At 72.1% G+C, this 57,671-nt stretch carries 40 protein-coding genes and 2 pseudogenes (1 of these 42 running past the window's edge); 17 read left to right on the forward strand and 25 right to left on the reverse strand.

Annotated features, from left to right (window positions below; translation table 11 throughout):
• Window positions 1–168: 168 nt before the first annotated feature.
• Entirely contained in the window at window positions 169–1,488 is a 1,320-nt protein-coding gene (locus tag ACFWBT_RS09185; RefSeq protein WP_385697602.1) for an alpha-glucosidase/alpha-galactosidase, read from the reverse strand.
• 159 nt (window positions 1,489–1,647) lie between these two features.
• On the opposite strand from ACFWBT_RS09185, the gene ACFWBT_RS09190 reads away from it, so the two are divergent.
• A complete protein-coding gene (locus tag ACFWBT_RS09190) occupies window positions 1,648–2,859 on the forward strand; it encodes an RNA-guided endonuclease InsQ/TnpB family protein (RefSeq protein ID WP_385697603.1) in 1,212 nt (403 codons plus the stop codon).
• Window positions 2,860–3,063: 204 nt separating this feature from the next.
• On the opposite strand, the pseudogene ACFWBT_RS09195 reads toward ACFWBT_RS09190, so the two are convergent.
• The 5 genes and pseudogenes from ACFWBT_RS09195 to ACFWBT_RS09215 form a co-directional block, all read right to left on the reverse strand.
• A pseudogene (locus ACFWBT_RS09195) lies at window positions 3,064–3,984 on the reverse strand (carbohydrate kinase family protein); the annotation flags it as partial.
• 6 nt (window positions 3,985–3,990) lie between these two features.
• Window positions 3,991–4,821: a carbohydrate ABC transporter permease gene (locus ACFWBT_RS09200; RefSeq protein ID WP_266764355.1), complete on the reverse strand. Its 831-nt coding sequence runs from the start codon at window positions 4,819–4,821 to the stop codon at window positions 3,991–3,993.
• Window positions 4,818–5,780 (reverse strand): carbohydrate ABC transporter permease, encoded by a 963-nt coding sequence (locus ACFWBT_RS09205; protein ID WP_385697605.1) that lies wholly within the window; start codon window positions 5,778–5,780, stop codon window positions 4,818–4,820. Before ACFWBT_RS09205 ends, ACFWBT_RS09200 begins: the two co-directional genes overlap by 4 nt.
• A 48-nt stretch (window positions 5,781–5,828) precedes the next feature.
• Window positions 5,829–7,121, reverse strand: a complete 1,293-nt coding sequence (locus ACFWBT_RS09210; protein ID WP_385697606.1) for an ABC transporter substrate-binding protein — start codon at window positions 7,119–7,121, stop codon at window positions 5,829–5,831.
• An 11-nt stretch (window positions 7,122–7,132) separates the two neighbouring features.
• Complete coding sequence (locus ACFWBT_RS09215; protein ID WP_385697607.1) at window positions 7,133–8,089, reverse strand: endo alpha-1,4 polygalactosaminidase; 957 nt, start codon at window positions 8,087–8,089, stop codon at window positions 7,133–7,135.
• A gap of 335 nt (window positions 8,090–8,424) precedes the next feature.
• Between ACFWBT_RS09215 and ACFWBT_RS09220 the strand changes: the two genes are divergently transcribed.
• Together ACFWBT_RS09220 and ACFWBT_RS09225 are read left to right on the forward strand one after the other, a co-directional pair.
• Window positions 8,425–9,336, forward strand: a complete 912-nt coding sequence (locus ACFWBT_RS09220) for an alpha/beta fold hydrolase (RefSeq protein ID WP_385697608.1) — start codon at window positions 8,425–8,427, stop codon at window positions 9,334–9,336.
• The gene (locus ACFWBT_RS09225; RefSeq protein ID WP_385697609.1) at window positions 9,333–12,110 is read left to right on the forward strand and encodes an AAA family ATPase; all 2,778 of its coding nucleotides are present in this window, start codon (window positions 9,333–9,335) and stop codon (window positions 12,108–12,110) included. Before ACFWBT_RS09220 ends, ACFWBT_RS09225 begins: the two co-directional genes overlap by 4 nt.
• Before the next feature lie 78 nt (window positions 12,111–12,188).
• Here ACFWBT_RS09225 and ACFWBT_RS09230 read toward each other — a convergent pair whose 3' ends face one another.
• From ACFWBT_RS09230 to ACFWBT_RS09240, 3 genes are all read right to left on the reverse strand, one after another.
• Window positions 12,189–12,686 carry a universal stress protein gene (locus ACFWBT_RS09230; RefSeq protein WP_385697611.1) on the reverse strand — a complete coding sequence of 166 codons (498 nt, stop codon included), beginning with the start codon at window positions 12,684–12,686 and terminating at the stop codon, window positions 12,189–12,191.
• A gap of 5 nt (window positions 12,687–12,691) precedes the next feature.
• A complete protein-coding gene (locus ACFWBT_RS09235; protein ID WP_385697665.1) occupies window positions 12,692–13,948 on the reverse strand; it encodes an arsenic transporter in 1,257 nt (418 codons plus the stop codon).
• Window positions 13,949–14,375: 427 nt separating this feature from the next.
• A complete protein-coding gene (locus ACFWBT_RS09240) occupies window positions 14,376–16,775 on the reverse strand; it encodes a SpoIIE family protein phosphatase (protein ID WP_385697612.1) in 2,400 nt (799 codons plus the stop codon).
• Window positions 16,776–17,029: 254 nt separating this feature from the next.
• On the opposite strand from ACFWBT_RS09240, the gene ACFWBT_RS09245 reads away from it, so the two are divergent.
• Window positions 17,030–20,125 (forward strand): glycoside hydrolase family 2 TIM barrel-domain containing protein, encoded by a 3,096-nt coding sequence (locus ACFWBT_RS09245; RefSeq protein ID WP_385697613.1) that lies wholly within the window; start codon window positions 17,030–17,032, stop codon window positions 20,123–20,125.
• On the opposite strand, the pseudogene ACFWBT_RS09250 reads toward ACFWBT_RS09245, so the two are convergent.
• Window positions 20,036–20,309, reverse strand: a pseudogene (locus tag ACFWBT_RS09250) (hypothetical protein); the annotation flags it as partial. The gene ACFWBT_RS09245 and the pseudogene ACFWBT_RS09250 overlap by 90 nt on opposite strands.
• A gap of 168 nt (window positions 20,310–20,477) precedes the next feature.
• On the opposite strand from ACFWBT_RS09250, the gene ACFWBT_RS09255 reads away from it, so the two are divergent.
• Both ACFWBT_RS09255 and ACFWBT_RS09260 read left to right on the forward strand, forming a co-directional pair.
• The gene (locus tag ACFWBT_RS09255) at window positions 20,478–21,050 is read left to right on the forward strand and encodes a TIGR03086 family metal-binding protein (RefSeq protein WP_385697614.1); all 573 of its coding nucleotides are present in this window, start codon (window positions 20,478–20,480) and stop codon (window positions 21,048–21,050) included.
• 668 nt (window positions 21,051–21,718) lie between these two features.
• Entirely contained in the window at window positions 21,719–23,704 is a 1,986-nt protein-coding gene (locus tag ACFWBT_RS09260; protein WP_385697615.1) for an RICIN domain-containing protein, read from the forward strand.
• A 99-nt stretch (window positions 23,705–23,803) separates the two neighbouring features.
• On the opposite strand, the gene ACFWBT_RS09265 is transcribed toward ACFWBT_RS09260, so the two are convergent.
• Together ACFWBT_RS09265 and ACFWBT_RS09270 are read right to left on the reverse strand one after the other, a co-directional pair.
• Window positions 23,804–24,778, reverse strand: coding sequence for a 2-hydroxyacid dehydrogenase (locus ACFWBT_RS09265; RefSeq protein WP_385697616.1), 975 nt, complete (start codon window positions 24,776–24,778; stop codon window positions 23,804–23,806).
• A complete protein-coding gene (locus ACFWBT_RS09270) occupies window positions 24,775–25,944 on the reverse strand; it encodes a lactate 2-monooxygenase (protein WP_385697618.1) in 1,170 nt (389 codons plus the stop codon). The genes ACFWBT_RS09265 and ACFWBT_RS09270 overlap by 4 nt, the downstream gene beginning before the upstream one ends.
• 113 nt (window positions 25,945–26,057) lie before the next feature.
• Between ACFWBT_RS09270 and ACFWBT_RS09275 the strand changes: the two genes are divergently transcribed.
• Window positions 26,058–27,236, forward strand: a complete 1,179-nt coding sequence (locus ACFWBT_RS09275) for a PucR family transcriptional regulator (RefSeq protein ID WP_385697620.1) — start codon at window positions 26,058–26,060, stop codon at window positions 27,234–27,236.
• A 210-nt stretch (window positions 27,237–27,446) separates the two neighbouring features.
• On the opposite strand, the gene ACFWBT_RS09280 is transcribed toward ACFWBT_RS09275, so the two are convergent.
• Both ACFWBT_RS09280 and ACFWBT_RS09285 read right to left on the reverse strand, forming a co-directional pair.
• Window positions 27,447–27,908 carry a TIGR03668 family PPOX class F420-dependent oxidoreductase gene (locus tag ACFWBT_RS09280; protein ID WP_385697621.1) on the reverse strand — a complete coding sequence of 154 codons (462 nt, stop codon included), beginning with the start codon at window positions 27,906–27,908 and terminating at the stop codon, window positions 27,447–27,449.
• 188 nt (window positions 27,909–28,096) lie between these two features.
• Window positions 28,097–28,648 carry a hypothetical protein gene (locus ACFWBT_RS09285; protein WP_385697623.1) on the reverse strand — a complete coding sequence of 184 codons (552 nt, stop codon included), beginning with the start codon at window positions 28,646–28,648 and terminating at the stop codon, window positions 28,097–28,099.
• Between the two features lie 342 nt (window positions 28,649–28,990).
• On the opposite strand from ACFWBT_RS09285, the gene ACFWBT_RS09290 reads away from it, so the two are divergent.
• Together ACFWBT_RS09290 and ACFWBT_RS09295 are read left to right on the forward strand one after the other, a co-directional pair.
• Window positions 28,991–29,425 (forward strand): protease inhibitor, encoded by a 435-nt coding sequence (locus ACFWBT_RS09290; RefSeq protein WP_266764374.1) that lies wholly within the window; start codon window positions 28,991–28,993, stop codon window positions 29,423–29,425.
• A 396-nt stretch (window positions 29,426–29,821) separates the two neighbouring features.
• Window positions 29,822–31,399 carry a phosphatase PAP2 family protein gene (locus tag ACFWBT_RS09295; protein WP_385697624.1) on the forward strand — a complete coding sequence of 526 codons (1,578 nt, stop codon included), beginning with the start codon at window positions 29,822–29,824 and terminating at the stop codon, window positions 31,397–31,399.
• A 22-nt stretch (window positions 31,400–31,421) separates the two neighbouring features.
• Here the strand turns inward: ACFWBT_RS09295 and ACFWBT_RS09300 are convergent, their stop codons facing one another.
• The gene (locus ACFWBT_RS09300; protein WP_385697626.1) at window positions 31,422–32,924 is read right to left on the reverse strand and encodes an MFS transporter; all 1,503 of its coding nucleotides are present in this window, start codon (window positions 32,922–32,924) and stop codon (window positions 31,422–31,424) included.
• Between the two features lie 182 nt (window positions 32,925–33,106).
• On the opposite strand from ACFWBT_RS09300, the gene ACFWBT_RS09305 reads away from it, so the two are divergent.
• Together ACFWBT_RS09305 and ACFWBT_RS09310 are read left to right on the forward strand one after the other, a co-directional pair.
• Window positions 33,107–33,526 (forward strand): ArsR/SmtB family transcription factor, encoded by a 420-nt coding sequence (locus ACFWBT_RS09305; RefSeq protein WP_385697628.1) that lies wholly within the window; start codon window positions 33,107–33,109, stop codon window positions 33,524–33,526.
• 6 nt (window positions 33,527–33,532) lie between these two features.
• Window positions 33,533–34,069 (forward strand): SRPBCC family protein, encoded by a 537-nt coding sequence (locus ACFWBT_RS09310; protein WP_385697629.1) that lies wholly within the window; start codon window positions 33,533–33,535, stop codon window positions 34,067–34,069.
• A gap of 4 nt (window positions 34,070–34,073) precedes the next feature.
• On the opposite strand, the gene ACFWBT_RS09315 is transcribed toward ACFWBT_RS09310, so the two are convergent.
• The 5 genes from ACFWBT_RS09315 to ACFWBT_RS09335 form a co-directional block, all read right to left on the reverse strand.
• A complete protein-coding gene (locus tag ACFWBT_RS09315) occupies window positions 34,074–36,899 on the reverse strand; it encodes an NHLP bacteriocin export ABC transporter permease/ATPase subunit (protein WP_385697631.1) in 2,826 nt (941 codons plus the stop codon).
• Window position 36,900: 1 nt separating this feature from the next.
• A complete protein-coding gene (locus tag ACFWBT_RS09320; protein ID WP_385697632.1) occupies window positions 36,901–39,123 on the reverse strand; it encodes an NHLP family bacteriocin export ABC transporter peptidase/permease/ATPase subunit in 2,223 nt (740 codons plus the stop codon).
• Window positions 39,120–39,929: an HlyD family efflux transporter periplasmic adaptor subunit gene (locus ACFWBT_RS09325; RefSeq protein ID WP_385697634.1), complete on the reverse strand. Its 810-nt coding sequence runs from the start codon at window positions 39,927–39,929 to the stop codon at window positions 39,120–39,122. Before ACFWBT_RS09325 ends, ACFWBT_RS09320 begins: the two co-directional genes overlap by 4 nt.
• 91 nt (window positions 39,930–40,020) lie before the next feature.
• Entirely contained in the window at window positions 40,021–40,236 is a 216-nt protein-coding gene (locus ACFWBT_RS09330; protein WP_351538265.1) for a type A2 lantipeptide, read from the reverse strand.
• Window positions 40,237–40,821: 585 nt separating this feature from the next.
• On the reverse strand, window positions 40,822–41,241 hold the full coding sequence (locus ACFWBT_RS09335) for a PaaI family thioesterase (protein ID WP_385697636.1): 420 nt from the start codon (window positions 41,239–41,241) through the stop codon (window positions 40,822–40,824).
• Between the two features lie 222 nt (window positions 41,242–41,463).
• Between ACFWBT_RS09335 and ACFWBT_RS09340 the strand changes: the two genes are divergently transcribed.
• Complete coding sequence (locus tag ACFWBT_RS09340) at window positions 41,464–42,834, forward strand: S1 family peptidase (protein ID WP_385697637.1); 1,371 nt, start codon at window positions 41,464–41,466, stop codon at window positions 42,832–42,834.
• A gap of 178 nt (window positions 42,835–43,012) precedes the next feature.
• Here the strand turns inward: ACFWBT_RS09340 and ACFWBT_RS09345 are convergent, their stop codons facing one another.
• The gene (locus ACFWBT_RS09345; protein ID WP_385697639.1) at window positions 43,013–45,166 is read right to left on the reverse strand and encodes a SpoIIE family protein phosphatase; all 2,154 of its coding nucleotides are present in this window, start codon (window positions 45,164–45,166) and stop codon (window positions 43,013–43,015) included.
• Window positions 45,167–45,446: 280 nt separating this feature from the next.
• On the opposite strand from ACFWBT_RS09345, the gene ACFWBT_RS09350 reads away from it, so the two are divergent.
• Window positions 45,447–47,879 (forward strand): SpoIIE family protein phosphatase, encoded by a 2,433-nt coding sequence (locus tag ACFWBT_RS09350; protein WP_385697640.1) that lies wholly within the window; start codon window positions 45,447–45,449, stop codon window positions 47,877–47,879.
• A gap of 24 nt (window positions 47,880–47,903) precedes the next feature.
• The gene (locus ACFWBT_RS09355) at window positions 47,904–48,413 is read left to right on the forward strand and encodes a metallophosphoesterase family protein (RefSeq protein WP_385697642.1); all 510 of its coding nucleotides are present in this window, start codon (window positions 47,904–47,906) and stop codon (window positions 48,411–48,413) included.
• Window positions 48,414–48,421: 8 nt separating this feature from the next.
• Here the strand turns inward: ACFWBT_RS09355 and ACFWBT_RS09360 are convergent, their stop codons facing one another.
• Entirely contained in the window at window positions 48,422–49,816 is a 1,395-nt protein-coding gene (locus ACFWBT_RS09360; protein ID WP_385697643.1) for an XdhC family protein, read from the reverse strand.
• 232 nt (window positions 49,817–50,048) lie between these two features.
• Here ACFWBT_RS09360 and ACFWBT_RS09365 point away from each other — a divergent pair, with 232 nt between their 5' ends.
• The gene (locus tag ACFWBT_RS09365; RefSeq protein ID WP_385697644.1) at window positions 50,049–52,034 is read left to right on the forward strand and encodes a GTP-binding protein; all 1,986 of its coding nucleotides are present in this window, start codon (window positions 50,049–50,051) and stop codon (window positions 52,032–52,034) included.
• 156 nt (window positions 52,035–52,190) lie between these two features.
• Window positions 52,191–54,056, forward strand: a complete 1,866-nt coding sequence (locus ACFWBT_RS09370; RefSeq protein ID WP_385697645.1) for an endoglycosylceramidase — start codon at window positions 52,191–52,193, stop codon at window positions 54,054–54,056.
• Between the two features lie 193 nt (window positions 54,057–54,249).
• Here ACFWBT_RS09370 and ACFWBT_RS09375 read toward each other — a convergent pair whose 3' ends face one another.
• On the reverse strand, window positions 54,250–55,482 hold the full coding sequence (locus ACFWBT_RS09375) for a glycosyltransferase (protein ID WP_385697667.1): 1,233 nt from the start codon (window positions 55,480–55,482) through the stop codon (window positions 54,250–54,252).
• A 233-nt stretch (window positions 55,483–55,715) separates the two neighbouring features.
• Between ACFWBT_RS09375 and ACFWBT_RS09380 the strand changes: the two genes are divergently transcribed.
• The gene (locus ACFWBT_RS09380; RefSeq protein WP_385697647.1) at window positions 55,716–56,708 is read left to right on the forward strand and encodes a polyprenyl synthetase family protein; all 993 of its coding nucleotides are present in this window, start codon (window positions 55,716–55,718) and stop codon (window positions 56,706–56,708) included.
• A gap of 3 nt (window positions 56,709–56,711) precedes the next feature.
• On the opposite strand, the gene ACFWBT_RS09385 is transcribed toward ACFWBT_RS09380, so the two are convergent.
• Both ACFWBT_RS09385 and ctaD read right to left on the reverse strand, forming a co-directional pair.
• Window positions 56,712–57,056, reverse strand: a complete 345-nt coding sequence (locus tag ACFWBT_RS09385) for a hypothetical protein (RefSeq protein WP_385697669.1) — start codon at window positions 57,054–57,056, stop codon at window positions 56,712–56,714.
• A 5-nt stretch (window positions 57,057–57,061) separates the two neighbouring features.
• On the reverse strand, window positions 57,062–57,671 hold the end of the coding sequence (gene ctaD, locus ACFWBT_RS09390; protein ID WP_385697649.1) for a cytochrome c oxidase subunit I. Its footprint extends 1,079 nt past the window's final position; the window shows 610 of its 1,689 coding nt (coding positions 1,080–1,689); its start codon lies off the right edge, out of view; the stop codon is at window positions 57,062–57,064.

Raw genomic sequence — 57,671 nt, forward strand, 5'->3', positions numbered from 1 at the left:
GGTGGTGCCGGAGGGCCGGGTGCCGGTGCCCGGCCGTGGGCCGAGGGCGGGGCCGACCGGGCGAGGGGCGCTGCGGCCCGTCGCCGGGAATCCGCGACTCGGTGGGGCCCCGGCCCCCGGCCCCTCCCGGCCCCCGGCCCCTCCCGGCCTCCGGTCCCGGCCTCGGACTCAATGGCCCAACTGCGCCCTCAGTTCGGGCTGCAGCAGGTCGCCGTGGGCCCGTACGAGGTCGTCGCACAGGTCCCAGATGCGCTCGACGGGGAGGGCGGCGGCCGTCGCGGGGTCGGCCATCGCGGCGTGCCGGATGTGACGCGGCTCGTTGTCGGTGGCGGCGCGGACCACCAGGTCGTTGACGGCGACGTACGCGCTGTTCAGCGCCGCGCACTGCGGCGGCAGCGCGCCGACGCGGGTCGGCTGCACCCCCAACGCGTCCGTCAGGCAGGGGACTTCGACGACACAGTCCGCCGGGAGGTTGTCGATCAGGCCGCGATTGGGCACATTGCCGTAGATCGTGCGCGGGGTGCCGGTGAGCGTGCTGTGGATGATCTGCGGGGCGTACTCCAGCGTGCCCTCGACGGGGAGGGGTTCCCCCGAGGCGAGGGCGTCGCGGGTGCGCCGGTAGCTCGCCGCGTTCTCCTCGATGATCTCCAGATAGGCGCCGACCGGCAGCCTGAGCCGCTCGATCTCGCTGTCGTGGTGGAGGTACCACGGCACGTACTCCGATGAGTGCTCGCTGGTCTCGGTGGGGTAGTGGCCGAGGCGGCGGTACATGTCCACCCGGACCCGGCGCAGCAGTCCCGGGTCCTTGGCGATGGCCTCGTCCAGGAGCGGGTAGAGGTCCTGGCCCGCGCGCTCGAAACGCAGCACCCACGCCTGGTGGTTGACCCCGGCGGCCAGATGGGTGACCTCCTCGAAGGGGACGCCGATCAGGTGGGCGAGGTCGTGCATCGTCCAGTACACCGAGTGGCACAGGCCGGTGACGCGCAGGGCCGGGGCGAGGCGGCTGAGGTAGAGGACGTTCATCGCCATGGGGTTGGTGTAGTTCAACAGCAGGGCGTCCGGGCAGAGTTCGGCCATGTCGGAGGCGAGCGCGCGGAGCACGGGGAAGGTGCGCAGAGCGCGGAAGATGCCGCCGATGCCGAGCGTGTCGCCGATGGTCTGGCGCAGTCCGTAGCGGGCGGGGATGGCGAAGTCGGTGCGGGTCGCCCCGTCCATGCCGACCTGGATGATGTTGATGACGAAGTCGGCGTCCTCCAGGGCCGCGCGCCGGTCGGCATGCGAGGTGATCGTGGGCTTGGCGCCGCGCACGCCGGCGATGTACCGGGCGGCGCCCTCCGCCGTGGCGAGCCGCTCCGGGTCGATGTCGTGCAACGCGATCCGGGCGTGGGCGAGTTCGGGAAACGTGAACAGGTCGGCCAGCAGTCCCTGGGTGAACACCACACTCCCGGCTCCGATGAAGGCGATCTTCGGGGTGGTGACGTCGTTCATCGGATTACCTCCATGGATACTCCGGCCTTCAGGCCGGCGAGGGAACGGACTCCTCCGGAGCAGGACAGGGAAAGCCGGAATCGCCGTCAGGGCGATTCGGCGTTCGCCGACTACTGGTCGGCATCCTCTGCTAACACGGAAGCCGATAAAGTGTGAGGCATGACGCGGCAGGTCAAGCGGGCGTTCAAGTACCGCTTTTACCCCACGGGTGAGCAGGCGGCTGAGCTGTCCCGCACGTTCGGCTGCGTCCGCTTCGTCTACAACAAGGCGCTGGAGGAGCGCACGCGGGCCTGGTACGGCGAGCAGCGCCGCATGTCCTACGTGCAGTCGTCCGCCGCACTGACGGAATGGAAGAAGACCGAGGAACTCGCTTTCCTGGCCGAGGTGTCCTCTGTCCCGCTCCAGCAGGCGCTGCGCCATCTGCATTCGGCGTTCGGGAACTTCTTCGCCAAGCGGGCCAGGTATCCGCGCTACAAGTCTCGGAAGAGGTCGCGGGCTTCGGCCGAGTACACCCGCAGCGCCTTCAGGTGGCGCGACGGGAGGCTGACGCTGGCCAAGATGGCCGAGCCTATGGACATCCGCTGGTCGCGTCCCCTGCCCGAGGGCGCGGAGCCGACCACGGTGACTGTGTCCCGCGACAGCGCGGGCCGCTGGTTCGTGTCTCTGCTCTGTGAGGACACCATCGCCGTCCCGGCCCCTGCTATGAACACGGCGGTCGGTCTGGACGTCGGGGTCACGTCGCTGGTGGCGTTGTCCACCGGGGAGAGGATCGCCAATCCCCGGTACGAGCGTCGCGACCGCGCTCGTCTCGCGAAGGCTCAGCGGGAGCTGTCGCGCAAGGCGAAGGGATCCGCCAACCGGGAGAAGGCTCGCCGCAAGGTCGCCAGAGTGCATGCCCGGATCGCCGACCGGCGCCGTGACTTCCTGCACCAGCTGTCGACTCGACTCGTCCGTGAGAACCAAACGGTCGTGATCGAGGACCTCGCCGTCCGCAACCTGCTGAAGAACGGCAGACTCGCACGCGCCATCGCCGACGCGGCTTGGACGGATCTCCGCATGATGCTGGAGTACAAGTGCGCCTGGTACGGGCGCGAACTTGTCGTGATCGACCGCTGGTTCCCATCCAGCAAGCTGTGTGGGGCGTGCGGGTCGGTCCGCGGCGAGTTGCCGCTGAACGTGCGTGAGTGGACGTGCGACTGTGGCGTGACGCATGACCGCGACGTGAACGCGGCGAAGAACATTCTCGCGGCCGGGCTGGCCGTGTCTGCCTGTGGAGACGGTGTAAGACCTCAACGGGAGTCCTCCCGGACGGGGCAGTCGTCGGTGAAGCAGGAAACCCAGCGAGCGACCGTTGGAATCCCTCGCCTTTAGGCGGGGGAGAAGTCAAGAACGGCTCCAGGTGTCGGAAGTGCGGGGGGTCTCTGAAGTGCCCTGGCCTTCGGCGGTGTTCGGGGCCTTCGCGCGGTGCGGGCCGGCGCCCGGGGCGTCCGCGGTTCGAGGGGTGGTGCCCGAGTGGCTCGCGTGGTCGAAGGGGCCCGAGGAGGTGGACCGGGGTGACGCGGACCGGTGGGCGGTCGCGGTGCGGGCCTCGTCCCAGGTGGGCTGTGCCGCCGTCCCGCCGTGCGCCCGGGTCGACAGCGAACCGCAGGCGGTGGCCACCGTGAGCGCGGAGCGCAGGTCAAGGCCCCGCAGGGTCGCGGCGACGAATCCGGCGTCGAAGCTGTCGCCCGCGCCGACAGAGTCCACGGGGTCGACCGGCACGGCCGGTACGCGCGACAGCCGTGTCCCCGCGCACGCGAGGCTTCCGTTCGCGCCGTCCTTGACGACGACCGTCGGTCCCCGGCCGGCCAGGAGCACGGCGGCCGGGACCAGTTCGGTCTCCCCGGACAGGGCGCGTGCCTCCGCCGCGTTGGGCAGCAGGAAGTCGATGAACTCCAGTACCGGGTCCAGGAGGTGGCGGTCCCAACGGCCTGCGGGGTCGTCGTTGGTGTCGAGGGACGTCGTCGCGCCCGTCTCCCGGGCCACGGCGAACACCTCGGCCAGTGACCGCGCCAGACGGGGCATCAGGAAGAACGATGCCGCGTGCACGTGCCGGGAGGCCGCGATCAGGTCCCGCGGCACGTCCTCGGGACCGGTCGCCGCGAGACAGCCCGGCGCGGTGAGGATGGCCCGGTCCCCGTCCCCGGCCGTGACGACGGTCGTGAGCGGTGTCGGCAGGTCCGGGTCCGTGACCAGGAAGCCGATGTCGACGCCGCGTCCGGCGAGCGCCTCGCGCACGAAGGCGCCCGCGGGATCGTCACCGACCCGGCCCGCGAACGCGACCCGCAGTCCGAGCCGCGCCGCGCCGCACGCCATGATCGCCGCGGAGCCGCCCAGCACCAACCCGGCGTGCTCGACGAGCTGTTCGCGCTGCCCGAAGACAAGGGGGCCGCGCAGCGGACCGACCACGACATCCGGATTGGCGTCGCCGACGACCAGGAGATCGAACGAATTCATGCCCGCCTAGCCCTTCAGCCCGCTCGAAGTGAGCGACTGGACAAAGGTCTTCTGCGCGAGCAGGAACGCGATCAGGACGGGCAGCACGGTGATCACATTGCCCGCCATCACCGCCGACCACCGCGTGTGGTGCTGTCCCTGGAACGTCGTCAGACCGAGTTGCAGCGTGTACTGGGTGTCGTGGTTGATCGCGATGAGCGGCCAGGACAGATCGTTCCAGGTGCTCAGGAACGTCAGCACCGCGACCGTGGCCAGCGCGGGCCTGGCCAGCGGCAGCACGATCGAGAACAGCACCCGCAGCCGCGAACACCCGTCGATCCAGGCGGCCTCCTCCATCTCCCGGGGCAGGGCGAGGAAGAACTGCCGGAACAGGAAGACCGCGAACGGGGTGACGAGCGAGGGCACGATCAGCGCGCCGAGCGAGTCGATGAGCCCCAGCTCCTTCATCACCAGGAACGTCGGGATCATCGTGAGCTGGAAGGGGATCACCATCGTCGCCAGCATCAGCCCGAGCAGCGCCCGCGATCCGGCGAACCGCATCCGCGCGAAGGCATAGCCGCCCAGGGCCCCGAGCAGCAGATTCGACAGGACGGCCGCCGACGCGACGATCAGTGAATTGGCGAACCAGCGGGGGAACATCGCGTTCCCGAGCACATAGCGGTAGCCGCCCAGGTCGATGCCCTTCGGCCACAGCGCGGGCGGGAACCGGTTGATCTCCGCGTTGGACATCACCGAGCTGAGCACCAGCCACACCAGCGGCAGCGCGAAGCACAGCGTGAGCGGCGCCAGCAACAGGTGCCAGGCGCTCAACCTCCGGGAGGCGGTGGGTGAACTCATCGGACCGCTCCTTCCGTACGAGCCTGCCGGCGCCGTACGAGGTGCAGCGCTCCGCTCGCCACCAGCAGCGCGACCGCCAGGACGTACGCCGCCGCGGCCCCGTAGCCGGCCGTGAACATCTGGAACGCCTGCTGCCAGACGAAGTAGACGACCACGCCGGTCGAGCCGAGGGGCCCGCCCTTCGTCGTCACATAGATCAGGTCGAAGACCTGGAGCGCCGTGATCAGCTGCCACAGCAGCAGGAACACGGTGACCGGGGTGAGCGTCGGCAGGGTGATGTGGCGCAGCACCCGCCAGCGCCCCGCCCCGTCGATCCGCGCGGATTCCACGAGTTCGGGCGGGACGTCCTGGAGCGCGGCCAGATAGACGACCACACAGAAGCCGACGCCGCTCCACAGCGAGATCAGCACCAGCAGGTAGATCGCCTGGTCCGGGTCGGTCAGAAAGCCCTGAGGGTACAGGCCGATCTTGTGCAGCAGGGAGTTCGCGGCGCCGAATTCCGGATCGAGGATGAACGAGAACAGCACGCCCTGCGCGGTCGCCGACACCACGAACGGAACGAAGACGAGCGTGCGGTAGAGGCCGATGAGGGGGATACGGCGGTTCAGCGCCAGGGCGAGCGCCAGCCCGCCGAGCAGGCTGAGCGGCACGTACAGGGCGGTGTACAGCAGCGTATTTCCCACGGCCGTATGGAAGTCGGGGTCCTGGATCAGCGCCCGGTAGTTGTCGAGGCCGACCCAGCGGCCGGGGGTGACCAGATCGTCGGCCCGGAAGGAGAGCAGCAGCGACCAGATGACGGGCACGATGCTCAGACCCAGGATCACGACGACCGCCGGGCTGATGAACCCCCAGGCGGTGGCCGTCTCGCGCCGGGCCCGGCGGCGGGCGGCGCGCCGTGCGGCGGCCGGGCTCACCGCGGCGCCCGGTGCGAGCGTGAGGGCGCGGGGAAGAGTGGACATGACGGCCTCCTTCACCTGGAAGTCAGCTGGGAACGTCGGAAGTCGAGGTCACCGGGGGATGAGCAGGGCCGCGTCGGCCCTGTCGGCGCACCGGCGGATGGCGTGGGCGGGGGAGTCCTTGCCGAGCAGGACCGAGACGATCGCCTCGCCGAGAGCCTGGGAGATCTGCGGGTAGGCCGGGTGCACCGGCCGGACCCGGGCGGATTCCAGTGCGTCGGTGAACACGTCGAGACCCTTGGTCGTCGCGGAGTGGGCGCGCCACTCCGGCCGCCGGGCGGTGCCCGAGCTGAGCGGGAGGCTGCCGGCGGAGATGCCCCAGCGCGCGTCCTGCGCCGGCCGGCTCATCCAGCGGACGAACTCGACGGCGGCCCGGGAGCGCGTCTCGCCGTTGTCGAACACGGTCCAGGTGTCCGGCCCGGAGATGGTGACCGGTCTGCCGTTGTAGGTCGGCAGGGGGACGACGTCGTAGTCGACCTTCGCGGTGATGATGTCCGGAAGCTGCCAGGGTCCGGTCGCCACCATGGCCATCCGGCCGCCCAGGAAGACCTGGTACATCTGCTCGCCGCCCGGCTTCGGGTCCACGTACACGCTCTGGTCGTGGGCCAGCCGGGCGAGGGTCCCCAGGGCCTCGGTGCCCTGTTCGGCGAAGCCGATGCCCTTGCCGTCGGCGGCGACCACGTCGCCGCCGAGGTCCCAGATCATCGGCCACAGCCGCCAGACGGTGTCCTCGTCGCCCGTGCCCGGCCAGCCGGTGCCGAACACGCCGCGCCCGGAGTCGGTCAGCCGCCGCGCGGTGTCGGCGAACTCGTCCCAGCTCCAGCCCGGCTCCGGGAAGGGGACCCCGGCCTGCCGGAACAGCTTCTTGTTGTAGACGACGGCCAGCGAGTCGAGCACCGCCGGGGCGGCGCGCACCTTGCCGTTGACGGTGACCGCGTCCCGTACCGGCGCCCAGAAGGAGTTCCACGGCGGGGAGCCCGTGTGGAGCGCGGAGGTCAGATCGACGACCCGGGGGCTGCGGGCGACGCTGGCCAGGTCCGAGCCGAAGACGTAGGCGATGTCGGGGTAGGAGCCGGCGGCGAGCGCGGCCGTCACCTTCTGGAGCATCGCGTCGGCCAGCACCCCGCCGCCCGAACTGTCCACGTGGACGCGTGGATGCGTGCGGTTGAACTCGGCGACCAGCGCCTCCACGGCCTTCCTGGCCGTGTCGTTCTGGCCGTGCCACAGCTCGACGGTCACCCTGCCGTCGGCGCCGACGCCGTCCGAGGGGCCGGCGCAGCCGGCGAGTGCCCCGGCGGCCGCCGCGCCCAGGAGCAGCCGGCGCCGCGCGATCGCGCGTGTCATCCCGGCCCCCGTCAGCGAGTCTTGCGGACGTAGTCGGCGCCGCCGGGCGTCGAGACCAGCACGTCCCGGCGCACGATGCTCAGCCGGTCGCCGAAGGCCGAACGGGCCTTGCGCAGACCCCTGTCGGTGTACTCGACGACGACCACCCGGTCGTGGAACGCCTTCGCGTACTCCCCGCACTCGTCGTACTCGCCGCACTCCTCCGCCACCGCGAAGTCGAGCCCGGTCCGCGACCTGAGCCCCGCCAGTTCGACGGTGTTCTTCTGCCCGATCGCCAGCTGCCGGGTGTGCGCGTGCTCCGACAGCAGGCGGATGAACGCGGTGGCGTCGTCCGCGGTCAGCAGCTTCCGGGAGCGGGTGTAGCTGTCGAGGTTGTCCGGCTCGACCGCGTCGAATCCCTTCCGGGCGCAGTCGTCGATCCACCGGTCCACGCGCGCGGCCACCCGCTCGCGCTTGGCCGGCGTGCGGATGTCGAGCAGCGCCTCGTTCCAGTCCTCGTCGACGACGACCTTGCCGTGCGCGTCCCGCAGCAGCAGGTCGGCGGGCCACTGCCCGCGTTCCTCCGGCTGCGCCTGGAAGGCGTTGACGTAGCAGATGTTGTACAGGCCCGGCGCGGGGGACGACGAGCGGTCGCGGCTGACGATGCGGACACCGGCGGCCGGCGGATAGGCGCCGCCGATCTGGTAGTCGAATCCCGCGTGGAGCGGGGGGAGTTTCACCTTCGCCGTCCGGTCGGGGCGGTGTTTCGGTTTCGGCGATCCGGCTGTCGTCGCGACCGGCGCCGAGGGCTCGGCCGGGGTCCCGGAGGGCGCCTGAGAGGCGGCCGGGGTCCCGGACGTCCTGCTCGGGCTCTTCGGTGATGCGCTCGTGTCGTTCCCCGAGTCGCAGCCCGCGAGCGTCAGAAGACCGGCCAGGGCCGTGGCCGTACCCAGAACTCCGGCGCGGAGAACACGTTTGACGGGGGGCATGTCCGCTCCATCAATCGCGAGTACGTCCCCGCCTCGGACGCTGCCCGCGATCCTGGCGACTTTGGCCGGACTTGAACCGAGTCCGCTACCGGCTGGGCGTACCTCTGCGTGCCGGGTCGCACCACGGCACGCCAGGATCAAATCGTGCATGCCCGACTTCGTCAAGTGCCTGCCCCGGCCACGGGGCACACTCGGGCCCCCGCCCCGCCGGCCGGAGCGCGGGCCGGCCGCACGACGGATGCCGCCGCCGGGGAAGTGCCCCGATTCCGGCCGGGCGCCCGTCGGGAGGCCGGGCACGGCCATGGAGCCCTGACCTGACGCTTTATCGTCAGAGCATGACCGGAGAGCGCATCGCACTGGCCGTACACGATCACGGGGGCGACGGCCCACCCCTGCTTCTCCTCCACGGAGCGGGTCGCACACTCGCCGACTGGGCCGCCGTCGCCCCGCTGCTCGTCCCCCGGCACCGGGTGCTCGCCGTCGACCTGCGCGGACACGGCCGCTCACCCGCGGGCACCTGGAGCCTCCCGGAGGTGCTCGCCGACCTCGAACGGGTGCTGGAGCACTACGACATCCCCCACGCACTGCCCGTCGGCCACTCCCTCGGCGGGATGCTCGCCGTGCTCCACGCGTCGCGGCACCCGGACGTCACGCCCGGGGCGGTGAACCTCGACGGGTACGGATGGGGCCGCCCCGACCAGTACGTGGGACTCGCTCCCGCCGACGTCGAGGAACGCCTGCTCCAGGTCAGGAAGTTGGCGCACTCCCGGTTCGGCCTCCCGCTCCCCGCCGACGGATTGCGGGAGCTGCTCGCCCAGCAGCGCACCACGTCCGCCCGACTGGGCATCCCCTACGAGCTGCTGGAGGCCGGCGCCGTGCGGTCGCTGCGGGAGCGGCCCGACGGAACGCTCGACGTCGGACCGGAGCGGGAACACGCGCGGGAGATGCTCGCCGCGATCGACTCGCTCGACCTCTTCGCCCTGTTCCGCGGCACGCCCGTTCCCCAGCTCATCGGGCGCGCGCTGCGGCCCGGCCCGGCGATCCACGGGATGGAGTGGTTCGACGCGCTGATGGCCGCCTACGCGCGAGGACTCGCCCGGGACCTGGCCCGACTGGCCGAGGAGCGGCCCGATGTGACGATCGCGGAGATCGACGGAACCCACGCGATGCTCCTGGAGAACCCGAAGGCCGTCGCCGACGCCGTCCTCGCCTTCACCTCCACGGCGATCCCCGGGCCCGCCGCATGACGCCGGCCGGAGACGAGTGGATCGTCGGCCGTGACCGGGAGATGACCCTGCTGTCCCGCCTGGTGGACGAGCTCGCGGCGGGCGGCTCGGAGTCGCTGGTGGTGACGGGCGGCCCCGGCGCGGGCAAGAGCGTGCTGCTGGACGCCACCGCCCGCACCGCGCGGCGGGCCGGCGTACGGGTGCTGCGCTGCCGGGGCAGCGAAGGGGAGTCCGAGCTGGCGTTCGCCGGACTGCACCAACTCCTGCGTCCCGTCCTGGACCTGTCCGACGGCCTTCCCCCGCGCCAACGTACCGCGCTGCTCGGCGTGTTCGGACTCGACGACGGCACCGAGCCGGCGTCCGACCCGATGCTGACCGCGCTCGGCGCCCTGACGCTGCTCTCCGACGCGGCCGAACGGGGCCCCGTCCTGCTGGTCGTCGACGACGCGCACTGGATGGACCTGGGCACGCTCGACGTCCTCGCCTTCGTGGCCCGGCGGCTGGAAGGCGAGCCGGTCACCCTGGTCCTGGCGGCCCGCGACTCCGACGTACCTTCCCAGTTCGCCCGGGAGATACGGCAGTTGACGGTCGAGCCACTCGATCGGGCGTCCGCCGCGCTCCTCCTCGACCACCAGCCGCGACCGCCCGCGGGGCGGGCCCGCTCGCACGTCCTCGAACAGGCCGCGGGTGTCCCCCTGGCACTCGTCGAACTCACCCGCGCCGCCGGACGCGACCCCGCGACCGCCGAGGACGGCACCCTGCCCCTCACCGAACGGCTGGAAGCCATCTTCGCCGCCGACCTCCCCGAACTGCCCAAGGAGACAAGGCAGTTGCTGCTCCTCGCGGCAGCCGCGGAGAGCGCCGAACTCGCCGTCATCCTCTCCGCCGCCGGTGACACGGCGACCCCCGACGACTGGCTCCCCGCCGAGCGCGCCGGACTCGTCCGCATCGACGACGACCACATCCGCTTCCGCCACCCGCTGATCCGCTCGGCCGTCTACCAGGCCGCGGGCTACGCCGAACGCCGGACGGCCCACCGGGCGCTCGCCGACGTCCTCGTCGCCGACCCCGACCGCCGCGCCTGGCACCACGCGGCCGCCGTCTCCGGAGTCGACGAGCAGGCCGCCCGAGGCCTGGAGGACAGCGCGGCCCGCGCCCAGCGCCGCGGCGGATACGCGGCCGCGGCCACGGCCCTCGAACGCGCCGCCCGGCTCAGCCCCGACCCCGCCGTCCGCGCCCGGCGCCTGGTACGCGCCGCGACCATGGCGATGTACGCCGGACACCCCCGCTGGGTCGGCGAGATCAGCGCCCGCGTCGCCACCATCACCGACGACCCGGCCCTGCTCGCCGAAGCGGCCCTGCGCGCCGGCTGGGCGCTCGCCGTGACCACCCAGTTCGCGGGCTCGCTCGGCTTCCTGCTGCCCGTCGCCGAAGCCGCCGTCGACACGAACCCCGTCCTCGCCCTCGACGCCCTCGGCACCGCCGCCACGCCCGCGTACAACTCGGGCGCTCCGGAACACCGGGAGAAGATCCTCGCCCTCGTCGAACGCGTACCGCCCCAGGAGGACGAGGCGGGCCGCATGTGGGCTCTCGCGGCCTGCGATCCCGTACGACACCGCAGGCGGGCCCTCGACCTGCTCGCGGACGTCCGGAGCGACCCGCGGTCTCCGACCGCGGCCGGGGCCGACCTCCCGCTCTCCCGCCTGGTCGTCACCGGAGGAGCCGCCTGGGTGCTGGACGAGACCGCCGAGGCGGTCCGCCTGCTCGGCGCCGCCCTGGAGCATCTGCGGCGCTCCCCGACCGCCGGTGCCAACGCCACCGTCGCCCAGGCGCTCGCGCTGGCCCTCTACGAGAGCGGCGCCTGGGCGGAGTGCCGCGGCGCCCTCGACGAGGCCTACCGGACGGCCGCCGAAGCGGGCCTGGAGAACGTCGCCGCCGGCTCGCCGCTGCTGCGCGCGACCCTGCTCGCTCTACGAGGGGAGACCGAGGCGGCCCGAACGGCCGTGCAGCGCGCCGTCCACGGCATCGACCTGCCGCACTGCCGCAGCCTCCAGGTGCGCGCCCACTACGCGCTCGGCGCGGCAGCTCTCGCGGACGGCGACCACACGGCGGCCTACGACCGCTTCCGGGCCGTCTACACCCAGGAGCCGGAGCCCGCACCCCTGCACTTCCACGCCTCGGACTACTACCTCGCCGACCTCGCCGCGGCCGCCGTCCGCACCGGACGGACCGAGGACGCGCGGAGCGTCCTCGACGCGGCCCGCCGCCGCCTCGCGCGCGGCGAGATGTCGCCGCGGCTCGACGCGATCGTGCACCGGGCCGCCGCCCTGCTGGCCGAACCGGACGACGCCGAGCGGCACTTCGAGCGCGCCCTGGCCGATCCGGCGGGGGACCAGTGGCCCTTCGAACGGGCCCAGGTCCGCCTCGACTACGCCGAGTGGCTGCGCCGCCGCCGGCGTGCCGTGGCCGCCCGCCCGCTGCTCGGCGCCGCGCTGCACGTCTTCGAGCGGCTCGGCGCCCACCCCTGGACCGAACGGGCCCGCGCGGAACTCCGGGCCGCCGGCGTCACCCCCGGCACCGCACCCCAGACCTCCCTCGACGCCCTCGCAGAACTGACCGCGCAGCAGGTGCAGATCGCCCGTCTCGCCGCGGCCGGACTCACCAACCGGGAGATAGGGGAACGCATCTTCCTCTCCCCGCGCACGGTCGGCTTCCACCTGTACCGGATCTTCCCCAAACTCGGCATCACCTCCCGGGGCCAACTCCGGGACGCGCTGGCCGACCTGCCGGAGTAGTCCGTCCTCGGCGCGGACCGGCCACCGTGTCCCTCATGCCTCACGCCAGGCCGGTACCCCGCTGGGGGATTCGCCACTTCAGTGACGCGGCGGATGCGGGGGAGGCGGCGGCAACGTCGTGACGCCCGGTGCCGGCTCGGGCCAGACGAGCAGCACCGGGCAGGGCGCGTGGTCCACGACGAAACGCCCGGCCGGTCCCAGACTGTGCGGGCCGAGTCGGCTGCGGTCGCCGTCGCGGGCCAGCACGAGCAGATCGGCCCCCTCGGCCGCGGCGACCACCTCCCGCTCGACCCGGCCGGCACGCTCCAGCCGCGTCGCCGGGCCGCCCAGCCGCGCGGCCGCCGTGTCGAGGAGCTCCGCGCCCGAGGTCGTACCGAGGGATTCCAGGAGGTCGCCCGGGTCGGGCTCGGAGCGTCCACGGCCGAGGAGACCGGCGAAGGCGCCGTGCGCGAGACCCGGCACCCCGGGGTCCGCGACATGGAGCAGCACCACGTCCGTCGCACCGGGAGCGTGCGTGTGTACGGCGTCCACGCACGCCGGCCATGTTCCCTCGACCAGCCAGACGACCACCCGCATACCCATCAGCCTCCGATGACGTGGAGCGAGACCCACAGCGCCAGTACGGCGGGGACCAGCGCCGCGGGCACGGCGATCAGGCCCAGCCGGGTGAACTCCTTGAGGTCGACGCCGTGTTCGTGCTGATGCACGATACGCCGCCACAGCAGCGTCGCCAGGGAACCGGCGTACGTCAGATTGGGCCCGATGTTGACGCCGAGCAGGACGGCCAGCACCGCGCCCGCACCCGAGTCGGCGGCCAGCGGCAGCAGGACGAGGACCGCGGGCAGGTTGTTGATCAGGTTGGCCAACACGGCGGCGATCGCGGCGATGCCGAGCAGCGCGGGCAGCGAGCCGCCGTCCGGCAGGAGCCGGCCGAGGGCGTCGGCCAGACCGTTGTCCACCACCGCGCGGACCACGATGCCGAGCGCGAGGACGAAGGCGAGGAAGGACGGCGCGGCGGCACGCACCACGGTGAGCGGGGTGGTGCGGCGGCGGACGAGGGCGCGGGTGGCCAGGACGAGTGCTCCCGCCGCCGCGGACCAGGCCGGATCGATGCCGACCGCCGAGGCGACGACGAAACCCGCCAGTGTGCAGCCCACGGTGATCAGCGCGAACAGCGGTACGTCCGGGGCCTCCTCCGTCCGACGGGGGAGCGCGCCCGCCCCGAGGTCGAGGGCGAAGAAGCGGCGGAAGACCAGGTACTCGGCACCGATCGCGACCAGCCAGGGCAGCACCATCAGCGCGGCGAACCGGGTGAAGCTCAGACCGCTGGCGGTGAACGCGAGCAGGTTGGTGAGGTTGGAGACCGGCAGGAGGAGCGAGGCGGTGTTCGACAGGTGGGTGCAGGCGTACACATGCGGTTTCGGGCGGGCCCCCATCCGCGCCGCCGTCGCGAACACGACCGGCGTGAGCAGCACGATGGTGGCGTCCAGGCTGAGCACCGCCGTGATCGCCGAGGCGAGGACGAAGACCGCCGTCAGCAGGCGGCCGGGCTCCCCCGCGGCCCAGCGGGCCATCCACGCGCCGCAGGCGTGGAAGAGCCCCTCGTCGTCGCAGTACTTGGCCAGGACGAGGACCGCGGCCAGGAAGCCGATCACCGGACCCAGGTGCGCGGCCTCCGCGCGGACGTGGTCCCAGGAGATCGCCCCCGTGGCCAGGACCAACCCCGCGGCGGGCACGGCCACGACCGCCTCGGGCCAGTCGAACGGCCGCACCACCGCGCACACGAGGACGGCCGCGAGCAGGACGACGGACAGCGCCTCGGCGAACGGACCGCCCAGAGCGGCGGAGAACGGCGCGGCGAGATGCGCGCCGAGATGGGTGCCGAGTCCGGGGAGATGCGGTGCGGCGAGATGGGCGCCGGGGCCGGGGAGATGCGGTGCGGCGAGATGGGCGCCGGGGCCGGTGGAGAGTGCTTCGGCGAGGGGGGTGCCGGCCGTGCCGGAGATTCCTTGGACGAGCGGGCTGTTCAGGGTTCGGTCCTCCGGGCGGTGATGGCGACGCGCTCCCATCACATCAGACGAGACATCCCTCGTCCCTCAGGCCCCTCACGCCGCGTCGCCGACCTGCCCCGCGCTCGCTCCCGAGCGCCTCACGCCGGCGTCGGCGAAGGCGCTCTGCGTGCCGCCCCTGTGATGCACGCACCCCGCGTCGGCGGGTTGCCCGGCTCTCGCCCCTGAACGGCCCGTCAGGCGCCGGGAGCGGCGCTCACTCCTCGCCGACGAGTGACAGCTCCGCCCAGATCGTCTTGCCCTCCGGCGTGTGCCGGCTGCCCCAGCGCTGGGTGAGCTGGGCGACGAGGAGCAGCCCGCGCCCGCCCTCGTCGAAGGTCTTCGCACGCCGCAGATGCGGCGCGGTGTGGCTGCTGTCCGAGACCTCGCAGATCAGGGTCTCGTCGTCGTGGATGAGCCGCAGCCGAATCGGTGACTCGCCGTACCGGATGGCGTTGGTGACGAGTTCGCTCACCACGAGCTCGGCCGTGAAGGTGGCCCCGGTCAGCTCCCAGACCTCCAGCTGGTCGGCGACCTGCTTGCGGATCGGCGCGACGAGAGCGGGGTCTGCGGGGATGTCCCAGGTGGCCACGTCGGAGGCGGCGAGGCCATGGGTACGGGCGAGCAGCAGCGCCACGTCGTCCGGTGCCCCGCCCGCCGGAAGCAGCGCTTGGAGGATCGCGTGCGCCGCTCCTTCGAGGGACTGCGACGACTCCTCCAGTGCCCGGCACAGCAGCCGGTGGCCGGTGTCGAGATCCCGTTCACGGCTTTCGAGCAGGCCGTCGGTGTACAGCGCGAGCACCGTGCCCTCGGGCAGGTCGAGCTCGACGGACTCGAAGGGCAGCCCGCCGAGGCCGAGCGCGGGACCGGGCGGCACGTCGACCTCCCGGGACACGCCGTCCGGCAGCAGGACGACGGGCGGTGGATGGCCCGCCCGGGCGAGGGTGCAGCGCCGGGAGACCGGGTCGTACACCGCGTAGACGCACGTGGCGCCGACCTCTCCGGTGGTGCCCTCGGAACCGGCCTCGGCGGACAGCCGGACGACGAGGTCGTCGAGGTGGGTGAGCAGCTCGTCCGGGGCCAGGTCGATGTCGGCGAGCGTACGGACGGCGGTGCGCAGCCGGCCCATCGTCGCCGAGGCCTGGATGCCGTTGCCGATGACATCGCCGACGACCATGGCGACCCGCATCCCGGACAGCGGGATCACGTCGAACCAGTCGCCGCCCACCCCGGCGCGCGCCGCGGGCAGATAGCGCGACGCCGCCTCCAGGGCCGCCGTGCGGGGGAGGGACTGGGGGAGCAGGCTGCGCTGCAGGGCGAGCGCGGTCTGGCGCTCGCGGGAGAAGCGGCGGGCGTTGTCGATGCAGACGGCGGCCCTGGCCGTGACCTCCTCGGCGAGCAGCACGTCGTCGGCGGTGAAGGGATCGGCCCGCCGGAACCGGCTGAGGACGGCCACCCCGAGCGTGCGGCCGCGGGCCCGGATGGGCACCGACATGGTGGCGTGGATGCCGTACTCGCGGACGCGCTTGCCGCGGACCTCGTCCCAGTTCAGCCATTCCTCCAGCGTGCCGTTCGCGTTCGGCGCGACGAGCGGCCGGCCGGCGATCAGGGAGTCGGCCTGCGGTGAGGACGCGGGGTAGACGTCGACGTCGCCGGGTTCGACGACCGCTTCGGGGCTGCCCGCGTTCACCGACCGGTGGGCGGCGCGGCGGAGCGTGATCGGGGCGGTCGGCGGCTCGGCGCGGTACTCGCCGCCGTTGTCCGGGGGGTCCAGCAGATCGACACTGACGAAGTCGGCGAGGGCGGGGACGCAGACGTCGGCCAGTTCCTCGGCCGTCCGGGTGACGTCCAGGGTGCTGCCGATGCGTACGCTCGCCTCGTTGACCAGCTGGAGCCGCTCGCGGGCCCGGTACTGCTCGGTGAAGTCGTGCGCGGCCAGACACACGCCGTGCACCCGCCCGTCGGTGTCGGTCAGGGGCGCGATCCGCGCGAGCCAGTGGTGCGGCCGGTCCGTGCCGCCGCTGCGCGTGTACGTCTCCACGTCCCGCCCGCGGCCGGAGGCGAGGACGTCGGTCATCTCGCGCTCCAGCTGCGCACCGGCCCGCTGGTCGCCGATCTCGGAGATCCGCAGGCCCCGGATCCGGTCCTCCGGGAGGCCGATCACCTCGGACATCGCGTCGTTGACGCCGTACAGTCGCAGCCGTTCGTCGTAGACGGCCATGGCGCACGGGGACTGGGCGAGGACCGCGCGGACCAGCGGGGCGTCGAGGGCGCGGAGCTCCCGGGAGTCCGGGGCGCCGGGCTCCCGGGCGTCCAGCGGGGTGACCACGAGCCAGTCGCCGCTCCGTTCGAGGCGGTGGGCGAGCAGCCACACGGTCAGGACACGGCCGTCGCGGTGACGCAGGGCGAGCAGCCCGTCCCAGCGGTGGTCGGTGGATCCCGGCGGTGCGGTGGTGGCCTCGGGAGCGAGGAGTCCCGACGCCGGGCGGCCCTCGACCTCCTCGGGCGCGAACCCCAGGAGCCGGTGGGCGCCCTCGCTCCAGTGGATCAAGGTGCCGTTCTCGTCGATGACCGCCCGTGCAGTGGCGGCCTCGTCGAGAGGGTGGACCGGGCTCATCGTCGCCACTTTCCCTTGTGCACACTCACCGTGAACAAGCGCGTCATCCGGGTTCCAGCCTAGTGGCTGGGCGCCCCGCGCACCGCCGAACGCGGACGCCCCGGACAGCCATTCGTACGGTGAATTTTCGGCCGATGCGAGCGGCGGGACGGAAGTGACCGCCTGACCCTTGACTCCGTCGCCTGTCCCACCGTCAGAATCTGTTTGTTCACGATCAGTTGTGATGGCTTATGGGAACTGATGAGGGAGACGCTGTGACGGTCGCTCGTAGATCGGTATTGATCGCAGGAACGGCCGTACCCGCCGTCGGCGCGCTCTCCGGCGTCGCCGACGCCCGGCCGGCGGCGCCCGGGCAGGCCGCGGGACGCCGCACACTCGCCCTGCGCGACGGCTGGCGCTTCGCTCTGGTCGACGCGGGCGGCATCACCGACCCGACCGGTGCCTACACAGGGGCCGAGCGGCCCGAGTACGACGACTCGGCGTGGCGGGCGGTGGCGGTGCCGCACGACTGGAGCATCGAGCAGACGCCCACCACGGAGCACGGCACCACCAGCGGCACCGGGTTCTTCCCCGGCGGCCTCGGCTGGTACCGCACCTCCTTCACCCTGCCGCCGGCCTTCGCGGGCAAGCGGATCTCCGTGGAGTTCGACGGGGTGTACATGGACGCCTCCGTGTACTGCAACGGCGAGGAGGTCGGCCGCCACCCCTACGGATACACCGGCTTCGCCTTCGATCTGCCCGGCTCGCTGCACACGGACGGCGATACCGCGAACGTCATCGCGGTCCAGGTCCGCAACCAACTCCCCAGCAGCCGCTGGTACTCGGGCAGCGGCATCTACCGCGAGGCCCGGCTGGTCGTGACGGAGGCGATCCATGTAGCGCGCTGGGGGACACGTGTCACGACACCGGAGGTCGACGGGGAGCGGGCGGTCGTCCGGGCCCGTACGACCGTCGTCAACGAGTCCGGTGCACCGGCCGAGGTGCGGGTGATCTCGACGGTCATCGGCCCCGACGGCCGGACCGCCGCCCGCACGAGCGGCACGGTCACGGTCGGCGACCGGACCGAGGAGACCCACGAACTCACCGTCGACAAGCCGAAGTTGTGGGACTTCGCGACCCCGGAGCACCGCTACACGCTGGAGACCGAACTGCGCGTCGGGGGCGCCGTCGTCGACACCTTCCGCACGCCGTTCGGCATCCGCACGTTCCGCTTCGACCCGGACGAGGGCTTCCACCTCAACGGCGTCCACGCCAAGATCAAGGGCGTCGACCTGCACCACGACCAGGGCGCGCTCGGCGCGGCGATCAGCATCGACGCCGTACGCCGCCAGATGACCATCATGAAGTCGATGGGCGTCAACGCCTTCCGCACCTCCCACAACCCGCCCTCGCCGCAGATCGTCCAGGTCTGCGAGGAACTGGGCATCGTGATGATGGTGGAGGCCTTCGACTGCTGGCGGACCGGCAAGACGACCTACGACTACGGCCGCTTCTTCGACGAGTGGGCCGAGAAGGACGTCACGGAGATGGTCCTCGCGGCCCGCAACTCGCCCGCCGTGGTGCTCTGGTCCATAGGCAACGAGGTGCCCGACTCCACCTCCACCGCCGGGCTCGCCATGGCCGACCGGATCATCGGCGCCATCAGGGCCGCGGACGACACCCGCCCGCTGGTCATCGGCTCGGACAAATACCGCCGCCTTCCCGCCAAGGGCTCCGCGGCCGACCTCATGCTCGCCAAGCTCGACGGCCTCGGCCTGAACTACAACACCGCCAAGTCGGTGGACGCCCTGCACGCCGCCTACCCCCGGCTGTTCCTCTTCGAGTCCGAGTCGTCCTCCGAGACCTCGACCCGCTCCGCGTACCAGGAGCCGGAACACCTCAACACCGGGGAGAACCACACCCCGGGCAGGCGCGCGGTCTCCTCCTACGACAACAATCTCGCCTCCTGGACGATGAGCGGCGAGTACGGACACAAGAAGGACCGCGACCGCAGATGGTTCGCGGGCCAGTTCCTGTGGTCGGGCATCGATTACATAGGGGAGCCCACGCCGTACGACGTCTTCCCGGTGAAGGCCTCCTTCTTCGGGGCGGTCGACACGGCCGGCTTCCCGAAGGACATGTACCACCTGTTCAAGAGTCAGTGGACGAGCGAGCCCATGGTCCATCTGCTGCCCATGAGCTGGAACCACACGGCGGGGGACACCGTCGAGGTCTGGGCCTACGCGAACGTCGACACCGTCGAGCTGTTCCTCGACGGGAAGTCCCTCGGCACGCGGACGTTCGACACCAAGAAGACCACCGACGGGCGTACGTATCTGGAGACCACGGAAGCGACCGGCGACGACAAGACCTTCACCGGCGGCCCGTATCCCGGGAGTTACACGAGCCCGAACGACAGCGCGGGCAAACTGCATCTCACCTGGAAAGTCCCCTATGCGCCGGGGGAGTTGAAGGCCGTGGCCCGGCGCGCCGGCAAGACGGTCGCGACGGACGTCCTGCGCACGGCCGGGGTCCCGCACGCGATACGCCTGACGCCGGACCGCACCTCGCTCGCGGCCGACGGGCGTTCCCTGGTGTTCGTGACCGCCGAAGTGGTCGACGCCCATGGTGTCGTCGTGCCCGACGCGGAACACCTCATCGCGTTCGACGTCGACGGCGGATCGCTCGCCGGTCTCGACAACGGCCGCCAGGAGAGCGCCGAGCGCTATCAGGCGAGCACCCGGACCGCCTTCCACGGCAAGGCACTCGCCATCGTCCGGTCCGGGACGAGGGCGGGCTCTCTGAAGGTGACCGCGCGGGCGAAGGGGCTGCGGGCGGGCTCCGCGACCGTGCGCGCCGCCCGCGCCGGGTCCGGGGCGGCCACCCCGGTGACGCCGTTCGGGCCCGACCACCCGGCTGCCCCGAACTACCCCTACGCGGACGCCAGTTATTCGGGCCGCACGGACACCCTGCCGGCCGCGATGCTCGACGGTGGCGTGGCCACCGGATGGTCCAACGCCTTCTACAAGTCGGCGACGGCACTGCTGCCCGCCTTCGGCGGCGCCCGCCCCGAGGACTGGGTCTCGGTCGCCTGGGCGCGCGCCCGCCGCGTCGACCGCGTCGAGGTCTCCTTCACCGTCGACGCGACCCACACCCGCCCGGCCTCGGTCGAGGTGTCGGTGTGGGACGGGAGGCGGTACGCGCCGGTGCGGGGGACCGCCGTCGACTGGGCCACGACGTCGGACACGCCGACCGTGATCACCTTCGACGCGGTACGCGGCTCACGCCTGCGTCTCGTCATGGCGAGCGGGCACCCGGGCGCCTCCGACGGCGGCCTGCGGATCAGCCGTCTGGAGGTCCCGGTCGTCTGACGGGCCGGTGGCGAGGGTCCGTCGCTCGCGCTCGGTGAGCGTGTGGAGTTTCGGCCGGGCCGAGCGGACGGTGCACCTCGACGTACTCGCCGTGCGGCAGGCGCCTGACGACGCCTGTCGCACGGCCGTGCGCCACCAGTTCGCGGTCCCGCAGCTGCGGACCCGGGCCGATCCGGCGGGTCACGTGGCCGAAATCTGACGCACGCTTCAGGTCGGGTCGGACGCGGCCCCCTGGGAGGCGAGAGAAGACGCGGCTGGTAGGGCCGTTTCCTTTTCCGGCCGAGCCCGGTCTGTACGTGGTGACCCGTCCGCTGCGTCGACGGGTCACGCCCTTCGGACAGGAGAAACCGTCATGAACGCCGATTCCGTGGAACTCGCCGGCCAGGTCGCCCGCGCGGCACACAACCTGCGGGACCACACACAGCGGTCCGCCCTCACCGGCAAACGTGAATTCCCCACCCCCTGCGCCGACTTCGATGTCCACCGGCTCAGCGAGCATCTGCTCGGCGTGCTGGTCACCGGTGCCCGCGCGGCAGCGAAGGAGCCGCCGCCGGCGGACGCCCCGACGGCCCTGACCGAAGCTCCCTGGGTGGTCTTCCCTCCGCTCGTCGACAAGCTCGCCGCCGCCTGGTCCGAGCCGGGCGCCTGGGAGGGAGAGACGTCCTTCGCCGGAAGCGTCCGTCCCGCGCCGGTCGCCGGGATGATCACCATCATGGAGCTGACCGTGCACGGCTGGGACCTGGCCACCGCCACCGGCCAGTCGTTCACGGCGGACGAGGACGTGATCGCCACCGCCGCGGCCGTCGCCGGACAGATCGCCGAGAGCGCCCGCGCCAACGGGGCCTTCGGTGCCGAGGTCGAGCCCGCTCCCGACGCCACGCCCCTGGAGCGGCTGCTCGCCCTGACCGGCCGGAAGACCGTCTGAGCACAGGCCAGGACCCGCGGTCCACCGGGACCCGCGGTCCCTGACCGAGACTGGGAACCGCGTCGCGCACCTCGCCACGCGGTTCCACCGGCCGGGCGAGCGCTCATGCGCCGGACGCTCATGCGGCGGACGCTCAGGCGCCGGACACCGAAGCCCCCTCGGGGCCGCCGACCGAGGGCGGGATGAACGGGGTCGGCGGCCGGTTTCGCGCGGGAGAGCCGCCGTCCCGTGCGGGGCCTCCGAGAAGGGCCGGTCCCAGTGGACTACGGGGTTCTGGGCGCCGGGAGCGTGCGAGAGAGCCCGGCGCGTGCGCACGGTTCACACGGGGCGCATGGAATATCGAAAGCCGGTGCGAGCCCGATGAGTTGCCGCCCCGCTTTTGACATCCTTTCAATAGGGCCGATCTCGCCCACGCGCCTTGTTGGTCATGAGCGTGTTGTGCGAGGGTGTGCCTCCTGCGCTTGGTCAATGGCCGGGTCTGAATCGCTGTTCGCCATTCCCGGCTGTCGACGAGCTCAAAAGGCTCCTGACCGACGGTCGCCGCACGGCCTTCGTCCCCCGGCCGTTTCCCCGGCGCTCCGTCAAAAGGTCCACACCAATCAGGACTCCTTTTCGACGGGCAAGCACTTTCTGTGTGCCACCTTGCACCTCGGAAGGAACCCGCTCCCGTGCGCACCCCCCACCCACCGCTTCCCGCCTATCCGCCCGGCGGCGTCCCCGGCGAATCCGACGAGGGCCTCGCCGCGCTGCTGAGGGGCCGGACGGAGGGCGACACCGCTCGTCCCGTCGCCCTGCTGACGGCCCGGCACTGGCAACCGGCGTACGACTACGCGGTGATCTGCCTCGCCACCTCGGGGCAGGTGGCCTCGACGGTCGTGGAGGCCTCCTTCCATCATGTGCTCGGCCGTCTCGCGGAGGGCGAGCCGGCGCTCGCCCTGCGTCCCCAGCTGCTCGTGACCGTGAGGGACACGGTCAAGAGCTGGTCGGCGGACGATCGGATATCCAGCGTCCTGCCGGACCTGAGGAAACCCGCGGGAGGCCGCGGTATGCGCGCGGCGAAGTCCATGACGGCCGAAAACCGCCAGGTCGCCGAGCGCGCATTCCTGGCTCTTCCCGGCCTCGCCCGCTGTCTGCTCTGGCACACCGAGGTGGAGGCCGAGTCCCTATCCGTACCCGCCGGCCTTTCGGGTATGGACACCGACATCGCCGCCGCGGCCTGGGAGCAGGCCCGCGAGCAATTCCGCGAGGGCTGTGTTCGCGCCCATCGGGAACTCGCGCCGAGTCGGGAATGTGGTTTCTACAACAGGCTTCTCGACGTGCCGATTCGCCGCGGCGGCGCCTTGCTGCCGGATGTCCAGCGGCATCTGGCGGTGTGCTCCTACTGTCGGTACGCCGCCGAGCAACTCAGCCATTTTGAGGGCGAGTTGGGGATTCTGATCGCCGAGTCCGTGCTCGGCTGGGGTGCCCGGCGGTATCTCGACTCCCGCCCGGGGCGCGCGGGGCAAGCGCTGCGCCACCGGAGCGTCTCGCCCTTCGGCGGCAGACGGCAGCGAGGCGCCGGACGCCCCGCCAAGAGCGCGCGCTCCGGAGCGTCCGGCATCCCCGCGGACGGCGGACGATCCGCGAACGCCGGGCACCGCGGGACGGGCGGACGCCATCGGCTGCTGTCCCAGCTCTCCTCGACCGGACGCCGCGCCGCCGGGTCCGGTGACCGGCCCCAGCAGGCGCTGCTCACCGGAGCCGGCCTCTCGGCCGCCCTGCTGGCTACCGTCCTCGCGGTCAGCCTGTGGCCGAACGAGGAGGGCGGCGCCGATCCCGCGACCACCACCGGCGCGAGCAGCAACCACACGCTGGCGCCCGACCCCGATTCCGGCGCGCAGAGCCCGCCCGCCGTATCGGCTCCGCCCGACTCGGCCGCGCTCCCCGCGAACGCCGCACGGACCCGGCTGCGCAACCTGGGAGCCGACCTGTGCCTCGATATCCGGGGCGCAAAGCTGGGGGAGGGCGCCGAGGCCAGGCTGGCGGTGTGCTCGTCCGCCTGGACCCAGCAGTGGTCGTACGAGAGCGACGGACTGCTGCGCAGCGTCGCCGATCCCGGACTGTGCCTCGACTCGGGCGCCGACAACGGTGTCCTCTTCCTCAGCCCCTGCGTGGCCGAGGACACGAAACAGGGTCAGGACATGCGCTACGACCTCACCCGCCAGGGCGAGTTGCTGCTCCACCGGGACGACGGGCTGGCCGTGACGCCCGCGTCCACGGACCCCGGCACCGATGTCGTGGTCAAGGTCCGCGACGGCTCCGACACGCAGCGGTGGCGGACCGACGGTTCGTCGACCCGCCCCGATTCGCTGTCGATCGCGGGTACGTCGCCCGCCTCGCCCCGGCCCACGGGCGAACCCTCGTCCGCCGACGGCACACCCGCCTCGCCGAGCGAGCCCGTGGAGGAACCACGGGCCGGCGTGCCGGCGGACCCGGCGGCCACGTCGGCGGGCACCTATCGGGCACAGCCGAGGGCGGTGGCCGTCGGCGACGGCCACCGCGCCGATCCCGGCCCCCGGCCCGTCCTGCCGCTGCCGCTCCCCGACGCCACCGGCCTCCCCGAAGCCGTCGGAGTCACCGGTATCGGCGAGATCGTCGGCGGGCTCGGCTCGTAGCGCCACGGACGTCCGCGCCACGGGACGTGAACACCACGGGGCCGGAGCGCCACGGGACGTGAACACCACGGGGCCAGAGGCGCCACGACGAGCGTGCGGCTACGAGACGACGTCCCGCGGTGGCTTGCCCGCCACGAAGTCCGCGGCGTTCTGGACGGCGGCCAGCGCGATCCGTACCAGCGTCTCGCGGGTGACACCGGCGACGTGCGGTGACAGCACCACGTTCGGCGCCTTGAGCAACCGCAGCGCCGGGGTGGGCGGTTCGGGGTCGAAGACGTCGAGGCCCGCTCCGGCCAGGGTGCCCGCGTGCAGCGCGTCCGCGAGGGCGTCCTGGTCGATCAGGGCGCCCCGCGCGGTGTTGACGACGAACGCGGTCGGCTTGAGGAGCGCGAGCCGCTCCGCGTTCAGCAGGTGCCGTGTCGCCTCGGTGAGCGGGGCGTGCAGGCTGATGTAGTCCGACGTGCGCAGCAGTTCGTCGAGTTCGACATGGCGGGCGCCGAGCCGGGCCTCCGTCTCGGCGGACACGGGCTTGGGCCCGGCGTACACGACGCTCATGTCGAAGGCGACCGCGCGACGGGCGACCTCCTCGCCGATATGGCCGAGCCCCACGATGCCGAGCGTCTTGCCGGACAGTTCGGTGATGGACTGCTGCAGCCGCGGCAGCGCCCAGTCCGCTTCGGTCAACGCGGTGTGGGCGGGCACCAGTTGCTTGGCCAGGGCGAGCATGAGGGCGAAGGTCTGCTCGGCCACGTTCTGCTTCTCGGCGCCGCTGGAACCGATGTTGCACACGGGCACGCCCCGGTCGCGCGCCGCGTCGAGATCGACGTAGTCGAAGCCGTGACTCGCGCACTGGATCAGCTCCAGGTCCGGTGCGGCGGCGATGTGTTCGGCGGTCACCGGGCCGAGGCCCGTGACGACGACATGGGCCTCGCGCAGCGCGGCGGGGTCCTCGTCCGTCGCCTCCACGACGGTGACACGGACCTGCCCGGGGAAGAGCGTGGCGAGCGCGGCCCCCGCCGTACGGCCGCCCACATGCGGAGAGACGACGGCCAGCACGTTCTTCGTGACGCTCATGCGGTCTCCTCTATGAGGTCGTCGGGGCCGAGGGAGTCCGGGCGGGCGTGCCCGGACAGGGCGAGGGTGAGATCGAACTCGGCGAGCAGGCAGCGGACGACGTGTTCGACGCCCGCCTGCCCGTCGAGGCCGAGCCCGTAGGCGTAGGGACGTCCGACGAGCACCGCCCGCGCGCCGAGCGCGAGCGCCTTGAAGATGTCGTCGCCGGTGCGGATCCCGCTGTCGAAGAGGACGGTGAGCCGGTCGCCCACCGCCTCCACGACACGCGGCAGCGCGTCGGCGGCCGCCACCGACCCCGCCACCTGACGGCCGCCGTGGTTGGAGACCACCACGCCGTCCATCCCGGCCTCGGCGGCGCGCCGGGCGTCGTTCGGGTGCAGGACGCCCTTGAGGACGATCGGCCCGTCCCAGTTCTCCCGGAGGAAGGCCAGGTCCGGCCAGGTCTTGCCGGGGTCCGCGAACATGCTCACGAAGTGCATCACGGCCGCGTTCGGGTCCTCGTGCACCGGCTTGGCCAGGCCCGCCCGGAACGCCGGGTCCGAGAAGTAGTTGGCGGTGCCCACACCGTGCAGGAACGGCAGGTACGCCTGGTCGAGATCGCGCGGGCGCCAGGCCAGCAGAGGCGTGTCGAGCGTGACGATCAAGGCCGTGAACCCGGCCGCCTTCGCCCGGTCGAGGAAGCTCCGGGTGACCTCACGGTCCTTCGCCCAGTACAGCTGGAACCAGCGCTCGGCGTCGCCCATGGCCTCGGCGACCTGCTCCATGGGGGTACTGGAGGCGGAGGACAGGATGTAGGGGACGCCCTGCGCGGCGGCGGCCCGTGCCGCGGCGCACTCCGCGTCCGGATGCATGATCGACAGCACGCCGATCGGGGCGAGCGCGAGCGGCGCGGGCAGCGGACGCCCCAACACCTCGACGGACAGGTCGCGTTCATGGACGTCGCGCAGCATGCGCGGCACGATCCTGCGCCTGTCCAGGGCGGCCCGGTTGGCGCGCGCCGTGCTGCCGTTGCCGGCGCTGCCCGCCACATAGCCGACCGGACCCGGGCCGAGCCGCTGCTCGGTGAGCTCCTCCAGCCGCGTCAGATCCGTGGGCAGCCGCGGTACGGCGCCCGTCATTCCGTTCAGATAGATCTCGTACTGGAAGTCGGCCCAATGCTTCGCCATCCGTACGTCCCGCCTCTCGTCCCTGAGACCGCGCTGTACGACGACGATCCTGGCGACTGTGACAAGTCCCGTCCACCGTGGTGCGCACAACGTGCGGCTGGAATCATCACCCTGTGACAAACAAGCCGTCCGAGGACCGGGAACGCGTCCGGCAGGAAATGGTCGCCGACCCGCGTGTCGTGGAGGCGATCGTCGCGGCGGTCCACGAACAGGTCCCGGTGTACGCGGCGCTCGACGACAGCAGGCTGCCCGAGGTACGGGCGATCGCGGCCTGGGGCCTTGAACGGCTGCTCCACCTCTGGGCCACCGACGGCACGCTGGGGCCGGCCGATCTGCGGCGCTTCCGGGGCATCGCGTCGGCCCGCGCGGCGGACGGGCGCCCGGTGCAGGCGGTGCTGCGCGCCTACCGGGTCGCGGGCACCGTCCTCACGGACGAGGTCGCCGCCCGCGCGCCCCGGCTCGCCGCCGCCGACGCCTTCGCGCTCGCCCGCATGCTGCTCGCCACGCTCGACACCCTCTCCGAGGAGATGGCCACCGCGTACGCCGCCACCAGTGAGGACCTGGCCGGCGACCGGACCCGGGCGCTGCGGCTGCTGCTCGACGACCTGATCGCCGGTCGGCACGCCTCGGTGGGCGCGCTGACCGACCGCTCCGCCCGGCTGGGCATCCAGCTTCCGGATCCCTTCTGCCTGCTGGCGGCGGAGCCGATCGCCGTGGACCGGCCCGACCTGGCGCACGAAACGGCGACGGACCTGCTGGACACGCTGGCCGGTCCCGGGGGAGAGGCGACGCCCCTGGCGACCGTTCGAGGGTCCAGGGCCGTTCTGCTGCTGCCGCTCGCGGCGTCCGAGCGGGTGGGCGCCGTCCTGGGCGACCGGTCCTGGCGCGGGTGCGTCATCACCGGCGAGAGCCTGGACCGGGTCGCCGTCGCGCACCGGCTCGCCGCCGACGCCCTCGACACCGCGCCCGCCCACGCCCACCGGTCCGGGCACGTGCTCACGGACGCCGACGCGCAGGTCCTCGCCCTGCTCGCCGGGCGCCCCGCCGCGGCGTCGGACCACATCGCCCGGCTGGTGCTCGGGCCGCTCACCGACCCCGCTCAGCGGCATCTGCTGGAGGCGCTCACGTCGTACATCGACGCGGGCTCGGCGAACGCCGCCGCGCGGACGCTGCACCTTCATCCGCAGTCCCTGCGCTATCGCCTGCGGCGTGTCCAGGAACTGACCGGCCGCGACCCGCGCGACCCCTGGCAGCGGCTCACCCTGGACATCGCCCGAACGATCCGCGACTGAGCCGCGACCAGGCTGGTCCCGCCCCTCCGCCCGGACCCCCGCTTCGGCCTGGACGGCCTCGTCCGCAATCGCCGGACGGGCTGAGACTTTCCGGCGTCGGACGAGGAAAATTCAGCCCCTCCGGCTTTTGAGGAGCGAGGTCCGGGGCGGAGCCCCGGTACGGGACGGCCAGGGGCGGACGGGGCGAACTCCCTCCGCCCCTGCCGTCGTTCAGGGCTCCGGAGTGGCCTGCCAGCCGAGCCAGCGGTGGACGGTGATCACTGTCACCGGGCCGTCCGGTGGCCGGTTCCGGTACTGCGGGTACTTGTCCCGCAGCGCGTCGATCGCCCCGGCGTAGACGTACGGGGCCTCGCCGAGCCCCGGTTCGCCGGGATCGAGCGGCCCGGGCGGCGGGACGACGCGGGCGTCACCGTCCGCCCGCACCCACCACAGCCGCTCCCAGTCCTCGTCGTAGGCGTCCACGAGCAGACAGACGGCCGGACGAGCGGCGATGTTGCGCAGCCGCCGCAGCAGCGGTGACCGTTTGGGCTTGTGGTCGACGGCGGTGACCAGTCCCTCGCCGTACCGCGCGAACACCAGTGGCACCAGGTGCGGGCGGCCCTCGGCGTCGACGGTCGCGAGGCGTGCCACCCGCGCCGCCAGGAAGCGGCGGCGCGCCTGGTCCTCGTCCATGTCGGGCACGATCGGCTCCGATTCCCCGGCGGTGGTCCTGGGCAGCGGTCATGGGCGGCCGTCAGCGGTGGCCGGACACGGCCTCGGCCAGGGCGGTCCCGGTGCCCAGCGGCAGCTCGCCGGTCACGACCTGCTGCCAGTGTGGCGCGGTACCCGGAAGCGGGGCGGTCAAGGCCGTTCCGGCCGGGTCACTCCTCGTCGCCCGGGGCGTCCTGGGGTTCGGCGTCCGGGCCCTGGGAGCGGACCCGCTGCACATGCTCCAGCGAGTCGCGCAGCTCGGCGAGCCAGTCGTCGGTGTGCCGCTGCACCAGCCGGACGCACCAGGCCAGGGCGTCACTGCGGCTGCGGGCGACCCCGGCGGCGATGAGGGTGTCGAGGACCTCGCGTTCGGGCTGGCGCAGCCGGGTCATGACCGGCGCGGCGACGTGTGTGAACAGGGCCCGCTCGGTGCCGCACTCCACGCCCCAGGAGACCTTCTTGCTGAAGCGGTGCTCGGCCTCGCGGGCGACCGCTACGCGGTCCTCGCGGGTGCGCTCGCGGAATTCCTGGATACGGGCCCGGAGGGCCGCCTCCTTCTCGGCGTCCGAGGCGCCTTCGGCGAGTGTCGGCTCGGGGACGCGGCCGACGACGGTGATCTCCTCTCGGTCGACCGTCACCTCCGTCAGGCTCGCGAAGAGATCGTCGGGCAGGCGGCCGGCGAACCAGCCGCGCAGCTTCTCGCGTTGCTCCGTTGTAATCATGTAATGACGATTACTCCCGTGCCGCGGATGTGCAAGGGGTGCGGAAGAAGTCCGCCGTAAGCGGAAGGCAAGGCGCCATGCGGGTTGAAGCGGAATGTTTCAGGCCTATTGCTGAGCCATGTCAATCCGGCCAGGTGGCCGTCGGTGACGATCAACAACCGCTCAGTTCCGGGCCTCAGGCGTTCGAATTCTGTAACTTCACGCCACTGATTCAATACTCAAAGTTACTGAAACGCATGGGGTCGATGTGTGTTTCCTGTGCGGACTCGGCAGACTCGCGCTCGCCGAACCGGCACTCGACCGAGCCGGTATCGCATTCGATCGAGCGGAAGGATGCACACAATGCCGAACACCGCGCGCTGGGCAGCGACTCTCACTCTGACGGCCACCGCCGTCTGCGGCCCCCTGGTGGGGTCCGCCCACGCAGCCCCCAGCCTCGCCCCGTCCGGGCTCTACGCCCCCTCTGCCCTGGTGCTCACCACGGGCCACGGCCAGAGCGCGGCCGTCGCCACTCCGGAACGCGCCGTCACCCTCAACTGCGCTCCGACGGCCTCCGGGACCCACCCGGCCGCTGTCGACGCCTGTGCCGAACTCCGGGGGATCAAGGGTGACCTCGACGGGCTGACGGCCAGAAACGACGTCTTCTGTACCAGGCAGTACGACCCTGTCGTGGTCACGGTGGCCGGCGTCTGGCAGGGCAAGCGTGTCGCGTACGAGCACACCTTTGCCAACGAGTGCGTGAAGAACTCCTACGGGATGACCGTCTTCGCGTTCTGAGACCGGGATCGCGTGGTCCTTGTGGACATGGACCGGGGCGCGTGGCTGGGGAGCGCGAGCCCCGTCGCGAGGTGCCATGTGATTTCGCACCGAGGGTCGGCCGGACGGAGTGGGGCTGTCGGCCGGCCCTCGGCATTTCCGCGTGTACGCCCTGTCCACGCTGACCGCCGGAACAGCGGCGCGTGCGGACAGGGCGTCAGCGCGTGCGGCCGGAACTGCGGCGCGTGAGGCCTGAGCGTCAGCGCGTGCGGCCGGAGCGGTGGCCGGACGGCCGACCCGCCCCGGAGCGTGCCGCGCCCCGTGAACGGTTCGCCCCGTGCGCCGCACGGCCCACCCGCTTCACCGTTCCGAGTCACCCCGGATGCCGACACGGCCGGGACGGCGTAGTCGTGGAGCATGGGTGCACTCGGCGAATGGGACCAGCGGCTCTTCACACGGGTGGCCGGGGCGCGGGTGCCCGGAGCCGATCCGGCGCTGCGGCGGCTCAGCCACGCGGCCGATCACGGACGCCTGTGGCTAGGTACGGCGGCCGGGATCAGTCTGGTCGGCGGGCACACGGCGCGACGGGCGGCGCTGCGCGGCCTGGGTTCACTGGCGCTGGCCTCGTTCACCGTCAACACGCTGGTGAAGTGGAGCGCCCGCCGCCCCCGTCCGCTGCTGGAGGGCGTCCCGTCGATCCGGCACCTGACCCGTCAGCCGCACACCACGTCCTTCCCCTCCGGACACTCCGCCTCCGCCGCGGCCTTCGCCACCGCGGTCGCGCTGGAGTCCACGCGCTACGGCGCCGTGGTCGCGCCCGTGGCGGCCGCCGTCGCCTTCTCGCGGGTGTACGTCGGGGTCCACTACCCGGGAGACGTGCTCGCCGGCGTGGCCATCGGCGCGGGCGCGGCCGCACTCACCTGCCGCTGGTCGCCGCCGCGCGCCGCCGTACCGGAACGGGAGCGGCCGCCGGCGCAGGCACCCGCTCTGCCGCTCGGCAAGGGGCTGGTCGTCTTCGTCAACAGCCGGGCCGGCGCCGGTGCGCCCGCGGCACCGCTGCCGCCCGCCGAGCGGCTGCGCGCCCTGCTGCCCGAGGCCGAGCTGATCGAGCGCGGCCCCGGTGACGACTTCGCGGAGCTGCTCGGCGCGGCGGCCGACCGGGCCGCGGAGATCCGTGGAGCGCTGGGCGTCTGCGGCGGCGACGGCAGCGTCAACGCCGCCGCCCGCGCGGCGGCCGAACGGGGGCTGGCGCTGGCCGTGTTCCCCGGCGGCACCCTCAACCACTTCGCGCTGGACGTGGGCGTCCCGGACTTCGAGGACACCTCCGTGGCGGTCGCCGGTGGTGAGGCGGTGGCGGTGGACATCGGCGTGGCCCGCCCGGGCGCGGGACAGGACATGCCGTTCGTGAACACCTTCAGCATCGGCCTGTACCCCGAACTCGTACGCCTCCGGGAGCAGTTGGAGCAGCGCTGGGGCAAGTGGCCGGCGGCGGCCGTCGCTCTGGTCCGGGTGCTGAGCACCGCGGGCCCGATCGAGCTGAACATCAACGGGCGGCCCCGCCGCCTGTGGCTGCTGTTCGCGGGCAATGGGCGCTACGTCCCCGAGGGCTTCGCCCCCTCCTTCCGGCCGCGCCTGGACGACGGGCTGCTCGATCTGCGCCTGGTCGACGGCGACCACCGCCTGGCCCGTACCCGGGTCGTCGCCTCCGCGCTCCTCGGGACCCTGCGCCACTCGCGGGTCTACAGCGCCGAGCGGGTTCCCTGGGTGGAGCTGGACGGGGTCTCCGGCGCCGACACCGTCGCGTACGACGGCGAGGTCCACCCCGGCGCGGCCGGACTGCGGCTGGAGAAGGAGCGCCGGGCCCTGGTCGTGTACCGGCCCGCCCGGCCGGGGAACGAACTGCGCCAGGAGGCACGCCGGGTAGCCGCGACCGCCCGCTACCGGCGACGGGTGAGGGGCCGCCGTCTCCCTGCGGACGGCGGCCCCTCGGCCTGATGGGTGATCGGTCAGGACACGATCACATGTGGACGGCCGGTGCGGCGTCCGGGTCCTGGACCGGCTTGCCGCGGCGGTAGAGCGCGAGCGCGATGAGAGCTCCGGCGGCGAAGAAGCCGGCCGACCACCAGAAGGCGGTGGTGTAGCTCTCGATCGTGGACTGGGCCCGGACCAGTTTGTCCGTCGGGTCCTTGCCGACGAGGTAGCTGGTCGCGGCGCTCGCGGCCAGCGTGTTCAGCAGCGCGGTGCCGATCGAACCGCCCACCTGCTGCATGGTGTTGACGGTCGCGGAGGCGACGCCCGCGTCCTCGGGAGCGATCCCGCTGGTGGCCAGCGACATGGCGGGCGGCATCACCATGCCGAGTCCGGCGCCGATGAGGAGCAGCTGCGGCAGGACGTCGGTCGAGAAGGACGAGTCGACGCCGATACCGGTCAGCCAGGCCATGCCGAGCGCGGCGACCGCGAAGCCCGCCGGGATGACCGCCTTCGGACCGATCCGGGGCACCAGGACCGTGGTGGAGACCTGGGCCATGACCATCAGGGCCGCCATCATCGGCAGGAACGCCACACCCGTCCTGGTGGGGCTGAAGCCGAGGTTCAGCTGCAGGTAGTAGGTGAGGAAGAGGAAGACGCCGAACATGCCCGCGCCGGTGATGAGCACCGCGAGGAAGGAGGCGGCCCGGTTGCGGTCGAGCAGGACGCGCATCGGGAGCAGCGGGTGCTTCGCCCGCGTCTGCCACCAGGTGAACGCGCTCAGCAGGATTCCGCCCGCGACGAGGAAGCCCCAGGTGGCCGGTGAACTCCAGTCGTGCGTCTCGGCGTTGGAGAAGCCGAAGACCACGGCGAAGAGACCGGTGGAGACCAGCAGGGTGCCTGGCAGGTCGAGCTTGGAGTTCGCCGCGTCCCGGTGACCGCTCAGCAGTACCCAGCCGCCGGCGAAGGCGACGACCGCGAAGACGAGGTTGACGAACAGCGTCCAGCGCCAGTCGAGGGCGTCGGTCAGGACACCGCCGAGCAGCAGGCCCACCGCGCCACCGGCGCCGGCGATCGCGCCGTACACGCTGAACGCCTTGGCGCGCTCCTTGGCGTCGGTGAACGTCGTGTTCAGCAGGGAGAGGGCGGCCGGCGCGAGGAGGGCGCCGAACACGCCTTGCAGTGCGCGGGCGGTGACCAGCATCCCGAAGCTGGTCGAGGCGCCGCCGAGGACGGAGGCCCCGGCGAATCCCGCGACACCGACCAGGAAGGCGGGCTTGCGTCCGAAGAGGTCGGCGATGCGCCCGCCGAGCAGCAGCAGGGAGGCGAAGGCCAGCGAGTAGGCGGTGACGATCCACTGCCGGTTGCCGTCGGAGAAGCCGAGGTCCGCCTGGGCGGAGGGCAGGGCGATGTTCACGATGGTGGCGTCGAGGACCACCATCAGCTGCGCGATGCCGATGATCGAGAGGATCCACCATCGCCGCTTCGACGAAGGCGCGGACGTCACGTCCGCGGCACCCGTGCCGGTGCCTTTGGTCAGGGTCTGGGACATGGGAGAAGCACTCCAGGGAAGTTGCTCGTTGCGTGCACGTAAACGAAACGGTTTCGTACACATCGACGTTCCGAGGCTAGCCCCCGTCGAGCGAAACGGCAACGTTTCGCTAGGTGGCCGGGTGTGAGGTGCGTCCCACGCATTCCTTGACGTTCATATAACTTCAGAGGCATATTAGAGCCATGTCCGACGCCTCCCTCTGGGCCGCCCTCGCCGACCCCCACCGGCGGGCCATCGTCGCGCTGCTCCTGGAGCGGCCACGGGCCGTCGGTGAGATCGTCGAGGCGTGCGGGCTCAGTCAGCCGGGCACCTCGAAGCATCTGCGGGTGCTGCGCGACGCGGGGCTCGTCCGGGTACGACAGGACGCGCAACGCCGGGTCTACGCCCTCGACCCGGCCCCGATCGCCGCACTCGACGCCTGGCTCGCCCCGTACCGCAAGCTCTGGAACGAGAGCCTGGACGCCCTCGGCCGCCGCCTGGACGGGGACCCGGACCGTGTGGCGGGTGAGCCGTCGGACCACCCCGAAGAGCCGTTCCCGCACGAACGACGGCAGCCGCTCGGCGAAGCACCCGCACCGAAGGCACTCGCACCGAAGGACTGAGCCACCATGTCCGCCGAACCCACCGCCCTCACCGGGACGTACCTCACCCTGGACGACGGCCGCCCCGCCGTCCGCTTCAGCCGCACCTACGACCATCCCGCCGACCGGGTCTGGCGGTTCGTGACCGACCCCGACGAGCTGGCCGCGTGGTTCCCCTCCCGCGCCGAGATGGAGCTGCGCCCCGGCGGCACGATCACCTTCACCGGTGATCCGAACATGCCGGAATCGACGGGCCGTGTCCTCGCCGTCGACCCGCCCCGCCACCTCTCCTTCGAGTGGGGCGGCGACGAACTGCGCTTCGACCTCGAAGTCCTCGACGGCGGGCGTACCCGCTTCACGCTCACCAACGTGCTCGACGAGCGGAACACGGCCGCCCGCAACGGCGCCGGCTGGGAGGTGTGCCTCACCGCACTCGACGCGGCGGCACGCGGCGAGCGGTCCGGCGGCCCGCACGCCGGAGGGAACGCGCCCTGGAAAGAGATCTACCGCCGCTATGTCGAGGCGGGTGTCCCCTCCGGCGCCCCGGTCCCGGAGACGGACTGACCGCTCACAGCTGCCGCCGCACCAGCTCGTGCAGCCGCCCGCCCGTGTCCGCCAACAGCTGTGCGGGCGGGCCCTGTTGGACGACCCGGCCGTCCTCCATCACGATCACACGGTCCGCGTCCAGCACCGTCGACAGCCGGTGAGCGATCACGACCCGGGTGGCGTCGAGCGCCTTGGTGCTCTCGATCACCGTGCGCTGCGTCGCGTTGTCGAGAGCGCTGGTCGCCTCGTCGAAGAAGAGGATGCGCGGCCGTCGTATCAACGCCTGGGCGATCATCAGACGCTGGCGCTGGCCGCCCGAGATCGCGCCACTTCCCGACACGAGCGTGTGCAGCCCCATCGGCATCCGCCTGATGTCCTCGGCCAGACCCGCCATCTCGGCCGCCGCCATCGCCTCCTCCGGCGTGTACGGCTCGGTGCCGCAGATACAGTCGAGGATCGACCCGGTGAACGGCTGCGCGTGCTGGAGCACCACCCCGCACTGACGGCGTACGGCGGACTGGTCGAGCGCTCCCAGATCCTGGCCGTCGTAGAGCACACTGCCCGACACCGGCCTGTCGAAGCCGATCAGCAGCCGCAGCAGGGTGGACTTGCCGCAGCCGCTCGGTCCGACGATCGCCACGAACTCGCCCGGCCGGATGTCGAACGACACGTCGTCGAGGACCAGCGGACCGTCGTCGGCGTACCGGAACGACAGCCGCCGCGCCTCGATCCCGCCGGACAGCACGCCGGGACGGGTGCTCCCCACGCGAACCTCGGGCGTCGCGTCGAGCACCGGCCTGATCTCCTCGAACATCGGCAGCGCGGCCGCCGCCGAGACGAACGCGCCGGTGATCTGGGTGACCGAGGTCAGCAGCATCGTCATCGACGTGTTGAAGGTGAGGAAGCCGGCGGCCGACAGCGAGCCGTGCGCCGGACCCGCCAGCAGCATGAACATCAGCAGGGAGCACAGCGGCAGATACACCGCGCCCATCACCGTCGTCAGGTTCTTGATGCGTCCGACCTGCCGCTGGAGTTCACGGCTGCGGGCGAACTCGCCCGCCCAGGCCGCGTACGCGTAGTTCTCGGCCGCCGCGACCCGCAGCTTGGGCAGTCCGCGCAGGGTCTGGAAGGCCTGGTTGTTGAGCTTGTTGCTCAGCACCACCAGATGGCGCTGCCGGCGCACCTGCCACAGACCGAGACCGAGGAACACCGCCGCGATGACCACGAGCATGCCGATCGCGGCCAGCGCCATGGGCACGCTGTACCAGAGCAGCAGGCCCAGGTTCATCGCGCCGACCGTGCCCGCCTGCGCGAGCGTCGGGCCGACACCCGCGAGAAGTCGGCGGATCGCGCTGATGCCCATCGCGGCGCCGGCCAGCTCACCGGTCGAGCGGGAGGCGAAGAACGCCGTCGGCAGCCGCAACAGCCGGTCCCACACGGCGGGTTGGAGGCTCGCCTCGATCCGGCCCTCCATCCGCAGCAGGCTCAGGTTCTGCAACAGCATGAACGCCGCCGACACGACACTGGTGACCATCAGCGCGAGACAGACCTGCACGATGAGGCCGTGCTGGGCCTTCGGCACGTACTCGCCGAGCACCTTGCCGGTCGCGATCGGCACCAGCGCGCCGATCGCCACGGTCACCAGACCGCTGATCGCGAGATTGCGCAGATCTCCGCCGGTGCCCGTCAGACAGAACCGCAGCAGCCTCAGCGGGCTCAGTCTCCGCTCTGGCAGCGGACGGTAGAACATCACGGCCTGCGCCTCAAACTCCGCCGCGTTGGCCTTCTCGACAGGCGTCTCCCGACCGGACGACGGCTGCACGGCCACATATCCGCCGCGCCGCCACAACAGCGCGACCGGTGCGCCGGACACCGCCCGGTGGCCGACCAGCGGCCCGATGTCGTCGCGCCACCAGCGCCCGTCGAGACGTACGGCACGGGTACGGACGCGCGAGGCGAGCGCGATCCGCTCCACGGGGTCGAGCCGGTCGCTCTCCGTCCCGCTCCGCGCCTGCTCGGCGAGGGTGATCCCGGCCGCGCGGGCGACCAGCGCGCAGGCCGCGTACGAGGCGTCCGCGTCGGCCGCGGTCGGGCGCTCGGCCGACGACCTGCCGATCGAGGCGAGCAGCGTGCGGTCGGCCTGGGCGCGAACGGCCTCACCGGCCTTGATGCCCGCCGCCGTACGGTCCTCGTGACCGGCCTCCACCTGCTCGATCCACCGGTCCAAGGTGGACAGCAGCCGGAACTGGTGGTCGACCATGCCCTGCCAGACACCGGAGTCCATCAGCAGGTCGGCCGCCGCCTCGGCCCCGTACAGGGAGCCGTACTGCACACTTCCCGGCGGGACCTGCATCCAGAACACGTCGTCGTCGGTGGGCGCCGCCGCGTTCTCCGTCGCCATCGGGGCCTGGAAGAGGATGGACAGGCTGCGTCCGACCCCGAGGGCGAGGGCGTACTCCAGCGGGCTCGACGTCGGCGGCACGTACCGCGGATTGCCGTACTCGTCGTACGACCAGGTCGCCGTGTCGGCCGACTGGTACAGCTCCCGCAACCCGATCCTGCGCACGACGCAGTCGCGCAACGGCCGCCCGACCAGGGTGTGCTGGGGACCCGGCACCGGGCCGAGCAGCAGGGAGCCCGCTTCGAGCCGACCGAGGTGATGCCAGTGACCCTGCTGCGCGGCGTCGACCGCGAACAGGTCCATGGCGCCCGCGGCCACCAGCCACAGCACCTGCGGACCCTCCAGATCGAGGCGGCTCAGCCCCGCGCAGTCGACCGGCGTGCCCATGCCGCCGAGCGCGCCGAGCACGACGTCCCCCTCGTGGACGCCCTCGTGAACCGTGGTCATCTCATCGCTCCCTGACCAGCGCGGCGTACGGACCGCCGGCCGCCACCAGTGCCTCGTGCCGCCCGCGTTCCACGATCGTGCCGTGCTCGAGTACGACGATCTCGTCGCTGTCCCGCACGGTGCTCAGCCGGTGGGCGATCACCACACAGGCGCAGCCTCGCCTGCGCAGGTTGTCCATGACGGTCTGCTCCGTCTCCGCGTCCAGAGCGCTGGTCACCTCGTCGAGCACCAGGATGCTGGGCCTGCGCACCAACGCCCGCGCGATCTCCAGGCGTTGACGCTGGCCGCCGGAGAAGTTCCGCCCGTCCTGCTCGACCCGGCTGTGGATGCCGCCGGGTCGGCGCGTCACGACGTCGTACAGCGCCGCGTCCTGAAGGGCGGCGACCACCGCGTCGTCCGGGACCGACGGATCCCACAGCGCCACGTTGTCGCGGACCGTCCCCTCGAAGAGGAAGACGTCCTGGTCGACGAAGGACACGGATGCCGCGAGCGCGCCGCGCGGGATGTCCTCCAGGCGCCGGCCGTCGATGCGGATCGTGCCCTCCCACGGTGCGTAGAGCCCCGAAATGAGCCGGGACACCGTCGACTTGCCGCTGCCCGAGCCGCCGACCAGCGCGACCTGCTGACCCGGGCCGACCGTCAGCGAGAACCCGGTGAGCAGGGGCTTGTCGAGCGGGCTGTAGCCGAACGTGATGTTCTCCAGCTCGACATGGCCACGCAGGCGCCGGGTGGAATCGCCGGTGCCCGAGCGGGCGTAGAGCGGGTCGGTGCGGAAGTTCTCGACGTCCTTGAGACGGGCCACGTCGGCGGCGAAGTCCTGGATGCGGCCCGCGACGCCGTTGAGCCGGGTGATCGGCGCGGTGAACCGGGTCACCAGCGCCTGGAACGCGACCAGCAGACCCACGGAGACATGCCCCTCGACCGCCCGCAGACCGCCGATCCACAGGATCAGCGCGCTGTTGAGCATCGCGAGCGTCGGCGCGACGACCCCGAGCCAGGCGCTCGGCACCCCGAGGCGCTGCTGCTCCTCCAGCGTGGTGGCGTGCTGTCCGGCCCACTTGCGGAAGTAGCCGTCCTCGCCGCCGGTGGCCTTCATCGTCTCGATCAACTGGAGCCCGGTGTACGCCGTGTTGGTCAGCCGGGCGGTGTCCGCCCGGAGCTTGGCGGTGCGGGTCGCGCGCAGCCGGATCACCACCCGCATCGCCACCACGTTGAGCAGCGCGACACCGATGCCGACGGCCGTCAGCTGCGGGTCGTACGTGTACAGCAGCACGGCGTACAGGACGACGACGATCGCGTCGACACCGGCGGCCGCGAGATCGCGGGCCAGGGTCTCGGCCACCGCGTCGTTCGACTGGAGCCGCTGCACCAGGTCGGCCGGGCTGCGCTGGGAGAAGAAGGTGACCGGCAGCCTCAGCAGATGGCGCAGGAAGCGGGCGCTGGAGAGCGTCGAGGAGATGAGACGGCCACGCAGCAGATTCGCCTGCTGCAACCAGGTCAGCGCCACCGTCAGCAGCACGGAGGCGCCCATCGACGCGAACAGGACGCCGAGCAGCGAACTCTGACCGCCAATCAGATACTGGTCGATGAACGTCCGGCTGAGCGCGGGCACCGCCGCGCCGACCGCCACCAGGAGCAGACTCGCCAGCACCGCGGCGGGCATCGTGCCCGAAGTGCCGCGCAGCCGGGCCGGCATGGCCCCCAGTACCCCCGGTCTGCGGCCCCCCTTGCGGAAGTCGGGACCCGGCTCCATGACCAGGACCACTCCGGTGAAGCTGGTGTCGAAGTCCTCCATCGGCAGGAAACGGCGGCCCTTGCCGGGGTCGTTGATGTGCACGCCCCGGCGCCCGAAGCGGCGGCCCATGCCTTCGTACACGACGTAGTGGTTGAACTCCCAGAACAGGATCGCGGGCGCCCGCACCTCGGCGAGCGCGGCCGTGTCCATCTGCATGCCCTTGGCGGTCAGGCCGTAACTACGCGCCGCCTTCAGCAGGTTGCTGGCGCGTGAACCGTCCCGTGAGACACCGCAGGCGATGCGCAGCTCTTCGAGCGGGATGTGCCGGCCGTAGTGGCCGAGCACCATGGCGAGGGAAGCCGCACCGCACTCCACGGCCTCCATCTGGAGCACGCCGGGGGTGCGGACGTTCTTGCCCCGGCCCTTGGGAACACCGCGCCGGGGCGGGGCGGCGCGCCGTCTGTGCCGGGTGTCCGGTGCGGTGGTCACGGCAGGAGCCAATCGACGGGGCGCTGGTCGGCCAGCCGGATCGAGGCCGTGGCCAGGGTCATGGAGGTGATCGCGTAGGGCGGCCCGCCGGCCGACGACCACTTCAGGCCGCTCTTGGTGGTGGACGAACGGTCGAGCCGGACCAGGACGGCCACCGGCCTGCCCTTGTCCGTGAACTGCTCGCCCAACTGGTCGTCGCCCAGGTAGGAGGCGATCTGCTGCCGGCTCTGCACGCTCCGGCCCACCGTCCTCACATGGCCGCGCAGCACTCCGAACCGGGGGGCCGGCACCGACTGGACGGTGAGGTCGACGGCGGCGTCCGCGGGAATCGTGGCGGCACTTCCCGCGGAGACGTACACCGTCGCGTACAGCGGGTCGTCGGGGTGGGCGACCTTCTCCACGGCCGCGACGTTCGCGCCGGTCGAGATGATGGCGCCGATGGTGGCGGCTAGCGTGGTGACGCGGCCCGCGGCGACCGTACGGACGACCGCGGTCTCCCCTTGTGCCGTACGCACCTTCAGTACGGGGGCGTTCGCGGGGAGCCGTTCGCCCTCCTCGGCGAGGACCGCGGTGACCTGGCCGGCGACAGGGCTCTGCAGGATGTAGCTGCCCTCCCCATGGGTGAGGACGGCGGGCGCGCCGACGGTGGAGGCGACGGTGCCGGTCACGGCCCACACGGACGCGGCGGCCATGGCGACGATCGTCACGGACAGCACGAGCCAGCCCTGGGGGCGGGCGAAGCGCACCGGAAGGTCGAGCTCTTCGGGCGACCGCAGCTTGGCGAGGGCCTGTTGACGGAACTGCACGGGACTTCCCTCACCTGTCAGAGAGGTCTACGGCACCCGAGAGTCCCGGAACCGGTGGGGCGGTTCCGGGACTCGGCGGCGTGAAACGCGATCAGAGACCGGCGACCAGGCCGGTGACCGGGGCGGTGTTCAGGCCGGTCACACCCTCGACGGTGCCGACGGCCGTGCCCAGGATGCCGGAGACCGGGGCAACGCCGTCCACCAGACCGGTGACGGTGCCGACGGCGTTCAGTGCGAGGCCACCGGAGACGTTGTCGAGGTCGGCGTCCGAGATCTCGGCGGTCTCGACACGGGGGGTGGAGTTCATGATGGAACTTCCCTTCATATGGATATTCACAAGGGGGAGAGCGGCCCCCTCTGGGGGACAGATGACGGCCGCCACCGCAGGGGTGCGGCTCCCGTTCCCGGGAGCACTGCTGCGACCTCCGCGGTGCAACGGATCAAAGCACGTCCGGAGGGCGCGCTTCCAATCAACCAGGGCTCCCACCTGCGCACTTGCGCTCCACTGGCGGGGAACCGTGCAGGCGCCCACACGCCTCTGCGGCGACTTCTTCACATGCTGCGCGGCATCGATCCACGCGAGGCCTTGCTACTCCCCGGCCGAATGGGACAGTCCCGGCCCAATGGCGCGCAGGGGGGGCGTGCGCCTGTGCAGATCCTCCGCAGGCGGTGACTTCCTTGAGCATGGGCTGTGCAGATTCGCTGAATCCGGGATTCCGTTCCCGAGCGGCGACGGAGCGTCGCCGATCGGTCGCACGGTGTACTGGCGGGGGAGGCGGTCCGGCGGAGTGCGTCGGCCGGGCGGGAGCGCGAACTCCATGCGCCGGGCTGGGGCGTGAACTCGATGCGCCGGGCGGGGGAGTGTGTCGCACCGTGGCGCGGCCGTCGTCGGTCAGCCGAGGATCGCGTACACCGTGCTCGCCCGTGCCGCGATCTCCGTCGACCCCTCGGCCGTCATCGTGATGTCCGCGAAGGCCATACGGCGGCCCAGTTTGGTGAGGACCGCCTCGATCAGTACGTCCGCGTCCGTCACCGCCCGCTGGAAACTCGTGGACTGCTGAACCGTCGTCATGGGGACGAAGGCACCGCGGGCCGCGGAGACCGCGATCACCGTCGCCGTGTCGGCGGCCGCCATCAGGGCCTGGCCGGACAGGCCACCGCCCTCCCGGGCCAGCCGCGCGGACCACGGCAGCCGCAGGACGGCACGGTGGCTGTCCAGCTCCGCCACGGACAGGCCGAGGTCGAGCACCCAGGGAGCGAAGTTGTCGGCGAGGATCTTGTCGGCTTCTGCGAGGGTCAACGTCGTCGTCATGCGAGGCATTGTTCCCCCTTCGGGCCGCCGGTCCGCGCACGGCCGCGCGAGGCGGGAAAGGCCCGATTGTCTCCGCAATCAACGCCTTTGGCTCGGCTAACTCCCGCAATTTGCAATGGCAGTTGAACACCCCGGGCGACCCACGCGTATCAACAGGCAACCAGGCGCCCCCCAGTCAGCTGCCGGACGGCGGCATCGACCCCGTCCCCAGGAGGTCAAGAGTTGAGCCACAAACGGATACCCAAGCGCAAGGCCGCCATCGCGGTGGGCAGCGTTGCAGCGCTCGGAGCAGCGGCTCTGCTGCTGCCCAACGCCAACGCCTCGCAGTCGAACGGGGACGACGCCTCTCCCAGAACCTTCAAGGCGGGCGATGTCTCGGACGTCGCCTCGCAGCTCGCCTCCCAGTTGGGCGACGCTTTCGCCGGGTCGTACTACGACGCGTCGAAGCAGCAGATCATCATCAACGTCGTCGGTAACAACAGCAATGTCGTCAACCAGATCGAGAAGGCCGGAGCCGTGGCGCACCAGGTGCAGAACAGCACCTCAACGCTGCAGGCCGCCGCCAAGACGCTGAAGGCGGACGCGACGATTCCGGGCACGGCGTGGTCCGTGGACCCGAAGACCAACGAGATCCGCGTGACCGCCGACTCCACCGTCACGGGCGACAAGTGGGACACGCTGGAGTCGACCGTCAAGGGCCTCGGTTCCGACGTGGCGACCGTCAAGAAGTCCGCGGGCACCTTCAAGACCTTCGTCGACGGCGGCGACGCCATCTTCGGCGGTGGCGCGCGCTGTTCACTCGGCTTCAACGTCACCGCGGGCGACGGCAGTCCCGCCTTCCTCACCGCGGGTCACTGCGGTGTCGCCGCCGCCCAGTGGTCGGACGCTCAGGACGGCGCGGCGATCGCCACCGTCGACCAGGCCACCTTCCCCGGTGACGGCGACTTCGCGCTCGTCAAGTACGACGACCCGAACACGCAGGCCAACAGCGTGGTCAACGTCGGCGACGGGAAGACCGTCCAGATCAACCAGGCCGCCGACGCCGCCGTGGGCCAGCAGGTCTTCCGGATGGGCAGCACCACCGGTCTCAACGACGGCAACGTCACCGGCCTCGACGCCACCGTGAACTACCCGGAGGGCACGGTCACCGGCCTCATCCAGACCGATGTGTGCGCCGAGCCGGGCGACAGCGGTGGCTCGCTGTTCACCCAGGACGGCAGTGCGATCGGCCTGACCTCGGGCGGCAGCGGCGACTGCACCGTCGGCGGCGAGACCTTCTTCCAGCCGGTCACCACCGCGCTGGAGGCGACCGGCGCGACGCTGGGCGCGGGAGACGCCGGAGCGGGAGACGCCGGAGCGGGTGACGCCGGAGCGGGTGACGCCGGAGCGGGCGGCGCGGTGGACCCGAGCGCGGGCGCCAGTGACCCGGCGGGCGCCGGTGACGAGGCGGGCGCCGGAGCCGACGACCAGGCAGGAGCCGGAGCCGACGACCAGGCAGGGGCGGGTGCTGACGATCAGGCCGGTGCCGACGACCAGGCCGGTGCGGGCCACGACCAGTCCGGAGCCGCCGCGGACGACGGCTCCGGATGGTGACCACCCCCTGATGAAGCCGGAGGAACCGGCGGTCAAGAACCACTGACTCGGCCAACGGAACAGGGAATTCCGGTCGGCAGTGGAAAGGTCCGGCCCTCCGGCGGGAGGGTCGGACCGCTCCCTTTCCAGGATCGGACGGCTCCCCTTCGGTGAGCCGTATCGGCTTTCGCCAGCCGTGTCAGCCGAGCGGCCGTACCCGCAGCAGCAGCAGGGCGACATCGTCGGGCCGCTCCTGACCTGCCTCCTGGCCCCGCTGGAGCAGCGTGTCGGCCAGTTCGTCCAGGGGCTGGTCCCCGGCCGCGGCGAACCGTCGCCCGAGGTCGGCGAGGGCAACCTCGATGTCGACACCGGGGGACTCGATCAGACCGTCGGTGTAGAGCGCGAGCACGGACCCGGGGACGAGCGGCACCTCCGTCGTCGGATAGGTGGCGTCGGCGTCGATCCCGAGCAGCGGCCCGCCGGCCAGGTCGAGCACCTTGACCTTGCCGTCCGGCCGGCGCAGCAGCGGGGGCGGATGCCCGGCGCGGGCCATCACGGCCACCCCGCGTGCCGGGTCCAGGCGCAGATACAGACAACTGGCGAACAGCTCGGTGCCGAGGTCGATGAGCAGCCGGTTGGTGCTCCTCATCACCTCCTCCGGCGCCTGGCCGACCGCCGTGTACGCGCGTACGGCGGTGCGGATCTGCCCCATCAGGCCCGCGGCCGTCACGTTGTGCCCCTGCACATCCCCGATCACCGCCGCCGCCCGGCCGTGCGAGGACACCAGGTCGTAGAAGTCCCCGCCGATGTCCATGCCCTGGGTGGCCGGCAGATAGCGCGCGGCCGCCTCGATCGACGCCAGCGGCGGAAGCGAGCTCGGCAGCAGCGCGGCCTGGAGACCCTGAGCCAGCTGGAGTTTCGCGTCGTACAGCAGGGCGCGTTCCAGGGCCTGCGCGATCAGCCCGCTCAGACTGGTCAGCACGGCCTGCTCGTCGGCCGCGAAGTGGTGCGACTGCGCGTACCCGAGGACGCAGGTGCCCACCGGTCGGCCGGAGGCGATCAGAGGCAGATACGCCCACGCGCCCATGCCGTCGGGTGTCGCGTTCCGCGACGGATACAGACGCTCCAGCTGCTCGCGCGAGTCGAAGAAGGCGGGCACACCGCTGTTCAGCGCCTGGGTGCCCGGGGTCTGCTCGCTCAGCGGCAGCCCGTCGAAGCGCTCCACGACGTGCGCGTCCGGATAGCCGCGATGCCCGAGCACGTGCAGGCGGCCGGCCCGGCTGCCGAGGACGACCAGGGCCTGACTGCCGACGGCGGGCGAGATCTCGTCCGCGACCAGCTGCACCACGTCCTGGACGCCCGCCGCCTCGGTCAGCGCGCTCGCCAGACTCAGCACATGGGAGATCGTCACCAGGCGGGGGCTGCCGTCGCGCCGCTGCGGCCCCGCCCGGGTCATCTCGGACACCGGCCGGGCCCGCGAGATGCGGACGCTCAGTCCGGTCGTGCTCGGATACAGGCGGAACGACAGCCAGTCGCCGGGCGGGCGCAGCGCGACGAACGAGGTCACGTGCTGGCTGATCAGCGCCGCCCGGTAGCGGTCCTCGTAGATCGGGTCGTTCAGCCAGGGCACGGCCGCCCACAGCTGGGTGCCCAGGAGGCGGCTGACGGGCACGTCGAGCAGTTCGGCGGTCGCGGCGTTGGCGAACCCGACCCGCCCGTGCAGATCGAGCGAGCACAGCCCGTACGGCAGGCGCGCCACCATCCGCGTGGCCTCCACCGTGCCGAGCGTGCCCGCCGACGCGGCCGCGGTCGGGGTGAGCAGGTCGGGCTCGTGTCGTATCGGGCGGTGATCCTCGGCGGCCCGCTCCAGCCGCAGCGCGAGCCGGTCGCAGGCGGCGGTGAGGTGTTCCCGCTCCCGGTCGGAGAGATCCGGCGGGTGCGAGCCGGGCCATGTCACGTAGGCGGCGCCGAACACGGTGGTCGCGGTCGCCACCGGCAGGGCCGCGAGCGCGAAGGGATACGGGAGCACCAGCGCGATCCGGGGGTACCGGCGGGCCATCTCGTGCTCGCCCCCCACCCAGATCAGCCGCCGCTCCCGTACCGCCTCGGCGACCGGGATCGGCGCGCTGAGACCGACGCGCTCCCAGGGTGCGGCGAACGCCCTCGGCAGCCCGGCGGAGACGGCCATCTCCAGCACCGGCTCGTGGGACGCCAGCAGGTACACCGCTCCCGAGTGGGCGTGCACGTCGTCGAGCATCGCGGCCAGCGTCAGCGACAGCAGCGGCCGTCCCACCGGGGCCGGCCGACTCGCCGGCGCCTGTGCGGCCCCCTGCCCGTCGGACACGCCGACCACCTCCTCGCGGGGCCGCTGCCGGCCTCCGGCCTTCCAGGGATCAAGGCTCCCTCGTGAACGCCCATCGCGCACGGCGAGCCGAGCCCTCCACTCGGCCGGGGGCACGGACCGTCACGCCTGTCGCGAGATCGCCCACGAGGTGACCGCGCGAAACGCCTGAATCAAGATGAGTTCGATTTAGTTCGATAGGCTGTCCCGTATGGGCTCCTTCGCAGGCCCCACGGGTTCGGAACGGTCGCAGGGGCTGCGCCGGAGCCCCGGAAGCGCTGTAATTGCGGACGTGGTCAGTGAGGGTGCTGCGGAACGCGAAACGAGAACGTCGCGCGCCGAACTCGCCCTGAAGACGCTCACCGCGGACCTCGACCCGCGCGAACGGTTGCACCGTCTGCTCGAACAGGCACTCGTCTTCACCGGTGCGACCGTCGCCGCCGTGTACTCACCGAACGTGAGCGCCGACGAGCTGCATCTGGCCGAGTCCGCGGGGGTGCCCAGGACGCTGTACGGGCTCCGCGACAGCTACCCCCTGTCCGGCGGCTCCCCGGCCGCCGCGGCCCTGCGCTCCGAGGAGCCGAGCTGGCTCGGACCGGAGGAGGCCGCCCGCTGCGCCGACGCCCGGCGGCTGTCCTCCCAGGACTTCTCCCTGGCCGTCCTGCCCCTGCGGGACACCGGCTGCCTGGTCGCCGTCAGCGAGAGCCCGCGAGGCTTCGGCCCCGAGGACCGGGTCTGCCTGGGGATGCTCGCCGACGCCGTCGTCTGCCCGCCGCCCCCGCTGCCGGACGACGCGGCCGACCTGCCCGCCAACTCCTTCAGCCTCTCCATGGACACCGGGCACGTCGAGGTCGACGGCGAGGTGCTCGACCTGTTCGGGCTGAGCTCCACCGCGTTCGACGGCAAGGTCGAGACCCTGCTGTCCATGACCGTGCCCGAGGACCTCCCCTCGCTGATGTCCGCGGTGGAACCGGACCACATGTCGATCGGTGAACGCGAGCTGGAGTTCCGCATCCTCCAGCCCTCCGGGGGACACAAGTGGCTCCGGCTGCGCGCCCGCCTGCTGCCCTCCGGAGAGGGCCGCCCCGCACGGCTCGTGGGCACCGTCTCCGACGCCTCCAAGCTGCGCTCCGGCCTGAACGACGTGGGCCGCGTCCAGCGGCTCGCGGCCGCCCTCGCGACCGCCGGCACCGTCCGTGATGTAGGCCAGGCCGTCGTCACCGCACTACGCAAACCCCTCCAGGCCGACCGGGTCGCCGTCGCCGAACTGGAGGGCGACCGCCTCGTCGTCACGCTGCTGGACCCGCCCGAGCCGGAGTACTGGCCGGAGCTGTGGCGCAGCGAATGGCGCTCGGAGTGGCCCGACGCCCCCGTCCGGGCCATGCCCACGCTCGCGGCGGCCCTCACCGAGGGGCGCCCCGCCATCTGGCCCGCGGGCGCGGACCTGGAGGCCGCGCTCGCCGACGTCGGCCCCGGCGGCCTCGCCGTCCTGCCGCTGCCGGCGGGCGGACGCATGGCCGGCGCCTGCCTGATCGGCTGGGACGCCCCGCACGACTTCGGCCCCGACGAGCGCGCCCTGCTCACCGCCTCCGCCGGCCTCGCCGGGCAGGCCCTGGTGCGCGCCCACGCCTTCGACGCCGAGCACGAACTGATCGGCATGCTCCAGCGGACCCTGCTGCCGCGCCGGCTGCCCCGGCTGCCCGGCGCGGTCGCCGTCGCCCGCTATCTGCCGACCACGTCGGGCCTGGACGTCGGCGGCGACTGGTACGACGTGATCCCGCTGCCCGACAACCACGTCGCCCTCGTCATCGGCGACGTCCAGGGGCACAACGCCTCGGCCGCGACCCTCATGGGACAGATGCGCACCGCCCTGCGCGCCTACGCGGTGGAGGGGCATCCTCCGGACGTGGTGGTCTCGCACGCCAACCGGCTCCTGCTCGATCTGGAGACCGACCTCTTCGCCACCTGCTGCTATGTCGACGTCGACATGGAGGAGGGGTCCGCCTGGTATGTGCGCGCCGGACACATCCCGCCGGTGCTGCGTCACCCGAACGGCCGTACCGAGGTCCCCGAATCGGAGGTCGGGCCACCCCTCGGCGTCATCCGGCAGACCGACTTCCCCATGAGCCCGCTGCGGTTCCAGCCCGGTACCATCGTGGCGCTGACCACGGACGGTCTCGTCGAGTCCGTCGAGGTCGACATCGAGGACGGCCTGAACCGGCTCGCCGCGGGCCTGGCCGACGCCGACCCGAACCACCTCGGTCTGGTCGCCGACGGGCTGCTCACGGGCGCCAACCGCAGCGACGACGTGGCGCTCCTGCTGATGCGCTACGACGGCATGGCGGTGCTCCCGCTCCGCGAGAGCTGGACCGTCTGGCGGGTCCCCGAGGCCGTCCGGCACGCCCGCCGCTACACCCGGCGCGCCCTGCGCACCTGGGGCGTGGACGCCTACGTGGACCCCGCCCTGCTGATCGTCTCCGAACTCGTCACCAACGCCCTGGTGCACACCGACGGCCAGGTCAGGCTCGACCTCACCCTCATCAACCACCGCCTGCGCATCGCGGTCGCCGACAACTCGCCCCGTACGCCGATCAAGCCCACCAGCATCGGGTGGGAGGCCACCGGGGGCCGCGGCATCCTCCTCGTCGAGGCGATGTCGGCGACGTGGGGCACGGTGCCGGTGAGCGGGGGCAAGCAGGTCTGGGCCGAGATCGCGCTGGACTGACGGACGAAGTGACACCCTGGGGCGGTGCGCCTCCTGCTGCTGTCCGACACCCATCTCCCGAAGCGGGCCAGGGTGCTTCCCGACCCGCTGCTCGCCGAGCTCCCGCTCGCCGACGTCGTGATCCACGCGGGGGACTGGGTGGACACCGCCACCCTGGACCTGCTGGAAGCCCGTTCCCGCAAGGTCATCGGGGTGTACGGCAACAACGACGGCCCCGGCCTCAGGGCCCGCCTCCCCGAGGTCGCCCGCGCCGAGCTGCGCGGTCTGCGCCTCGGCGTCGTCCACGAGACCGGCGCCGCGCGGGGCCGCGAGCAGCGCTGCGCGGAACGCTTCCCCGACCTCGACGTCCTGGTCTTCGGCCACAGCCACATCCCCTGGGACACCACCGCGCCGACCGGCCTGCGGCTGCTCAACCCCGGCTCGCCGACCGACCGCCGACGCCAGCCGCACTGCACGTACATGACCGCGACGGTGACCGACGACGGCCGGCTCACCGAGGTGACCCTGCACCGGCTGCCCCCGCGCGCCGGCTGATCCGACGGCTAGCGCGGATGGATCGCCCCGCCCGTCGCCGTCAGGGGCATCCCGCTGCCGCCCCAGCGCAGTGCGACGATCTCCGCGGCGACGGACACGGCCACCTCCTCCGGCGTACGGGCCCCCAGGTCGAGGCCGACGGGGGAGCGCAGCCGGGACAGCTCGCGTTCCGGCACCCCGGACGCGAGCAGCCGTTCGACGCGGTCGTCGTGGGTACGGCGGCTGCCCATCGCCCCGATGTACGCGGCCGGGCGGCGCAGCGCCTCCTCCAGCAGCGGCACATCGAACTTGGGGTCGTGGGTCAGGACGCAGATCACCGTGCGCGCGTCGGTCGTCGTGCGGCTCAGGTAGCGGTGCGGCCAGTCCACGACGACCTCCACGCCCGCCGGGAACCGCCTCGGCGTGGCGAACACCGGACGGGCGTCGCACACCGTGACCCGGTAGCCGAGGAAGTCGCCGATGCGGGCCACGGCGGCCGCGTAGTCGATCGCGCCGAAGACCAGCATGCGCGGCGGCGGCGCGAAGGAGTGCAGGAAGACGGTGACGGCGTCCTCGCGCCGTTCACCGTGCGGGCCGTAGTGCCGTTGCCCGGTGGCGCCCTGGGCCAGCTCGCCGCGCGCGTCGGCGCTGACGGCGACATCCAGCCCCACCACCCCAAGCGAACCGACCACTCCACCAACATCCCCGAACCCCGCCACGCCGAACTCCGTCACGCCGGACTCCGTCACGCCGGACTCCGTCACGCCGGACTCCGTCACGCCGGCCGTCCTGGCCGCCACCCCGTCGGCCTTCCGGGCCGCCACTGAGTCGGCGGCCTCAGCCGTCACCCCGCCGGTCGCCCCGGACTCCGTCGCATCGGCCACTCCGGCCGCCACCCCGTCGGCCTTCCCGGCAGTCGCTGAGTCGGTCGACTCGGTCGTCGACCCGCCGGAAGCCGCGGCAGCACCCCCGCCGGGCGGCCCCGGCTCCTCGTCCGGCCACACGGCGAGGGTGGCGCCGCGCGGCGCGGGGCCGTCGAGCACCGTCGCCATCGTCACCGGGCGGCCCGCGGCCACCGACTCGGCCACCGCGCCGAAGGCCGGATCGTCGGAGGGCGACACCCTCCGGACCAGCAGCGTGATCTCGCCGCCGCAGGTGAGGCCCACGGCGAAGGCGTCCTCGTCGCTGTACCCGAACGTCTCCAGGCGCGCCTCGCCCGAGGCGATCACCTCCTGGGCCAGTTCGAACACCGCGCCCTCGACGCAGCCGCCGGACACACTGCCCACGACCTCGTCGTCGGGACCCACCGCCATGGCCGCCCCCGGGTCGCGGGGAGCGCTGCGGTCGACCGCCACCACCGTGGCCAGCCCGAAGGGGGATCCGGCCGTGTACCACTCGTACAGCGCCGGGAGGATCTCACGCATCGTCCGCTCCTCTCGCCGCGGTGTGCGTCTGTCTCAAGGATCCCAAGGATCCGGTCATCCTCCGGGATCCGCTCCGCGGCGGGCTCTGGACGAGCGTTAATGCGTTGCCGTCGGCGGCGGCCGCCTGCTGCACTACGGAGGACGCGCTCATCGGACCGAGGAGCAGCAATGCGCACACCGTTCATGTCCACCCAGGAAGGAATCACTCACACTCCGAAGGACATGACGCCCGGTGCATATGCTCAACCTGGGAATTCTGGCGCACGTAGACGCCGGTAAGACAAGCCTGACCGAACGGCTGCTGTACACGGCCGGGGTCATCGACGAGATCGGCAGCGTCGACGACGGCAGCACCCGGACCGATTCCCTCGCGCTGGAGCGACAGCGCGGCATCACGATCAAATCCGCCGTCGTCTCGTTCGCGATCGACGACCTCACCGTCAATCTGATCGACACCCCCGGCCACCCGGACTTCATCGCCGAGGTGGAACGGGTGCTCGGTGTGCTCGACGGCGTCGTCCTCGTCGTCTCGGCCGTGGAGGGCGTCCAGTCGCAGACGCGTGTACTGATGCGGACGCTCCAGCGGTTGCGCATCCCCACGCTGATCTTCGTGAACAAGATCGACCGCCGCGGGGCGCGCTGTGACCACGTCCTGGAGAAGATCTCCGAGCGGCTCACCCCGGCGATCGTCCCGATGGGCGAGGTCGCCGAAGCAGGCGTGCGCGAGGCCCGCTTCACCGCCCACCCGGCCGCCCGGCTGCGGCCGCACCTCCTCGATCCGCTCACCGAGCACGACGAGGATCTGCTGGCCGCGTACGTCGAGGACCGGGTGTCGTACGAGCGACTGCGTGCCGCTCTGGTCACGCAGACCGGCGAGGCGCTGGTGCACCCCGTGTTCTTCGGATCGGCCATGACGGGCGCGGGCATCGGCGAACTGATGTCCGGGATCCGGGAGTTGCTGCCCGTCGCGAAGGCGGACACCGACGGCCCGGTGTCGGGCACCGTCTTCAAGGTCGAGCGGGGAGCGGCCGGGGAGAAGATCGCGTACGCGCGGATGTTCTCGGGAACCCTGCGGACCCGCGACCGGCTGGCCCTGGGCGGCGGGGACGAGGGGAAGGTCACCGCGATCAGCGTCTTCGACCAGGGCTCGGACGTCCGTGGAGCGTGCGTGACCGCCGGGCGCATCGGCAAGTTGTGGGGACTCGGCGCGGTCCGGATCGGCGACACCATCGGCGTACCGCGGACAACGCCGACGGACGGGCGCCACTTCGCCCCGCCGACCCTCGAAACCGTCGTCTCTCCCAGCAGCCCCACCGGGAAGGGCGCGTTGCACCTCGCGCTCACCCAACTCGCCGAACAGGACCCGCTGATCGATCTCCGGCAGGACGATGTGCGGGGGGAGATCTCCGTGTCGCTCTACGGCGAGGTGCAGAAGGAAGTCATCCAGGCGACCCTGGCCGACGAGTTCGGCATCGACGTCGTGTTCCGCGAGACGACTCCGCTCTGCGTCGAACGGCCCGTCGGCTCCGGCGCGTCGGTCGAGTTCAACAAAAGGGACGCCAACCCGTTTCTCGCGACCGTGGGACTGCGCATCGATCCGGCGCCGATCGGTTCCGGTGTCGTGTTCCGCCGGGAAGTCGAACTCGGATCGATGCCGTACGCGTTCTTCAAGGCGGTCGAGGACACCGTCATGGAGACGCTGGGGCAAGGAATGCACGGCTGGCAGGTCACCGACTGCACGGTCACGATGACGCATTCGGGCTATTCGCCACGCCAGAGCCACGCCCACCAGGGCTTCGACAAGAGCATGTCCAGCACGGGTGCCGACTTCCGGGGCCTCACCCCGCTGGTGCTCATGGACGCGCTGCGGGAGGCCGGCAGCCAGGTGTACGAGCCGATGCACCAGTTCCGTCTGGAGGCGCCCGCGGACACGCTGGCCGCCGTACTGCCCGTGCTGGCCGGACGGCGCGCCGTACCGCGGACCACCCGGCTGCACGGGTCCTCCTGTGTGCTGGAGGGAGTCCTGCCGGTGGTGCGGACGCATGAACTGGAGCAGCAGCTCCCGGGGTTGACGCGAGGCGAGGGTGAACTGGAGTGCGCCTTCGACCACTACGCGCCCGCGGCGCACGGCACGATCCCGGACCGTCCCCGGACCGATCTGAACCCGCTGGACCGCAAGGAGTACCTGCTGAACCTGACGCGCCGGGTCGGCGGGTGAGCCGGCCACCGTCCTCCGGCGCCGTGCGGCGAGGCGGGCGGCGGGGCGAGTGACGTGGCGTGCGGCGAGGTGCGCGGGCTGGGCGGGTGAAACGAGAAACTTACTCATGAGTCAGGGGTGTTGACGCCTCCCGGTACCGGCGGGACTGTTGTGAACATGTCGAAGTTACGTGCGCGTCTGCTCGGCGTCCTCGTACTCCTCACCGGCTTCCTCACGGCGGCGGGCCCCCGGCCCGCCGCCGCGGACGGACTCCCCGACTCCCTCTGGTTCGATGAACCCGCCGCCACCCTCACGGTCGCGAACGGCCGCTTCACCGACGGCCTCGGCCGCGAGGTCGTGCTGCGCGGCTACAACGTCTCCGGCGAGACCAAGCTGGAGGAGAACGGCGGGCTGCCCTTCGCCTCGGTCGCCGACGCACGGAAGTCCGCGACGGCGCTGCGCGCCCTGGGCGGCGGCAACTCCGTGCGCTTCCTGCTCTCCTGGGCGCACGCCGAACCCGCCCGGGGCCAGGTCGACAGCGCCTATCTCGGCGCCGCCACCGACCAGATGCGCGCCTTCCTCGACGCGGGCCTCCGTGTCTTCCCCGACTTCCACCAGGACCTCTACTCCCGCCACCTCTTCAACACGGGCAGCTGGTACTCCGGCGACGGCGCCCCCAAGTGGGCCGTGAACGAGGGCGGTTACCCCCAGGAGTCCTGCGGCATCTGCCTCTTCTGGGGCCAGAACATCACCCAGAACGGTGCCGTCAAAGCGGCGCAGTACGACTTCTGGCACAACGCCCACGGGCTCCAGGACGCCTTCCTCGCCACGGCCCAGGCCACCATGACGTACGTCCGACAGCACCTCACCGCGGCCGAGTTCGCGGGCGTGGCCGGCTTCGACCCGTACAACGAGCCCTACGCGGGCACCTACGACTCGGGACAGACCAGCCGTACCTGGGAACGCGACCTGCTCTGGCCGTTCTACGGAAAGTTCCGTGCCCGCATGGACGCGGCCGGCTGGCAGGACAAGCCCGCCTTCGTGGAACCCAACCTCTTCTGGAACGCGAACATCAGCTCGCAGAAGCAGGAGGGCGGGCTGCTCGACGCCGGCACACTCGGCCCCCGCTATGTGTTCAACACCCACTTCTACGACCAGAAGGCCATCTCCGGCATTCTCATGTGGGGCAAGGCGGGGGACGGTCAGTACAGCACGGACTTCGGCACGGTCCGGGACCGGGCCTCGGCGGCCGGGACGGCGGCGGTCGTCAGCGAGTTCGGCCACCCGCTCTCGGGAACGGTCTCGGACAAGGCCCCGACCGTCGACAAGGCGATGTACCAGGCCCTCGACTCCCGTCTCCCGGGCTCCCGTTGGTGGGCGGGGGCGGCCGCGTCGGGGCCGGTTCTGTCGGGTACCCAATGGCAGTGGGACATCTACAGCGGCCGTCACCACGAGCTGATGAACGACAACCCCGGCAAGGTCCTGACCACGGGTGACGCCTGGAACGACGAGGACCTCTCCGCCGTGCGCCTCGACGACTCGGGCACGGCCGTGCTGCGCCAGGACGCCCGGCTCCTGGACCGCGTCTACCCCAGCGCCACCGCGGGCTCCACCCTCGCCTTCACCTACGAGGACCGTTCCCGCGACGGCACCACCACGCTGACCTGGAACCCGGTTCCCCCGACCCTGCCGCAGGTCTCCCAACTCGTGGGATCAGGGCAGTACGCGCTGTCGGTCTGGCGCTCGAACGGCGACGGCGCTCCCACCGAACTCCACCTGCCGGCCTCTTTCCCGGCCTCGGCCACGACGGTGGTGTCCGACCTCGGAACGACGGTGTCCCCGCCCGCCTACACCTCGGCCACCCCGATCGCCGCGGCTCCCGAGCCGGGTGGCACCGGGAGCCGCCGCCTCCTGCTCACGGCTCCCGGCCCGGGGACCGTGCACTACGCGCTGGTCACGAACGGGGCGAGCGCCCCGTCCTCCGCCCTGCTGAACGGGGCCCGGACCGAACTGGCCGCCTGGGCCGCGGCCCGGTTCGGCTGATCGCCGTCGATCCACCGTCGATCCACTGGCGGTCCGGTCCCGTCCGGTCCGGACGGGTCGGGCCGGGTCCGGTCCCGGTTCGCCTCCACATGGCCGAGGTGATGGGGGGGGGGAGGGTCCGGGGGCCGCTCGGTGTCCTGTGGCCCCGGACGGTCCGCGGAGGCGTCCGCGCGCCTGTGAGGGCGCGTCCTCGTCAGCCTCCGAGCCGTCCGATCGCCTCCGCGACCGGCGCCACCCCGTCCTCGGCGCGGAGGCGCTCCGCCAGGTCCATCGCGCGCCGACGGTACGAGGGTTCGGTGGTCGCCCGGACCAGAGCGGGCGCCAGTCGTTCGGCGCGCAGCCCCCGGAGCGAAAGGGAGCCGGGTGAGACGCCGAGCGAGACGAGCCGGGCGGCCCAGAACCCCTCGTCGAACTGGATCGGTACGGGTACGGCGGGAACCCCGGCGCGTAGCCCCGCCGCTGTCGTACCGGCCCCCGCGTGATGCACCACAGCGGCCATCCGGGGAAACAGGACGGAGTGCGGCACCTCGCCGACCGTGAACATGTCGTCGCCGTCCGCCCGCAGTTCACCCCATCCCCGCTGGATCACCCCGCGCAGTCCGGCGGACCGCAGGGCCCGTACCACCTCGGCGCTCAGCCGCCCGGGATCGGGGACGGTGGCGCTGCCCAGGCCCACGAAGACGGGAGCCGGGCCGGCGTCCAGGAAATCCCGCAGCGCGGAGGGGAGCCGGGCGCCCTCGCCGTCGTAGGGCCACCAGTACCCGGACACATCGAGCCCGCGCCGCCAGTCCCGCGGCCTGCGCACCACCAGAGGGCTGAACCCGTGCTGCACCGGCCAGGCCCGCCGCTCGCGGGCTCGGTGCGCCGCGACCGGTCCGAGGGCCGGCAGGCCGAGCCGGTTCCTCAGAGTCCGCACGGTCTCGGCGAAGACCCGCTCGGCGGCCAGGTTCACCCCGTGGCCGGCCACCCGGTTCACGGTGGGCCCCCATGAGCGGACACCGGTCACCGGAGGGGCGAACTCCCTTGTGGGATGGAGTGGTTGGAGATGAACTCCCATGCTGGGCAGGTCCAGGCCCTCCGCGACGGCGTACCCGAGCGGCCCCAGGGAACCGGACACCAGGAGTACGTCGCTGGAGCGGGCCGCCGCGATCATGCCGTCGCTCAGCCGCCCGACGAGCGCCCGGGTCAGCGCGACGAGCCGGATGATCTTGCCCGCTCCGGTGGCGCTGCGGTGCAGGCGCTGCCCCCGCGCGGATTCCAGCTCGGCCCGTGGATCGACGGGCAGCGCGTGGAACCCCACACCCGAGCCGGACACCAGATCCGCGAAGCAACCGTGCGTCACCAGGGTGACCTCGTGCCCGGCCCGCACCAGGCCGTGCCCGAGGCCGGTGAACGGTGCCACATCGCCCCGTGAACCCGCGCTCATGATCGCTACTCGCACGACGGTCAGTATGGCGGCGATCCCGGCCGACGTCCCGCGGCTTCACAGGAGGCGAGGCCTGCGAAAGCCCTCGCCGTCTGCCGAGCCTGGGACCGGGGCTCGCAAAAGAACGGGCCATGGCGCAAAATCGCTCTAGCTCGCCACGTTGGCGAATGATCGAATCGGTGCTCGATTAATTTCGGTGGTGGGGGGTGGGCTCCGTGCGGGCGAAGTCGTACATGGATCTGCATCGTGAGATGTCCGCGGAGATAGAGGCGGAGCGGCACTCCGCACTCGAACTGCTGGGACCCTCCGCCGAGTCGGTCCGGGCGTCGGTCGCCGAACTCCTGCTGCACCGGACGTTCGCCTACCCGCTGTCCGTGCTGCCGGTGATCGTCCACGCCGTGGAGACGGGCACGACCGGGCCGGCCGTCCCCCTGGCGGTCGTGCACGACCTGTGGTGGACCTCCGCGTGCTATCTGGACGACCTCGCCGACGGTCAGGCCGTCCTCGCCGCCGGCGGTCTCGGCGAGAGCGAGGCCCTGCTCGCCACGGTCATCGGCGGAATTCCGCTCCCCCTGCTCGTCGTCCAGTCGCCACGGATCCCCGAAGCGGCGCGCGGCCCGCTGTCGGCCGAGATCGTGAAGTGCTGGATCAACGCCACCGAGGGGCAGTTGAGGGATCTTCGCGCGGATCTGGGCGCGGCCACGCGCGACGCCGTGGTCGCGGCGTACCTCGGGAAGTCCGGAGCGCCGTACAGCATGGTCACCGCCATGGCCGCGCAACTGGCCGGCCGCCCGCACGACAGAGTGGAGCTCTGGCGGGAGTTCGGCAACGTCTTCGGCATCCTGTGGCAGCTGTTCAACGATCAGCAGGACATCCTGACCGGCCGCTACGAAGACCTCGTGAACGGCACGGTGACCTACCTGCTGGCGTGCGCCCTGGAGGACGCCGACCCCGAGTTCACGGCCCGCCTCCTGGAACTGCACGCCGCCGCACGCACGTCGTCCGATGCCCGCGCCGCACTCACCGGCATCCTTCTCGCACCGGACGTGCTCCGCCGGTACGAGGAGGACATCAACGGCTTTCGTGACGGGGCCCACCGGCTCCTGGACATGCTCGGCGGAGACGCGGCCCATCTGTCCCTCCTGCACGACCTCGTGGACCGGGCCTCGCCGATGCTCCTCCAGGCGGCGGAGCCTCTCGTCCGAGCGGTTCCCGCCCCGCACTGAGCGCTACCTCCCCGACACGGCCGTCACCACGAACGCCGCCAGGGCCAACGCGGTCCCGAGAAGGCATCCCGCGCACAGCCGTCTGCGCAGTGAGCGGTACCTCTGCTCGTACTCGGCCCGCAGCTCCCGGCTTCGGCGGGCGGTGCGCTCCCATGAAACCCGCGCGAGGGCAAGGTGGTTGTCCTCGTAGCGGGCCTCCACCTCCTCCCGCTGCGTGTCCGTCAGCCAGGCCAGCGAACGCGTGAGGCGGACGGCCTCGGCGCGGCCCTCGGCACGGGTGGCCGCGATGAGGAGATGGCCTTCGAGCTCGCTGATCAGGGCACCGGTCCCCGGCGGCCGTTCGTCCATGGCGGTCACCCGAGCTCCACCGGCGCCGACCGCGACCGGGCTCCCGCGGTGCCGACGACCTCGGGGTGGTGCAGATCGAAGGCCGGGGACTCCGACCGGATGCGCGGCAGGACAAGGAAGTTGTGCCGCGGCGGCGGGCACGAGGTCGCCCACTCCAGCGAGCGGCCGTAACCCCACGGGTCGTCGACCTCGACCTTCTCCCCGTACCTCGCGGTCTTCCAGACGTTGTAGAGGAACGGAAGGAACGAGATGCCGAGCACGAAGGACGAGATCGTCGACACGGTGTTGAGTGCCGTGAGGCCCTCCACCGCCAGATAGTCGGGAATCCGGCGCTGCATCCCGCCCGCGCCCAGCCAGTGCTGGACGAGGAAGGTGCCGTGGAAGCCCGCGAACAGCGTCCAGAAGGTGATCTTGCCGAGACGCTCGTCGAGCATCCTGCCGGTGAACTTGGGCCACCAGAAGTGGAAGCCGGAGAACATCGCGAAGACGACCGTACCGAAGATCACGTAGTGGAAGTGCGCCACCACGAAGTAGCTGTCCGAGACCGGGAAGTCCATCGGCGGAGAGGCGAGCATCACGCCGGTCAGACCGCCGAACACGAAGGTGACGAGGAAG

This window comes from Streptomyces sp. NPDC060027 (assembly GCF_042737005.1).
Classification (GTDB): Bacteria; Actinomycetota; Actinomycetes; order Streptomycetales; family Streptomycetaceae; genus Streptomyces.

What these genes read in the sequence shown, in the direction of transcription:
- ACFWBT_RS09310 (WP_385697629.1), top strand. Translation starts at nt 33,533, where the DNA reads ATGTCCGCCGAACCCACCGCCCTCACCGGGACGTACCTCACCCTGGAC.
- ACFWBT_RS09290 (WP_266764374.1), top strand. Translation starts at nt 28,991, where the DNA reads ATGCCGAACACCGCGCGCTGGGCAGCGACTCTCACTCTGACGGCCACC.
- ACFWBT_RS09360 (WP_385697643.1), bottom strand. Translation starts at nt 49,816, where the DNA reads ATGCGTGAGATCCTCCCGGCGCTGTACGAGTGGTACACGGCCGGATCC.
- ACFWBT_RS09255 (WP_385697614.1), top strand. Translation starts at nt 20,478, where the DNA reads ATGAACGCCGATTCCGTGGAACTCGCCGGCCAGGTCGCCCGCGCGGCA.
- ACFWBT_RS09380 (WP_385697647.1), top strand. Translation starts at nt 55,716, where the DNA reads ATGGATCTGCATCGTGAGATGTCCGCGGAGATAGAGGCGGAGCGGCAC.
- ACFWBT_RS09265 (WP_385697616.1), bottom strand. Translation starts at nt 24,778, where the DNA reads ATGAGCGTCACGAAGAACGTGCTGGCCGTCGTCTCTCCGCATGTGGGC.
- ACFWBT_RS09200 (WP_266764355.1), bottom strand. Translation starts at nt 4,821, where the DNA reads ATGAGTTCACCCACCGCCTCCCGGAGGTTGAGCGCCTGGCACCTGTTG.
- ACFWBT_RS09230 (WP_385697611.1), bottom strand. Translation starts at nt 12,686, where the DNA reads ATGCGGGTGGTCGTCTGGCTGGTCGAGGGAACATGGCCGGCGTGCGTG.
- ACFWBT_RS09335 (WP_385697636.1), bottom strand. Translation starts at nt 41,241, where the DNA reads ATGACGACGACGTTGACCCTCGCAGAAGCCGACAAGATCCTCGCCGAC.
- ACFWBT_RS09210 (WP_385697606.1), bottom strand. Translation starts at nt 7,121, where the DNA reads ATGACACGCGCGATCGCGCGGCGCCGGCTGCTCCTGGGCGCGGCGGCC.
- ACFWBT_RS09225 (WP_385697609.1), top strand. Translation starts at nt 9,333, where the DNA reads ATGACGCCGGCCGGAGACGAGTGGATCGTCGGCCGTGACCGGGAGATG.
- ACFWBT_RS09375 (WP_385697667.1), bottom strand. Translation starts at nt 55,482, where the DNA reads ATGAGCGCGGGTTCACGGGGCGATGTGGCACCGTTCACCGGCCTCGGG.
- ACFWBT_RS09300 (WP_385697626.1), bottom strand. Translation starts at nt 32,924, where the DNA reads ATGTCCCAGACCCTGACCAAAGGCACCGGCACGGGTGCCGCGGACGTG.
- ACFWBT_RS09205 (WP_385697605.1), bottom strand. Translation starts at nt 5,780, where the DNA reads ATGTCCACTCTTCCCCGCGCCCTCACGCTCGCACCGGGCGCCGCGGTG.
- ACFWBT_RS09295 (WP_385697624.1), top strand. Translation starts at nt 29,822, where the DNA reads ATGGGTGCACTCGGCGAATGGGACCAGCGGCTCTTCACACGGGTGGCC.
- ACFWBT_RS09330 (WP_351538265.1), bottom strand. Translation starts at nt 40,236, where the DNA reads ATGAACTCCACCCCCCGTGTCGAGACCGCCGAGATCTCGGACGCCGAC.
- ACFWBT_RS09280 (WP_385697621.1), bottom strand. Translation starts at nt 27,908, where the DNA reads ATGGACGAGGACCAGGCGCGCCGCCGCTTCCTGGCGGCGCGGGTGGCA.
- ACFWBT_RS09190 (WP_385697603.1), top strand. Translation starts at nt 1,648, where the DNA reads ATGACGCGGCAGGTCAAGCGGGCGTTCAAGTACCGCTTTTACCCCACG.
- ACFWBT_RS09240 (WP_385697612.1), bottom strand. Translation starts at nt 16,775, where the DNA reads ATGAGCCCGGTCCACCCTCTCGACGAGGCCGCCACTGCACGGGCGGTC.
- ACFWBT_RS09185 (WP_385697602.1), bottom strand. Translation starts at nt 1,488, where the DNA reads ATGAACGACGTCACCACCCCGAAGATCGCCTTCATCGGAGCCGGGAGT.
- ACFWBT_RS09315 (WP_385697631.1), bottom strand. Translation starts at nt 36,899, where the DNA reads ATGACCACGGTTCACGAGGGCGTCCACGAGGGGGACGTCGTGCTCGGC.
- ACFWBT_RS09270 (WP_385697618.1), bottom strand. Translation starts at nt 25,944, where the DNA reads ATGGCGAAGCATTGGGCCGACTTCCAGTACGAGATCTATCTGAACGGA.
- ACFWBT_RS09385 (WP_385697669.1), bottom strand. Translation starts at nt 57,056, where the DNA reads ATGGACGAACGGCCGCCGGGGACCGGTGCCCTGATCAGCGAGCTCGAA.
- ACFWBT_RS09285 (WP_385697623.1), bottom strand. Translation starts at nt 28,648, where the DNA reads ATGATTACAACGGAGCAACGCGAGAAGCTGCGCGGCTGGTTCGCCGGC.
- ACFWBT_RS09370 (WP_385697645.1), top strand. Translation starts at nt 52,191, where the DNA reads ATGTCGAAGTTACGTGCGCGTCTGCTCGGCGTCCTCGTACTCCTCACC.
- ACFWBT_RS09305 (WP_385697628.1), top strand. Translation starts at nt 33,107, where the DNA reads ATGTCCGACGCCTCCCTCTGGGCCGCCCTCGCCGACCCCCACCGGCGG.
- ACFWBT_RS09215 (WP_385697607.1), bottom strand. Translation starts at nt 8,089, where the DNA reads ATGCCCCCCGTCAAACGTGTTCTCCGCGCCGGAGTTCTGGGTACGGCC.
- ACFWBT_RS09220 (WP_385697608.1), top strand. Translation starts at nt 8,425, where the DNA reads ATGACCGGAGAGCGCATCGCACTGGCCGTACACGATCACGGGGGCGAC.